This window comes from Arenibacter algicola (genome assembly GCF_000733925.1).
Lineage (GTDB): Bacteria > Bacteroidota > Bacteroidia > Flavobacteriales > Flavobacteriaceae > Arenibacter > Arenibacter algicola.
On the sequence record NZ_JPOO01000003.1, the window covers coordinates 2,710,558 to 2,768,228 of the forward strand.

Consider the following 57,671-nt stretch of genomic DNA (forward strand, 5'->3'; position numbering starts at 1 on the left):
ATCCCATTCTGGCCTATATATATTTCATGAGGGAAAGCAATAAATACTGGAAAGGTACCAGCAACAAATGGAATAAAATTGGTCTTTATGTTCTTGCAGGAACCTTAATCCTTGTAATTGGACTCCTTGCCATGGGTTTTAAGGAAAACCCTGTAATCATATCCGCAAATAATATCCAGTTTAAGGGCAGTTATGGGGAAACTCTAAGTGCGTCGGATATAGAATCCGTAACCCTTGTGGACCATTTACCTAAAATTATATCCAAAACCAACGGATTTGCTCTTGGCAGCATCAGGAAGGGTTATTTTAAGACCAAGGAAGGGGAGAATGTAAAGTTGATATTAAACTCGGAAAGTAAAGCATACCTTCTATTTACAAAAACAAATGGAGATAAAATTTACTTCTCACCAAAAGAAAAACCTAGTGTTGAAATCTATAAGGAGATAAAAAATGTCTTCCCAAAAGACATTGAAAATTAGAAGGTACTTATCCTGTACTCTTATATACTTAGTCAGCCTAAATAAATACCCCAATTCTGTACAATATTATTTTCAAGAATCGTTATACTTGCAAGATTTGAAGTTTAATTGATGCAGTTTACGAGCGATTATATTAGTTTAAAAGGAAGTGTTTTTTCTTTCAATTTAGATAGAAGCGTGGCCTTTAGATTGGTTGCCCCTCCAAACTACAGGGAGTCCCAGTCTCCATTTTCCGTGCTTTTAATGAATGATGGCCAGGATTATGTGGGATTGAATTTAGAAAAAACACTATCCGAAGCCTATAAGGACAATAAAACTACTCCGTTTATTTTTGTGGGTATAGAAGCCGATCAAAATAGACTTTATGAGTATGGCACTTCCATTTCGGCAGATTTTAAAGGGAGGGGCAATAAGGCCATGCAATACTCCAAATTTATCATAGAAGAATTAATTCCCTTCCTGGGCCAAGAATTTAAAGTTTCCCCTCCTGTACAAAACTGGGTCTATTGTGGCTTTTCCCTAGGAGGTCTTTCCGCTTTTGATATTGTATTCAACAACTCTCAGTTTTTTGGTAAAGTCGGGGTTTTTAGCGGTTCCTTTTGGTGGCGGAAGAAGGCATACCAAAAAAATGATATGGAGGATAGAAGCAGGATTACTTTGGACATGATCAAGAACTCAAAGCATAGGGCGCCTCTGCAATACTTTTTTCAATGTGGTACCGAAGAAGAAACTGATGACCGCAACAACAATGGCGTAATAGATGTCATAGACGACACCTTGGACGTAATAAACGAATTACAGTTAAAAGGGTATTCCTATCCCGGGGACATTTGCTTTAAAGAAATTGAAGGAGGAAAGCACGATTTATCGACTTGGGGCTCCGCCCTTCCCCAATTTATTAAATGGGCCTTCCAAAAGGATTGAATTAGACCTTTATGAATATTTTCTTTCTGTAAAGGATATAACCCAATATCACGTAAAAAGTTACCACAGAGAGTCCGTATAATAAAGAAGAGGTCTCCATGTACATAAAATCCTGGACATAAACGGTTTTAAAAAGCCAACCATGGAGAGATGTTTCTCCGTCCACCTTTATCATGCCCATAATTTTACTGGTAAAACTGGAAAGAAAATATAGCACAATAGCATTTGCCCCAGCATATTTAAATATACTCCCAAACTTAATTCCCTTTACATCGGAGAAGTAATATATTAGGCCCAATATAATATTGGCCCAACCTGAAGTAACCATTACAAAACTACTGCTCCATAGCGCCTTGTTAATCGGGAAAAATATATCCCAAACATAGCCTACGACCAACATTAGGATTCCCATCCCTAAAAGGAGCAATTCCTTTTTTGCTTTTTGGGAGCGCAGAACAAGTCCGGTAAAAATGCCCATTAAAGCGGTTGCTATAGACGGCAAGGTACTTAATAAGCCCTCTGGGTCATAATCTGCCTTATAACTATGGCTTCCAAATACAAGTACATCCAAATAATTGGCCAAATTGTTCGGGGCACGCTCAAAGGTAGGTGCCATTCCGTTGACCGGTACATACCCCATCAGCAACCAATATCCTATCAATAGAAAAGCACATATACCAACCAAGGTCTTCCAATTGAAATTAATGAACAGCACAGAGGCAAAGAAAAACACCACCCCTATTCGCTGCAGTACTCCTGGAAAACGTATTTTTTCAAAATCCTTAAAGAATGGGAAATAAATGGTAAACGCGCCCAAGAATAGACCCAGACCTATTAATTTCAAGGCCCTGATGGTAATTTTTTTATAAGTGCTGGTATCTACCGGTTTGTGCTGATAAGCAAAAACAATAGAACAGCCCACGATGAACAGGAAAAAGGGAAATACTAGATCGGTAGGGGTATATCCGTGCCAGGGAGCATGTAAAAAAGGGGTGTAGACATGGGACCAGGTCCCAGGGGTGTTTACCAATATCATCAGGACAATGGTAAGTCCCCTAAAGATATCCACGGAAACTATTCTGTTCTGTATATTCATACCCAGTTTTGCCTACTTACTTTATATTATGCTCTCCCTTACAGAATATGATCCTTCATCTTATTCCAGGCCCTCGCCAACAAAAATCCGGACACCAGGGCCACAAAGGTTAGGATAAGTGCATTGGTAGTTTTTCCATATATCCAATACCCAGTGGCAAACATGCAGGAGTAGATTAATACGCAACCCAACAACATAGCAGTGATACCAGCGGGAACACTCCATTTTTCCTTGGTATTCACAATCTCCACTTTTTCGTCTTTCGCTTCCTTGATCACTTTTGACCATCCTGGTCCTCCGGGTTGAATTTTTTTATAAAAATCCTGCAATACCTGTTTGGATTCCGGTTGGGTCATATATGTTGCCCCCAACCAAATAATCGTAGTAACAACGACCACAAAAGGATATTCCGCCCAATCTGGTAAAACACCGGTTTCAGCAGCAAATAAGAAGGGGCCCACTGCCGTTAATTTTAAGATAATGGAAATGATTCCCGAGGCAAACATTGCCGTAATCTCACTCCATGCGTTGATGCGCCACCAGAACCATCTTAAAATAAAGATCAGTCCAGTTCCGGCACCAAATACCAACAGTACTTCAAACAACTGCAAGGCATTCTGCAAAAGTAAAGCCAAGGCCGCACTGAAGACCATTAATACAACTGTAGATAATCTACCAACGGCAACCAATCTTTTCTCGGAAGCATTGGGGTTTATCTGTTGTTTGTAAAAGTCATAAACAATATAGGAAGATCCCCAATTCAATTGGGTAGAAATAGTACTCATATAAGCCGCAATAAGCGACGCCAATACCAATCCCAATAATCCACTGGGCAATTTGGTCAACATGGCGGAATAAGCCAAATCATGACCTAATTTATCTACCGCAACATTTGGAAAAGCCTCATGGATACTAGCTATGTCCGGGTATACCACCAAAGATGCCAATGCCACCAAGATCCAAGGCCATGGACGTAGGGCATAGTGCATAATGTTGAAGAAAAAAGTAGCACCTATAGCGTGATTTTCATTCTTCGCCGCCAACATACGCTGGGCTATGTAACCCCCACCACCTGGTTCCGCCCCAGGATACCAGGAACTCCACCATTGCACAGCCAACGGAATAATAAATAGGGTTATCAAAGCATTGGTATTACTAAAGTCGGGCACAATAGCGAGTTTATCCGCTACATGTTCATTGGCCATCAAGGCAGTTATACCTCCAACTTCCGGAATATTCACCAAATAGTAGGCTGCCCCTATGGCACCGCCCATGGCTACAAAGAATAGTAAGAAATCTGTGTAGACCACTCCTTTAAATCCACCCAAGGCACTAAAAGTCACGGTAATCAATCCTGCACTGACCACGGTTACCCATGGTTCCAAGCCCAACATAATACCGCCTATCTTAATTGCTGCCAAAGTAACTGCAGACATTGTAATCACATTAAATATCACCCCCAAATAAACCGCCCTGAATTTTCTTAAAAAGCTTGCCGGTTTACCCCCATAACGCAGTTCATAGAATTCCAGATCCGTATTTACATTGGATTTCCTCCAAAGTTTGGCATAGACAAACACAGTCAATAAACCTGTCAAAAGAAAAGCCCACCAAACCCAGTTTCCGGAAACGCCATTGGTACGTACAATATCGGTCACCAAATTGGGCGTATCGGTAGAAAAAGTCGTGGCCACCATTGAGAGACCCAACAACCACCATGGCATGGTTCTGCCGGAAAGAAAATATTCCGAAGAACTGGCCCCGGATTTCTTGGAGACATAAATACCGATAAATAAAACGATTGAGAAAAAGACAACAATAAAACTGTAATCGAGGGTACTTAATTCCATCAGTTTGGTTTTGGTTTGAGAATAAGAACTAAAGATAATTTTTTTTGGGATACTTTTGCCCTTTGTTCGCTAAATGTCACATATGATTCTCTCAACAACACCAGATATCACCATAACGGCTTGGACACTTGCTCTAACCGCAGCATTTGTTATAGGAATTTCCAAAGCTGGGATTAAAGGAATTGCTATCATCAATGTTACCTTAATGGCCTTGGCTTTCGGGGCCAAGGAATCCACAGGATTAATTGTGCCCTTACTAGTTGTTGGAGATGCCTTCGCCGTAATTTACTACAATAGACATGCACAGTGGAAGTATATAGTTGCCTTTTTGCCCTGGATGATCCTGGGCATACTCATAGGCACGGCCATAGGGAAAGATTTGCCTGAAAAAACCTTTAAGATCAGCATGTCCGTTATTATTTTGGGAACGGTTATAATGATGTATTGGTGGGACAGAAAAAAATCTAAAAACGTTCCTACCCATTGGGCATTTGCCGGTTTTATAGGGACCATGGCAGGGATTACGACCATGATAGGAAATTTGGCCGGAGCCTTTTCGAATATTTATTTTTTGGCCATGAGGCTGCCGAAGAACGAATTTATTGGAACCGCGGCTTGGCTGTTTTTTATAGTAAATATCTTTAAACTGCCCTTCCATATTTTCATTTGGAAGACCATTACCCCGGAGACCTTGCTCATAAATTTAAAATTGGTTCCAGGAATTGTTCTCGGAATCATTGTAGGGGTGCGTTTGGTGAAAATTATAAAAGAACAATTCTATCGAAAAATGATTTTGGTCCTTACCGCAGTAGGGGCATTTCTAATCCTCTTTAGGTAATGAAAAAAAAGCTGGTGCAATGCACCAGCTCTTCAACTAGACTAACTCAAACTAATACTAACTCAAACTTTTCGAGACAAAAATCGTATTAATAACCCGACCAGAAGTTAACTAAACTTCAAGCTAACATTACCAAAAATAAAAGCTTCGGTCTCCTTAGAATAGCTATATCTCCCAAGCCCCTGAACACCAGTTGTATATTTTATCCATTTCCTGATAATTATCATATTCTAAGAACTCCTTTCTTCTAAAATTTGTCGATTCATATTTGAACTGTCCTGCAACTAGAAGGTATCCTATAAATGGCAACCTCTGTTGCGATTGCAGTAGTGACATAGGAACGGTACAACAAAAAATGTTAAAATGAATAAACATAGCTTTCATATTCCAGTTATGGGAATAGGGTTTACCATAGATACACCCCTCAAAGTTTCCCACCTAGGTATAGATTCTGTAATTTCTTTGGTCGATGACATCCTGATTGAAAAATTAAGGAAAATGTACTGTGAAAAATTTGAACTTCCCTACCAGGAAATTTCAGACAAATTGGAAGATTTTAGGGCCAAAAGAATTACCAGTTATCTCAACTTGATCAATGATGTGGCGCAAAAAAAATTTACGGACCTGATTAATTCTGCCCATGAAACAGCAAAAGAAATAAAGGAATATTTAAGTCTACTGCCTAATGCTTCCCATCTAAAGGAAGAATTTGAAAATCTTACTTCCGGCGATTTCAGTGTCGCGGAAATTAAAAAATGGTTGAAGGAGAATTTGTATATGGGCAGCATCGATGTCAATATTATGACCAAAGTGGACAAGGACAATTATACAAAAAATGACAAACTCCCCACCGAATTTAATGATGCCCATGCAGCCTTGCGCGGATATGCCAATAGCGACCTTAATTCCTCCGTAATCCTTTCTGCTGGGATGAACCCCCGACTTTATAGTTATATGGAAAATTTCGATGATTTTTTTCCAGATGGGAATGGCAACATTAAAAAGAAAATAGTCCTAAAGGTAAGTGATTATAGATCTGCACTGATTCAAGGCAAGTTTCTGGCCAAAAAAGGGATTTGGGTATCGGAATATAGGATAGAATCCGGGCTAAATTGTGGAGGACATGCCTTTGCTACAGATGGTTATTTAATGGGTCCTATTATGGCCGAGTTCAGGGACAATAAACAAGCCTATATAAATGAAATCCACGATATTTTAATTCCGGCACTAGCCAACAAGGGCCGCGAAGTACCCAAACAAAATCTATCCTTAAAAATAACTGCCCAAGGAGGTGTGGGTACCGCAGAGGAACACCAATTTTTAATGGATCATTACAAGGTGGATTCTGTTGGTTGGGGAACCCCATTTCTCTTGGTTCCTGAGGCCACAACTGTTGACAAGGCTACCTTGGATAAATTGGTTGCCGCCAAAGAAGAGGATTTGTACCTGAGTGATATATCCCCATTGGGAGTACCCTTCCATAACCTTCGTGGAAACACCAAGGATATGGAAAAGTTTAAAAACATAGACAAGGATCGCCCGGGAAGTTCCTGTCCTAAGAAATTTGTAGCCTTGAACAAAGACTATTCCGAGAAAGGGCTTTGCACTGCCTCAAGGCAATACCAGCATTTAAGAATTAAGGAACTGGATGCACTGGATTTAACCGAAAAGGAATATACCGGAAAATTCAATAAAATAACAGAGAAATCATGTACCTGTGTAGGTCTTGGCACCTCAGCCTTATTGGCCTATGGCTTGGATACCAAAACAGAAGGAACTGGAGTTTCCATCTGCCCAGGGCCCAATATGGCCTATTATTCCAAAATAATGACCTTAAAGGAAATGGTAGACCACATTTACGGGCGTGGCAATGTAATTACCAGAACCGATAGGCCCCATATGTTTATTAAGGAGCTTGGAATCTACTTGGATTATCTCAAAAATAGAATTGAGGAATCAAGGGAATCTATGAATAAGAAGCAGGAGAAATACCTATTGACATTTACCCATAATTTGAATGAGGGCATCACCTATTACCAACAATTGTTTGGAAATTTAAAAGGGCGATTTGAAGATGTAAAGCTTGCTGTTCTAGAGGAATTGACACAAGGGCTAGAAACATTGGAAGGCTTTAAACAGGACATAGAGGCACTTTCTTTGTCGGAGGTATAAGAACAAAATATCCTAGGACGGAATCTATCCTAGGATATTTTTTTAGCTCAATCGATTATTTGAAGTACCCTATTATTGGAAACCACTATTTGGTATAAAGCGAAATAGACTCTCCTTCAAAATCATGATCTTTTAATTGGAGCTTCATAGCCTCTAATACTGTTGGAGCTATTTGATTGGTATATAACTTTTCCTGAGAAGTAATTTCGCCCAAAGTGCTTACTTCTTTCCCAAATGCTACTAACCATACTTCATCTGCACCCGCAATATCACCGCCATGGCTTTTCCATGTTTCCAAGGGTTGGGTACCCCTACCGTGATCCGTGGTTATAATAAAGGTAGTGTTGTCTTTGTAAAAATCATCCCCCTGAACAAACTGCCACAATTCCTTGATCAATCCGTCAGTATTGTGAGCCGATTTTAAATAAGCCTCATAATCTCCGTCATGGGCAAAATCATCAGTTTCTCCATAGGAGATATATACCAATTTTGGATGTTCTTTTTTCATATGCTCCAAGGCAAAATGATGTGTAAAAGCATCCAAACGTACCGTTCCCCAAGGACTAGGTACCTGTGGTTGCAACTGATTCAGGAATTCTTCACGCGGGCTTAGATTTGCTCCCTCTGCAATGTCAAATCCAGCATTCACCGGTACCCCCGATCGTTCCTCATTTATTATATATGGAAATACGTCCCAACTTCCAAAAGCAGCCACCTTCCCCCTATACCCAGGTAATTTATTTACCCGTTCCAAAATGGTTGTATTGGGATTGTTTATCTTCTTATTGCTGGTAATGCGACTATCATCTGCTTCACCGCTTAAAATCTCGTTATATCCAGGGTAGGAAAACCACATGGTATTGGTCAAGTTTACCATACTGCCCTTAAACCTATTGCCGTATAGTTGACCCATTTCTGCCACTTCGTTCCAAAAAAATGGCATTAACAACGATCTTCTTTCTTCTGGGGTCGACCTCCAAAAGCGGGATTTCAATGCCGTAGTATCGCCAACATAATCCTTGTTTGCGACCAATAGGGAATCCGCCCCTGAAAATAGTTCCTGCCATCGGAAACCGTCCATAGTAATCAATATTACATTGGGAGCTTCCTTACTTTGGGCGGCAAGTGGACCAAAAAAACCAAAAAGGATCACACATAGAACGGTGTTAACGGTTTTCTTCATATCTATACTTTTTATGAATTATAACTAATTGTTGGTCTTAAATGTAGCGGTAGTTGACCAATCGCTCCAATTTAAATTTTGGTCGCGGTAGCGCACCCTCCAGTAGTAGGTGGTTCCGGATTTTAATCTGTTTGTTTTTTCATCTGTTAGGTCATCGTCCTTTTGCCGATTTTCCTTGTAGTACCAATTTTCAAATTGTTTCCAGCTGTTAAAAATTGGCTTTTCAAAGTCATTGCTCTCTGCTATCTGCCAATGGGAGGCCGCATGGAAAGCATTGCTAAAGCTGCTGTTGAAATCCCCTGCCTTTAGGATAGTTCCCGTAAAATCGACCGTTTCGTTATTGGGTGAGATAACACTGGGAACCCCAGGTTTTCTTTTGTTTTTAAATATTACAAGGCTGTCCCTGAGTTCGTTTTTGCGTTCCAATTCTTCGTTCCCCTGACTAATCCTTTTAATGGTAAACTTAGGGTCTTCCTGGCTGGCATCAACTTCCACCATCACAAAACCATATTCGTCCTGGGTTACCGTAAATTCATCGTAATCCCTGCCTTCAAATTCTCCCCAATTATCAATGGCACCTCCTGCAGAGGCAACGTTGATCCATAAGTGTTTATGATCCTTGGACTGACCCCTGGAATAGCCGTGGGTATGCCCAAAAAAGTGAATACTGGGCTTCCCTGTCTTGGTGGTAAATGCCTCCAAAAGGGCCACCACTTTTCCGGTAAAATCCTCTTCGCCCGGAATCCAAAGTTCGGATTTGTGTGGATGGTGCAATTGGGCAAAAACAAAATCAACCTCCTCGTTTTTGGCCGTTTCGTCCAAGAGCTTTTGCAGCCATTCATACTGGTCCCTACTGTTATTATAGCCATCGTTTGAATTGAGCCCAATAATCCTGGTATTCCCGTAATCCTTAAACCACCAATGTTCCGCATAGGCAGGTGTACCGTTTTCGGGAAGACTGAAATATTTAAAATAAAATACCGAGTTCTTTTCGTGATTCCCCAATACCGGGTAGACGGGCACCTCTGCAAACAATTTTTCGGCAGGATTAAAAAAATGTTCCTTCCACTGGTAATATTTGGTGCCATTCTCCACCAGATCGCCAGGAATCATCACCATGGCCAAATTATTGGGAAGCTTGCCGCCAAACTCCTTTTCCAAATATTGCAAAATGCCGTCATTGACTACTTCGGAAAACTTATTGGGGTTATTATGATCTATTTGCATATCGCTCATCGCCACAATTTTGAAGGACTCATGGTCACTGGCAAAAGGAGGGGTCTTAAATTGAAAGATATCCGAAACCATTTTTCCCGTTTTTACACGGTAATAATACTCTGTAAAGCGTTGCAGACCCTCCAATTTAACCTCATGGATACGGGATTCACTAAAATTGATATCAAAGGCAATACCCTTGGTCTTTTTTCCTAGTTTTGGTGTTAATCCCCATTCCACTATGCTTTCATCACCCATGGACGTTTCCCACATAATTTTAATGGAATTGGGCTCCGCATCCTGAAGATAGGGTTGAATTAAAAACTCTTCTTGTACATTTTGGGCACTACCCGCTAAATGGAATGCCATGGCAATAAACAATATTACTGTACTCTTAATGTTCATCTGTTTATTTATTATTTAATAGACGGTTTTATCTTAGAATGCTCGACCATTTTAATTACGAATGTACAATGGCCAAACTCTCATCAAGGATATTTAAGGCTTTGTTCAGTTTCTTTCGACTAATGGTCAGTGCTGGTGACAATTGCAGTACATTACCAGCGGATACTTTATAACTAAGGCCCCTTTTAAGGCATTCATACATGACCACTTCCGCCTCATTGATAGCCTTTTCCTTTGTTTTTTTATCCAATACCAGTTCCACGCCCCACAATAATCCCTTGCCCCTAACATCCCCTATTAAAGGATATTTTAATTGCAATGCTGCCAAGGACGATTTCAAATATTTCTCATCTGCCCTTACCTTGTCGAATATTTTTTCATTTTCCAAAAAAGCAATGGTAGCAAGACCCGCCACTGCGCCCAACGGACTTTTTTCATGGGTATAATGCCCAAGGGAGATATCTCCAAATTTGTTGTATTCGTCCCTGGTAACTATTGCGGCCTGCGGAAAAATACCGCCTCCCAATCCTTTGCCGATACACAATATATCTGGTTCAATATCATAATGTTCAAATACGAACATTTTACCAGTTCTTCCCAAGGCAATAGGAATTTCGTCCAGTATCAGCAATACTCCATATTTGGTGCAAAGTTCCCTCGCCTTTTTCCAAAAATTTTTGGAGGGCAATTGCACATCCGTATTTCGGATCGTTTCGGCAATAAAAGCCCCCATATCGCCTTCTTTGGAAAACACATATTCCAAATATTCCAAACATTTATCCTCATTGTCCTCAAAAATCCCACGATAGGTTATTGGAGGGGGAATTCGTTCTACGCCCGGCATTAAAGGCCCCATAGACTCCCTAAAAACGGATTCCCCTCCCACACTGATGGCATCCAAGGAGGCCCCATGAAATGAATCCCAAAAGGAAACCACCTTAAATCTTCCTGTAATGGCCCTCGCCAATTTTAAAGCTATCCCTATGGAGGAACTCCCATTGGGTGTAAAGAGAACCCTATTAAGGTCTGATGGCATTAAAGAGGCCAATTTCTCGGCAAAATCAATGGCAGGTATATTGGTATAACGCCTTGGTGAAAAAGGTAAAACCCTTAATTGCTCAATAATTTTTTCAATTAGTTGTGGATTGGCGTAGCCCACTTGGTGCACGTTGTTGCCATGGAAATCCAGGTATTTTTTTCCTGATATATTTTCAATATAGGGGCCCTCACAACTTTGTAAGACATCCAAACAGGGTGTGGACATGGACTGGTGCAAAAAATATCGGGCATCCCGTTCCAAAATCTGTTTGGTTTCATCACTTATCTGGGAGTCCATCCAAGCTGCACGTGCGGGAGTAAAATTTATATCCCCTTCGGTCTTTTTGTTTTGGGCATCAATGCCTAAATTATCTTGCTTCATAAGGTCCGTATTTTGCTAGTATATTTCGGTCATGGAGATCAACATAAGAATAAATAATAAGCTTCATTGACTATTTTTTTTCTACTATTTCCAATTACTTTAAAATTGTAGAAGGTAATACTTGTTTAGGAGTGGTCGTAGTTTGATAATCCACATTCAACCATCCACTTCCACCACCATTAAACCATACCACTTGTAAGGGGTAGGTCCCCGGCTGCAGGGTAATACCGCCATTCTTTTCAATTACCCCATGGTCCCCATCATTGTCCACTACCAATTCATTATTTACCCATAATTTACTTCCATCGTCAGAATTGGTATAAAAGGTAAACCTATCTTCCTTTTCAACCTGAATGCTGGTGCTAAATCTTACCACTGTACTGCTTCTAATTTCTTCCTTTACCTCATCGGAAGTAATTTCGAAACAAGTTCCCTTAGCATCCGGTCTTTTATTTTCCAGGCTTGGAATGCTGGTCAAGTTTTCCAAATAAAATACCTCATAAGATATGGGCGGCGCCATTGTCTTATTTTTTATTCTAAAAAAGGCCTCCGAGACTGTACTGGCAATTTTCCCATTTCTAAAAATAGCACTTTTAACAACAACATTTTCGGTTGTCCTGACGGCCTCTGTGTATAAGGTGGAATTTGCATTGGGCATGGTACCATCCAAGGTATACCTTATCTCACCAGCACCATTTGTATTTTCAATAATGATGTTGGCGGTGTCATCGAATAGGCCACCAGCCTTTTTATTGAGTGTGGCTACAGGTAAAATGACAGGTTCTTCAACCCTTTCCGTAATTGGATAATCATCACTAAGTTCATATCCCTCAAAAGCATTCTTTACGGGTTTTCCAATCCAGGCCATAGGTGTTTTTATCCCCAAAGCAAAGGCGACCGTAGCTGCATTGTCGTACTGATATACTGGATATTTAAGCACATGGTTCTTCTTGACCGATTTTCCCCAAAGGATAAAAGGAATTTCTATTTCCTGTAAAGATTCCCCTCCGTGCCCTTTGCCCAATCCACCATGATCTGCACTTATAATAACCAATGTTTCATCTGCCATTCCGGATGCCTTGATAGCTGCCATTACTTCTGCCAGCATGGCGTCCGCCTTTTCCACGGATTTATAGTATTCAGGACTTCCGTGACCATATTCATGTCCGCCGTGATCCACATGATCAAAATGGATAAAAGTGAAGGTGGGCTTTTTGTCTTTTATATAAGCACTTGCCAAGGCTGCTGTTTCATCCTCGGAATCCGGACTTATGTCATAATCCACGGCACCTTTCTCGAACAACCGTCCAAACCCGGTCCAATGATAAATAGCTCCAATTTCCGCATTTTCCTTTTGGTCATCTATCAATTGAAAGATGCTGGGAAAAAGAAAATCCTCACTTTGAATAATTGTAGGCAAAACAAAATTGTTTTTCTCCCAGCTATTTGAAGTAATTCCATGCTGCTCCGGCCCCGCACCCATAATCATGGAAGCCCAGTTGGTACTGGAACTGGTTGGCAGAACCGCCCTGGCGTGCATGCTTGAAGCCCCTTCACTTATTATCTTATCAAAGGTCGGAGTTGTTGCTTTTTTGAGTCCATCGGGGCTTAATCCGTCAAAACCAATAACCACAACATGCTTTACTATAGGGGAATTTTCATGTTCCTTTTTGGCACAGGACCAAAATGAACCGGAAATAATCATAAATGCAATTGTTTTTAGCAATATTTCTTTGGCTAAAACTTTTCGCAAGATGCCTGAAATAACCGAAATCATGGTGCTTTTAAATACAAAATTGGCTTTGCTCATTTTGATTGGTTTTAATTTTTGATTAATGAAGAAGCGTAAATATCATGTGACTAAGTTAAGTTAAATAGTTAATAATATTAAATTTTTGTAACTATAACTATAATTTCTATATAATATTTATAATGGTCATCAACATACAAAGCATCCTCCCTCCCCTTATAATTCCCCTTACTTGGTTACCTAAAAAGGCAAAGCCACAGTGGTTTTCCACTGTGGCCTTGAACAAATTATATATGGGCTTAGGTTTTGTATTGCGGATCATTATCGGCAATATGCTCCCAAAATCCTTTTTGGTGCCGAAAATTATTCCAACCACCAAGTTATTTCACGAATCTTATCGTTCCCAGCCCCAAACTGTCTTTCAATTGCTGCAGCTACATTTGCAGAATTGTTGTTGTACTCAGAATTAGGGTAAATCCATCGGGTAGGAGGTGTGGCCCCAGGTAATTGTGCAAATGCTGGATAACCTGTCCTTAAATGATCAAAATATGCCCTCCAGCCTGTTTGCAAAAAGGAAGTAAAATATTTCTGCGTCAAAATAAGCTCCAACTTTTCGTCAGTGGTCAAGCTGTTATCAAATGCCACCTCTGCTCCCAAAAGATAGGTGTCTGCATCCGAAGACTCTACATAAGTTTCAAAGTTCTTGGCATATGTATTATAAAAATCGAAAGAAGCTTTAACTCCATTTTCATAATGTTCCTTTGCGTCAGTAGCAATCCATCCACGAACGGATGCTTCGGCCAAAATAAACTCCAATTCCCAATATCCCATTAGGTTGTGGGGCTCGGTAGTAGGGTCTGTAGTATATCGCAGGTTTACCTTGGAGACATCACCTGCTGCAGCCTTGTCATTAACCTCTGCATAAGGCGCTAAGGGATCTCCACCTTCATAGGCCATAAAATCATCAATAGCCAATCCTGCTTCCTTGGCATTTTTGGTCTGTCCGCAATAAATGAACAACCTAGGATCCTGTCTGTCCTGAAGCATTTCGATAAAAGTTGAGGACATATACATTCCCGATCCATAACCACTGGAGTTGAATTCCGTATACCTGCTTCCTTCCTCGTCCAAGAAGGTCAACTGGCCATTGTCCTCGTTAGACACCATTATAGGCTCATTATTGTATATACTGGCAAAGGAACTTATTACGCTCAAGTCGGCATCGCCAACCTTTTTGGAAAGGGTCATAAGAACCTTTAATCTAAAGGAATTGACCAATTTTTGCCATTTGGTAGTATTACCACCAAAAATAATATCCCCGGCAATAATGTTGGTATTCCCCTCCAGAAGATCATTGGCTTCCGACAATTCCCTTAATATCCCAACAAAAACTTCCTTTTGGCTATCATACTTGGGCAAATACTGCTCCTCTGTTTCACCTTTAAGGGCTTCGCTATAAGGAATGTCGCCAAATGTAAGGGTCAGGTTATAGAAGTAAAATGCCCTAAAGAATTTGGATAAGGCAATATATTCATCACTTTCTATACGTTCTGCCTCCTGCATCATTTTGGTGACCTCTCCCAACATATTATAGTCGTCAAAGCTGGCACGGTCCCAGTTGTAATATTGACCACTGTTCTCCCCATCGGTCTGCACCAATATACGCGAGGCGTATAAGGCACCAGTACCATCGACCTCAAAGGCATTGCTTGCAATATTGGTCAATAACAATTGTGGGTGCGTTTCACTGACATTGTTAGGGTTGTCGTTCAATTCTGTAAGATCTTGACAGCCAGTAAGGGCCATCAATACCGTTAGGCTAAATAAAATTCCTATTTTCTTCATTTTGTGTCTTTTACTAAAATTTAACATTAACGCCTATACCAATGTATCTAGTGGAAGGATCCTGTAAATTATTGTCGTTCCCAAAATCCGGATCAATGATATCTGCCTTCTTCCATACCAATAAATTATAGCCGCTAAGGGTTACATCAAGATTTTTTACACCATTGATATTGGCCAGTTCGGTGAAATCATAATTAAAGGAAAGTGTTCTTAATTTAAAGAAGCTTCGATCGAAAATATTCGCAAATTTCTCACTTTCCTTATAGGTCACAGCAGCCCTGTACGGATAGTTCTGTGACCAGGTCTGCCAGCTTACTGCAGTAGTATTCTGGGTGTACGTCCTAGTATCGGAAATTACATCCCCATTTACGTCCTGCACCAGGTCTCCCCCTGTAACCTGTACCCCTTCCGGTACATACACTGGTACACCGGCGGCATACTCCGCATCCCTATATTCGGTAGAATTGGGGTGCTTACCGCCCCACCACATTTTTTCAACGGTCAAGGAACGGATTAGACCGCCCCATCCACCGTCTATCCCAACGTTTACGGTGAGGTTCTTATACTTAAAGCTATTCTGAAGTCCAAGGGTCCAATCCTGATCGTTATGCCCCAAAAGCTGTGGGAAATTATCCCTAATTGGCAATCCGTTAGCTCCCAGGATCAGATCTCCATCCGCAGACTTCTGCCACACAGTTGCATAGTAGCTATCTGCCCTATCGTTCAGCCTTAGATTATTATACGTGGTATTGTTCCCATATATTTCCGTGATTTTCTGAACCTTTCTGCTCCAGTTGGCAGTTACATTCCAACTAAAGTCATCAGTAAGGATAGGTTTGGCATTAAGTACCACTTCCAGGCCATTGGTAGTATATTCGTTACCATTTACCTTTCTATTTTCAAATCCTGATGTGTTTGAAATTGGCAGATCTATAATCTGGTTAGTATCTACCACATTATAATAAGTAAGGTCCAGTGCAAGCCTATTCTTTAAAAAGGCAGAACTTAGACCAAGCTCGAACGAATTGGAACTTTCGGGCTCTATATTGGCATTTACAAGACCATTAGGGTACTGCAATTTAATATTGCCTCCAAAAACCCCGCTATTGGTATAATAAGACTCTGTGCTATAAGGGTTCAAATCACTGGAAACCTGTGCCCATGAGCCGTAAAGCTTTAAATAATCCACAGCCTCGGGCATAGTTACAAAATTGGATACCACCGTACTCAAAGAAACTGATGGGTAGAAATAGGAACGATTTTCCTTTGGCAATGTAGAAGACCAGTCGTTTCTAGCAGCGGCTGTTAAAAACACTGCATTATATAGATCCAATCCCAAAGTGGCATAGACACTATTGGTTGCCCTTTCCTGAACATAAGTAGTTGCGGCCACATTGCCACTTGTGTTGTTAAGACTATACACAAAAGGTACCACAAGACCATCTGTAGAATTGTATTCCTGCTGATATTTTCTGTAAAAGGCAGAAGCACCGGCATTGACGTCGAAGGAGATATCCTCGGTCAAAGATTTGGTGTAGGAAGCCAAAATATCATAATCTACGGTCAGTCTCTTGGAATTCCAGGTCTTATAATCACCTTCCCTGGCATCGCCATAATTTAAATAAGTCTTGGGACTTTGTCTATCCTCAAAAATATCCTGTATAACGGCTGAACCCCTTCCCTGTAGATTTAGGCCTTCGGCTATATTATACTTAAGTACCATCTGGGCATTGATAAGATCCGCATCGTATTTCTGGTTCAGTTCATTGGCCGCAAAGTACACGTTGTTGTACCAGGCATAATTAAAGTTGGCCTGTCTGTATCCTTCCTGACCTGGAACGTACATGTGCTCTTTTAAGTCCTGACCGTCAACATCGTCTCCCATCCAGATAAGTATGGTATACATGTGGTTCTTTGGTCCGTAGCCGTGTCTTGGATAGTTTGGGGAATACACCTTATTATAGGACAATTTACTATCCAACGTAAGAGATTTGGAAAGGTTGGTGGTAGACTTAAAAGTTAATCCTCCTGTTTTTAGACCGGAATTGGGAACCCTGTCTTTTTGGTCGGAATAATTTCCAGACAAACGGAAAGACCCTTTTTCGGATTTGCTCGATATGGAAAAATCCGTACTTGAAATATACCCGGTACCCATAAAATCTTTTAAATTATTGTGATATTCCCATGGAGTAGGCACTCTGGAATAACGGGATTTATCGTCATATTGGGTGCCATAAACATCCCCCCACCAGGGAATGGTTTCCCCAGTAACGTTATCCAATATGGGACTGTTCCATTGGGAGACCAAAACCCCAGGTTCAAACTTGGGACCCCAGATCATATCCCCATCAGAAATACCTCCGTCCTTACCGTCCCAGAATTCATATTTACCATTGGATCCATTACCATATTCTGTCTGGGTTTCCGGAAAAACTGTGAAGCCCGCAGATACCATTGTATTATGGGAAACAGAAATTTCCAATCCATCTACATTGGCATTCTTTGTTGTTATCAATATAGCACCATTTCTACCCCTAGATCCATAGAGTGCAGAAGCCGTAGTTCCTTTTAAGACGTTTACATTGGCAATATTATTGGCAGAAACATCATAAAAATCGGTCTCCACAGGTATCCCATCAATTACGATCAAGGGCGATTTGCCCCTTAGGGAAAATGAAGGCTTTTGAAATAGCCCGGTGGGATTGCTAACATTTAGGCCTGCCACCTGACCAGTAAATAAATTTCCCACATTGGGAGCATTTATTTCCTCTATAATCTCCACATCCATTTTTTGGGTGGCATAACCAATCTTTTTCTCTGCTCTGGTAATCCCCAAAGCCGTTACTACCACTTCATTCAATTTTTCCGAATCGGGAAGAAGTACTATTTCCGCTGATGTTTTGCCAGAAGTGGCAAATTCAATGGGAATATATCCTATATAGGAAACGAGGAGGATATCGCTTGCCGAATTTAATTCAATTTGAAAATTTCCGTCAAAATCGGTAGCCACACCCTTGGCACTACCTTTAATGACCACCGATGCCCCTGGTAAAGGCGCATTGTTTTCATCCAAAACCGTTCCCGTAAATACTCCCTGGGAATGGCCCATGATAAATGCAAAAAAGGCAAATATCATAACAATACTTGTTTTGTTCATTCTTTTTAGTTTGTGATTTTTTAATTATTTAGTGAGCGCAAATATCCCTGGCACAGGTTAACTAAACCCTCAATTAATATTAAAAGATTGCAATGAAATGTGCTTAATTGTTAAAACAACGTTAAGGTCGCAAATGAGACAAGAAAAGTGCAACCCTAAAAGAAATTTAAGGAGTGATGACGGGGAATAAACAGTAGAAAATTTAAACCTCTACCAAGTGTATTTCCGACTTTTCCACCAATAAATTCTTCTTGTATTTCCTTTTAAAGTAGAAAAGTGAAACTAAAGTAATAATAGACCCCAAAACGGCGATTAAATAAGTGCTGGCCATAAAGAAATTGAGCCAAGAAAGCGAGCTCTGACCAAAATTCTTATAAAGCAGAACACCCATACTGCCCAAATAACCGAAAGCATCCGCAATATATATTAGGTATCCTGCATTGCCCTTTATACGGAAAGTGGCTATCATGCGATCGAAAAAAATACAGTTAAAAGGCACATAGCATATATAGAGTCCAAAACCAACACTGATCATCCAAAGAATAGGCGAAATTAAATCCATTTGAAACAACAAGGTAGAAAGACCAATGGCAATAGTGCCAAAAAGTAATAGGTAATGATAGGAGACAAAAGCCTTATAATTGCTTTTGATCACTCCCAAAAAACCTATGATAACCAGTACCAATATGGCGATAGGCAGTTCCGATATGGTATATATGGCGGCATCTCCCTCAAAACCTAAGGCATCCCAGATCTCCCTGGAAAAATTATCCCTGAAATCGCGCAATGCCGTTAAAAAAGTGTAGAAAAAAACCAAAATTATAATCGGGAACAAGAACGCAAGAAAAACCCTTTTCCTATCCTTTCCTGTCATAGGCTGCCGTTCTGTTCTAAGTTCCTTATCCTCCTCTGTAGGTTGGGGCATTCTATTCAATAACCAGGCAAAAAACACAAAAGGAGCCAAAAAAACAGCTCCAGTAACAGATGGCATCCAAAATTGGGACACCTGCAAGTTTTCCATAACCAAAAGACCAACAGATTTTACCGCTCCACTGGATACAATAAAGCTGGAGCACAAAGCCACACCCAAAAATTCGGTAAACTTTCTACCTTCCAAATATGAAAATACAATTCCCCAGACCATCCCCAACGGAAGTCCATTTAAAAACATAAATATAAAATTATAGGGGGCAGGAGTTATGGCGAACAAAAGTAGACTTACTTCAGCTGCAAGAATTAAGCCCAAAAGATAATATATTCTCTTGTTGGGCTGAAGCTCGGAAATTACTTTGATACCTATAAATTTAGAAAGCATATAGCCCATAACCTGGGCTATAATCAAGATTATCTTGTAATCGACCCCAGCAAAAGAAAGATCCTCAAACGTGGCTACTGTAAAAGGCTTACGAAAGGCATACATGCAAAAATAAGTGCCAAAGGAGGCAAATGCCCCATACAGCAAAAACGAAATATCTTTTTTTACTAGCTTCAAAAATGATGGCAGTTTGGTGTAAAAGTTCTCAAAAGATAAATATTAAAAGACAATATTCCCCCCTTTTTAAGTTTAAATGAATTTTTTAAAGTTATTAGATCGTTATGTAAAGATTAAAATAATAAACCATGGTATATTTTGTCAATTTTCAGGAAGGTGCCGAATCAAGAAATATCCGCATTTCGCAATCTCAGGGCATTCGCAATTACGGAAACCGAACTAAAACTCATGGCCAAAGCGGCTATCATGGGTGATAATAGTAGTCCGAAAAATGGATATAGAACACCAGCTGCAATGGGGACACCAAGCGTATTATATACCAGTGCAAAAAATAGGTTTTGTTTAATATTTCCCATCACCTTTACACTTAGGTTCCTAGCTTTTACAATTCCCTGTAAATCTCCCTTTACCAAAGTAATGGAGGCACTTTCAATAGCGACATCGGTGCCTGTTCCCATGGCAATCCCAACCTCGCTCTTTGCCAAGGCCGGTGCGTCGTTTATGCCATCGCCTGCCACCGCCACTTTTTTGCCCTGTTCCTGTAAGCTTTCCACTTCATTCAGCTTGTCCTGAGGAAGCATCCCAGCTTTGAACTTGGTAAGATCTAGTTCCCCGGCCACAGCCTTTGCCGTATCATAGTTGTCACCTGTCAACATTATTACGGATATTCCCAAAGATTGCAGTTCTGAAATGGCCTTTTTGCTTGTTTCTTTTATTTTGTCTGTAATCACAACAAATCCAACCGCAGTACCATCCACTGAAATCATGGAAACCGTTTTGCCAAGCTGCTGCTGTGATTTAACCTTATTGATAAGCGCCTCCGACATTGTGGCCTTGACTTCCTCCATCATTCTTTCATTGCCCAATGCCAGCTTTTTCCCTTCGATAATTCCGGTTACGCCCTTCCCGGTGACCGAATTAAATTCCGACACCTTCAATATTTCCGCTCCTTGTTCCTTCCCGTATGCAACCGTTGCCTCCGCCAAGGGATGTTTGCTCATTTGATTGAGTGATACAATGTATTGCAACACTTCTTTCCCAGAGTATTCGTCCGAGGTGACCACGACTTTTTCCACGGATGGCTTTCCTGCTGTAATTGTTCCTGTCTTATCAATAATTAGAGTATCAATTTTATTCATTTTTTCCAAAGCCTCTGCATTTTTGACCAGCACCCCGGATTGGGCCCCTTTACCTATTCCTACCATAACAGACATTGGTGTGGCCAAGCCCAAGGCACAGGGACAGGCTATGATCAATACCGCAATAGCATTTACCAGGGCATAGACATATTTGGGTTCGGGACCAAAAACAGCCCAAACAATAAAAGTAATTACAGAAACCAATACCACCACAGGAACAAAATAACCTGAAATCCTATCCGCCAATTTCTGAATGGGGGCCTGACTGCGACTTGCCTTATTGACCAAATCAATTATTTGTGCCAGCAAAGTGTCCGAGCCCACTTTTTCCGCTTTCATCACAAAGGATTGATTTCCGTTTATAGTTCCGGAACTTACTTGGTCGCCTTCCTTTTTATCTACTGGTATAGGTTCTCCTGTAATCATGGATTCGTCCACTGAGCTCATTCCCTCATGAATGACCCCATCTACAGGAATTTTATCCCCCGGCTTAACCCTGAGCAAATCCCCAATTTTAATTTTATCGATGGCAATGACTTCTTCTTTCCCATCCACCATTTTAATGGCCTTATTGGGTGCAAGTTTCAACAGCTCCTTCACTGCATTGTTGGTCTTGCTATGGGCCCGGGCCTCCAAAAGTTGCCCCAATAAAACTAGGGTCAATATTACCGTAGCGGCCTCAAAATAAACATGTACTGTACCGTGATGGGTTTTAAATTGGGAAGGGAAAATATCCGGAAAAAGCATCCCGAACACACTAAATAACCAAGCAACGCTAGAGCCAATCCCAATAAGGGTAAACATGTTTAAATTCCATGTCATTATTGAGCGATAAGCCCTCTCAAAAAACATCCAAGTTGCATAAAATACCACGGGAATGGACAATCCAAACTGGATCCAGTTCCAATATTTCATATCCAAAATAGTATACAATGGGTTATCGGGAACCATCTCGGACATGGCAATAATAAAAATTGGCAACGTAAAGGCAAGGGCTAACCAAAACTTCTTCAATAATTTTTTATAGTTTTTCTCCTCTGCGGAAATATCTGCCTTTATTGGCACCAAGTCCATTCCACAGATAGGACAGGATCCTGGTTTATCCTCAATAATCTCAGGGTGCATGGGACAGGTGTATTGCGTCCCGTCATTGACATTCATTTTTACCTCTTCCACCAGATCCATTCCACAAACCGGACAATCCCCTGGCTGATCATAGGTTTTATCCCCCTCACAATGCATGGGACAATAAAACGTTCCTGTCCCGGACCCACTAGACTTTTGTTTTTTAGGGGAATGATGCTCGTGTTCTTCCCCTGGCATAGAAATACCATAGGCACCGCCATCATCTTCCAAGGCCTTTTTAAATGTGGATAGAGGTATATGCCCGTCCATTTCAATGATAGCTTCGGCCTTTTCCAGATCTACCGTTGCGTGGGTAACGCCTTCCACTGCTTTTATGGTATTCTCAACATGCGACCTACATCCATTGCAGGTCATACCGTGTATCTTATAAGTGTGTCTCATCTCCAAGCATTTTTAATTCGTAAGTAAAAATAGTCATATCGACACGGAACACTTTTAAGAATTATGGAGATTCTTTACATAATTTTGTCCAGCGGTTTTCTATCCCATTGTTGTAATTTTTTGTACTCTCCCATAGACATGCCGGTGACCGACTTAAACTGCGAGGCTAAATGGCTACTGTTCCGGTAATTTAAGGCATAACCAATTTCAGAAAAATTGAGTTCGTTCATTTGGATGAGTTCCTTGGCCCGTTCAATTTTTAGATCGATGTAGTATTTCTCAATAGTCACTCCTTCCTTTTTACTAAACATTTTACTAAGGATAGAGTAATCTTTATTCAGTTTTTCGGACAAGAAGGTGGACATGTTCCCTACTATATCATTTTCTCCATTATTGATCGTATTAATTAGTTGGATCTTAATGTTTTCAATGATCATATCAGCTGTATCCTTAACCAATTCGAAACCGTTATTTTTCAATATACCTTCTATTTTTTCATCATCATTATCAACGCTTTCCCCATAAACGATCTCTCCTAATTTAATAGATACAATTGAAATCCCAGCCTTGGCAAACTCCTGTGCCAAAAGGGTTTTACATCTATCACAGACCATATTTTTGATTAGGAGTTTTTTCAACTGTTAAAGATTTTAAATTTGGGTATAGCCCAGCCTTAGTTGCGGACTTTTCCAAAAACTATCATAAAAGGTATTAAACCTCAGGGCAAGCCTGTCTGCCGACAAAGGCAGGCCCTGAACCCAATAATAGGAATCGACCCAAGGGTCGAGGTATTGAACCTAGATCCCACCGAAAAAGGCGGGATTAGTTCAACTTACAATTTTCAGTGCGTCTTACTGACTTCTCAAAATTGAGTTTCACTGATAAATATAACAATATTCCCCTTCACAGCTTTGGAGGGGGAATTCATTTTCATTCATAGTTGGTTGGTTGGTTACAAAAGGAATATCGCTTTTCGGGTCCTACATGGAAATCCAACGGCTGTTGACCAGCGTCCTCGGCGGTTTACTTTTTGATGGTAGAAAGGAAGGTATATATAATATTTGGCATCAAATTCAATCTGGCATTACCTCCACTATCATTTCGATCTCCACTGCTATATTCCCGGGAAGGGACCCCATACCTACGGCAGCGCGGGCATGTTTTCCCCTTTCACCAAATACCGCCACCATCAAATCCGAATATCCATTGATCACCTTGGGATGATCGGGAAAATCCGGTCCTGCATTTACCATACCCAAAACCTTGACCACCCTAACTACCTTATTTAAATTTCCCAATTCCGATTTTAAGACCGATAATTGATTAATCCCCGTAATTCGTGCGGCCTCATAACCCTCCTCTATCGTTAGATCTGTCCCGACCTTGCCCTCAATATTTTCGCCATTGGCTTGCAAAGGGCCTTTTCCGGAGAGAAAGATGAGATTTCCAGAGCGAACGGCATTTACATAATTGGCTACAGGAGCACTGGCTTCCATTAAGGTTATGCCCAGTTCCTTAAGTTTTTCCTCTGGATTGTAATCGGCCGGAATCGTTGGGGTTTCAATATTAACTGCCGCCTCCACATCTTCTTTTTTTGTATTGCAGGAAATGGTTATAAAGGCTATTAATGGGACTAAAAAATACTTAAAATTCATACGCTTGCTTTTAAAACTAATTTCTATTAATAACTAATTACACATTTTCCAACACTTCCTTAATGCGTTTGGCGACTATTCTTTCCTGACCCGGATCCATCATCCATGTAGTTATGCCTATAGTTTCCTTGTCGCCCACAGTAGCTATGGCAGGGTGACCTTCCATTAACTTTTTCCTGGCTTCCTCTGGACTAATCTTAACCAAATTGCTATCCCATTTAATACGTAGGGAAGGAACGTGGTTGGCATAAGGTGGCACATGTATTTCTGTCTGCACCCCTTTTACGGATAAGGCACTGTCGCTAATTAATTTGATTTGATTTTCCCATAGCTCCCATTCCTTTTCATGATCTTTGGCCAAATACATTTCCAGGGCCACCAGCATCCCCAAAACCTCTTCCTTGTTTACTTTCATCCCCCTACCAATAGTGCTTCCACGCGGTGGAGTATGTATCCTAGCCGCTTTAACAAGGTCTTTTTTGCCCAATAACAATCCAGCACTTTGAGGTCCTCTAATTCCTTTTCCTCCTGAAAATGCCACTAAATCGAACCCCATCTTGGTAAATTTAAATAAGTTCTCCACTGGGGGTACGTCCGCGGCACAATCTATAAAAGTCGGAATATTGTGTTTTTTCCCAATAGCTAAAAATTCATCATATTTAATCTCACCATTGTCCGTATTGGCATTCAAAAACCAGAGCATTGCCGTGTTTTTATTAATGGCCTTCTCCATCTCCTTGGCTGTTTTTACCACCACTAGTTTGGCACCAACGTTTAAAAGGGCATGGGTATACCCAATATTATGGCCTTCCTGAATTATTACTTCGTGCTTTAGTCCGGTAGTATCAGGAAGTTGGGCAGCTATTTCGGAATCCATTCCGGAAATTACCCCTGCAAGCCCAATGGACATGGCCCCGAAGGCACCAGAAGAAACAGTGGCATATTCGCACTCTAACAATTCTGCAATTCGTTCACCAACCTTGTCCTGAAGGTCATCCAAATCTACATATTCCGTTGCGCCAAAAACAATTGCCGAAGTAACCTCTTCGGACATTAGAGAACCTGTCATAGATGTATAGGTTCCCGCTGCATTGATAAATGTTCGTATACCCAGCTCCTTGAAAAAATTTCGTTTTGCCGGTTGGGTTACTGCAGCACCAAGTAATTGTGGCGTTAAAAGTCCAGTACCTACCAATCCGCCCACCACAGGAACACTGGATAAGGTTTTCAATAATTTTCTCCTACTAAGCATAATTCATATTTTATAGATTAATCAAATTCATTTCCCGTAAGCAATTGCCTTTAAACAGGTTTACTTCGCATTCCATATAGGCCTGGAAATACCATTAAGATCCCAGACCACATCTCCCTCCCTTAGGGTTAGCTCACATTCCAATTTTTGATCGCCCATCATTTTTTTCCCCTGTGTATCAATAAACCCAAAGTTCCCCTTTCTTAGGTTTAGAATTGTTAGGTCCGCCACAGCTCCGACCGTTAAATGTCCCAAATCCGTACGTTTAATATATTGGGCAGGATTCCAAGTCGCACACTCGATTACCTGTTTTGGGGTCAACCCCATATTGATGAACTTCGACATAATATTGAGCATATCCTTCATTCCCCCGTTCATACTTCCCGTATGCAGATCCGTGCTTATGGAATTAGGTAAAAAACCCTGTTTTATGGCCGGAATGGCTTGCGCAAATACAAAGCTGCCACCGCCATGGCCCACATCAAAAATAATCCCACGTTTTTGGGCGTCAATGACATACTTGCTTACCTTCCCATTTTCATCCACTACAGGAGTTCTTCCTTTTACATGGGCATAGGCATGGGTAAAGATGTCCCCAGGACGAAGCTTTTCCATAAGCAATGTTTCCAAGGACAACTCGGGTTCACTACCTCCAAAATCGATCATAACTGGGATATCGGCCATGGTACCCGCTGAAACCACCCTATTTACGGGTTCCCAATCAAAACCGCTATAATGGGCCAATTTTACCCCTACTATGGTTCCCTTGTGCTGTGAGGCAACATAAGCCGTCATTTTAGGGTTCATATCCTCTATATTTTGCTCAATGGCACCTCCCTTCATGCCCGACCCTATAATGTTCAAGAAGGACAATACCCTTGTTTTGGATTTATCGATCGTCTGTGCCTTGAACGTTTTAAAATTCTTCCATCCGGCTCCACCTACATCCACAATAGTGGTGACCCCACTTCTAAAGGTAAATCCATCAGGGGGCAAGGCAGTAAAACTATTACTTAAATACGCATCCTCCTCGGTCCCAAAAAAATTGTGCCCATGAATATCAAGAAGTCCGGGAGCCACTATTAACCCCTTTGCATCTATCACCGTTTTGGCCTGGTTTTCTGGAATTTTGGAATCGACTTTTGCGATTTTACCATCCTTTATGGCTACATCCATAACTTGGTCCAAATTATTTTTTGTATCGACCACATGCCCACCCTTAATTAAAATGTCGTAGTCCTGTGCGCTCAAGGAAATAGTTGCCGCAAGCAATAGAATAATAACCCAAATCCGATTTTTTAGTATATTTTTCATTTTTTAAAAATATTAGTTGATATAAACACCTCGCATATAAATTCTATAAACTGCTTCTTAGCTTCTTTACTTCTTCTGCTTTTATCTCCCCGGCATCATTCCCAAAATTGGTCCTGATGTAGGTCAGGACATCGGCCACTTCTTCATCACTCAAAAAACTATGTTGTGGCATTACCCCATTGTAGACCTCCCCGTTCACCTCCATGGAACCTTCCATTCCATTTAAAATAATATTGATCAATCTCTCTTTGTCACCAATTACCCATTCCGTTCCATTCAAAGGTGGAAATCTACCCGTGGCACCTCTACCATCCTGTTGATGACAGGTACTGCAATAAGTATAATAAATCTTTTCACCTCCCGTAAATTCTCCCACCATTAGATTATCCTTGGTTTCTTCCGGCGTTCTAATGTGGGCCAATAGCTTTCTTTTTTCCATTTCCACCAATTGTTCCCTGCCAAAATTATTTTTGTCACCCTCAAAAACTATCTTCCATATCCTTCCCTTTACTGAATCGGAAATGTACATACTGTCGTCGGGTCCAAACGCAATACCCATAGGCCTATACTCCGCATCTTTAACACTTACGATGGGATCTACCCCAGCAAAACCATCGGCAAAAACTTCCCAATCCCCGGAAGGCTTTCCGTCCTTAAAAGGAACAAATCCAACAAAATACCCGGATTGTGGGTAAGGTGCTCTGTTGGTTGATCCATGAAAAGCTATAAATGCCCCATTTTTATACCGCTCTGGGAGCTTATCCCCATCATAAAAAACCAAATCGTTTGGTGCCCAGTGTCCAGGAAAGCCCATTATAGGGTCATCAAATTCCTGACATCTCCCAATTATGTTTCCGTCGCCCCCATATTCAGGAGCAAGCACCTTTTTCTCCTGCATTTGGTCATAATAACAATAGGGCCATCCAAAATTTGAACCTTCAGTAACTCTTATAAATTCTTCAGAAGGGAGCAAGGCACTTTCCCAACCGGAATAGATATTTGGAAATAATCTCAGCAAATCATCCCGTCCGTGCATTACAATATACAGATTTTCATCCTCAGAATTCCAATCCATTGCCACAACACTGCGTATCCCAGAGGCATATTTGTAACCATCCTTTTGGGTCTGTCCCAGTTTGTTGGCATCAAAACGCCAGACACCGCCATGGTCCTCCAATTGTGGACATGGATCCATTCCCGGGGCTCCCGGAGTTCTTTTAGGGTTTTGACATGCATTGGAAGGGGCTCCAAAAGGAACATACATATTACCTTTATTATCGAAAGCAATGGGCTTACCTATATGTTCGTGCTTTCCATGTTCATGGTCATCGGTCATGACTATTTCCATTTCCCCTTCAGGTATTAAAGTTCCCGGTTTTAATTTATACCGATAAATAACCAGTTCAGAACTAAAATATAAATAGCCATTATAGATTCTCATCGCCGTAGAATAACTCCATTTTTGAAGCGTACGGTACGCCCCAAATTTTTCTATTACCTCGGCCCTGCCATCATTATTTTTATCTTGAAGTGCAACTATGCCCCCTTTTTCATTGGAGTTTCTAAGTTTGCCGTACAATATACCATCGTCCGTCATAGCCATATGCCGAACCCTTTCCTCTATACTATCCACGACCACCACCGCCTTAAAACCTTCAGGTAAAAATAGGCCTCCGTTAGTTGGTTGTGGCTCACATTGGACCAATAAGAATACCGGGGCAATACAAAAAATTAGTTTTTTGAAATACGGGGAAATAGGCATTGATAGTATATTTAATAAACCTGTGATTGACTCTCCATCATGGGCAATTTTCACCAAAACCAATTATTCCCCAAGTATGATTTGGACTGGAATTGTTGTATTACCCGATAATAATATATTCAGCCTGCATGTAATTCCTGCCTTAAACTTTATAAGATGTGTTCGAACACATCTTAAATTTAATAATACTTTGGAAAACCTACCTATTTTATTGCCAATATTTAACAATTAAATTGTCCAATTGAAATAAAAGTGCGATTTCTATTGAAGGATTACAAAAAATATCCCTTTAAAATATCTTGTTCCTGAAGTGACTTGGAATTACCCTGTTATTGTTTATTGAAAAATCAGTTTGCCAAAAAATTCGGGTCTGTGATAATCGGGCTTTTCGGTTCCAACCGGATTCCAGGTCAAATAATGGCGTTGGGAAGTAGCATCGCCACATTTATAAAAATTTGCAGTGCTCTTTAAGCCCTTTAATTTAATTTCAGGATTATGGGTGAGGATCTCAGCAGGTATTATTATGGTCATTTCCCAAGAAAAATGGCCCGTCCTTTCCGTAAAAGTTTGAGATCCCAGGGAGCTTTGTACCTCAATCAAATTCTTTATAGTATTTGGGTCAACAAATTGACGCTGACCTCTTCCTGCTCCATAAGCCAAATGGACGGTGCCTATACAATTGAATTCAAAATTATAATAATCCCCATTCCCTAGAGGGTCAAAAAAAAATTCCACACAACTATCACGGGCCACAGGACCATTGGTTTCCCCAACACTGGCTAGAATGTTTTTTTCCTTAACGTAATATTTTATCCAAATAGCATTGTTGCTATGTGCTATCCTAAATGCTACACTTGGCCGATAAGAGAATTGATCCCAATTTATTAAGTCGATTGCCTGCAGTTCAGCATGCTCTTCCAAAAGTCGGGATACCTGTTCCAAACCAGCTTGTCCTTTAAATTCTATTTCTTTGACCTTTAGCATTTTCTCCTGACTTTGTATTTCAGATTTGCAAGACATCATTATCCCGCATAGGCACAAAATAAAAAATTTCCTTTTACACATATGGCAAATCTTATAATAGTACAAATTAGCTAAAATTTGTCATCCACACTTCATGAAGCCAGAAATATGAACATAGGAATAAATAAACCTTATAAAGGAACATTACTCCCCACTTAGTAGACTACTCAAAATTTCATAGGACTTTAAACGGTCCTGATGATCAAAAATGTGGGATACCGCCATTATTTCATTGACCCGGGTTGCTTCAATAAAATCGGTAAGCTGTGCCTTTATAGTTTCTCTTGATCCTACAAAACTATAGTGCATCATTTGTTGTATTTGGGCTTTTTCCATCCCCTGCCAAATACCATCCATACTCTCTACTGGCGGTGGCAAAGGCCTTCTTGTATTCCTTATAATTCCTAGGGCCAATTGTTGAAGGCTGGTCTCCAAGAATCTGGCCTTTTCGTCCGTTTCTGCAGCAATAACATTTACACAGGCAATAGTATAGGGTGCCTTACATTGTAGTGAAGCCTCAAAATTTTGATGGTAAAGCCTAAGGGCCTCGTACAAATGGGTTGGTGCAAAATGACTCGCAAAAGCATATGGCAATCCCTTTGCACCCGCCAATTGCGCACTAAAGGTGCTTGAACCTAGTAAATATATTGGAATCTCCAGGCCTTCTCCAGGAATGGCCCGCACCGCTGCATGACTGTTTTCTTTAGAAAAATAGGTCTGTAAGGCCACTATATCCCTTGGAAAATCATGAACAGTTTCCGTTCGATCCCTCCTTAAGGCTTTTGCCGTTAGTTGATCGGTTCCCGGAGCTCTTCCCAAACCCAGGTCCACTCTCCCTGGATAAAGTGTCTCCAAGGTGCCAAATTGTTCCGCCACAATTAAAGGGGCATGATTGGGCAACATAACTCCTCCAGAGCCTACCCTAATTGTCTTGGTACCTTGGGCAATATGTCCTATTAAAATTGGTGTGGCAGAACTCACCAAGCTTTCCATATTGTGATGCTCGGAAATCCAAAACCGCTCAAAACCCAAATTTTCCACATGTTGAGCCAATTCCAAGCTTTTCTGTATGGATTGCAGTGCTGTTGACCCCTCGGCTACAGGCACCAAATCCAATACAGAGAGTTTTATGTTTCCTATGTTCTTGCCGTTATTTTGCACCATTTTCCAGATATTTTTAAGTGAATTGGAAAAGTTTAGTCGAACAGGATTATCATTCCTTAAAACGAAACAAATTTATGAAGTTTACCATCCAAAAAAACGAACAAATTACCCTTGAGAAGCAAAATTACTCCCGCTCATAAATAATGGTAAGGCCCGGATTTTCTTTTTTTAATTGGATTATGTCTGTCTTTGTCACTTGGGTCTGCCACAGGTAAATAGTCTTAAGCTTGGTGAGTTTTGGCACCAGCTCCAAAATACCTTTTGAAACTTTAGTGCCATAAAGATTAAGCGATTCCAAATTCTCCAACTGCGACAAGCTTTTTAATCCCGCATCGGTAATTTCATTTCCTTTGAGGTCAAGCTTTACCAAATTATGTAATAACCCGATTTTTTCGAGATACGCGTCCTTCACCTTGGAATTACCCAGGTTTAACCAAACCAAATGCTCTTTTAGACCTAAAAGAACGTCTATATCGGAAGCCTTAAGAGTGTATTCACTCAAACTGTAATTGGCGTCCAGAAAATAATTATCCTTCATCAAAGGATTGATTACAAATCCACGACTTATTAAGGAATCGACCACAGCCCGATCGGGAGGAGGAATTTTAATATTAAAAAGATTGTTCTTATCCAATCCAAGATAGTTACTTACCAAAGAGGAGAGTGATTTTTCTGTATCCAATTGGGTAACAAAACCGCTGGACGGTGCTCCCATCTTGATCCACCATTTGATCAACACTTTTTCTTGGTCCGTCAACGGCAGTTTTCCCTCTGATGGCATAAAATCGTCATGCTCCATAGGTAAGGTAATCCTTCGTACCAATTCACTCTTCAGGGCATCGCCCGGTACAATGGTGTTATCACTTTCACCTCCAAGCATCATCATCTCATAGGAAGTAAGCATAAGGCCTCCTTTCTTTTTCCCTTCGTTATGACAACTAACACATTTGGATTGCATCATGGGCAATACCAAATCCAGAAACACATCAGCAGAATCCAATACGGCAACTTTTTTACGTGGCTCCATCTTGGAAGGCAATCCGGCCATATTCCTAACGGGATTGGGGGCATATTGCAATAAATAGGTGGAACCATGGGTAAGGTTACCCCCCAAATGGCCTGTGAACATGAGTAAAAAACCGATTAAAAAAACTAAGATCCATTTAGGAACAGATAGGGAGTTGTTCCATTTTTTATTGATATAGTAACACCCAAAGGACAAAAACATTACTGCAATACCAGCCCATTGATGATAAAACAAGGTATCCTCATCATAATCGCCACTAAGGGATAGGAAATAACCAAAAATTACAGCCACAACTGCACTTACTGCTCCCATAAACCATGCTAATGGGGTGTAAATAGCCAAAGGCTTGTATTTGGGCCAGCGGGAAGCCATTTGTATCAAAATGGCCATAATAAGGAAACCTATGGGAAGATGTACCACTACTGGGTGAAATCTTCCTAAAAACAGCAGAATATCTGGCGGATTATCCAAAATACCCCCAATCATTAACAAAACAAAACCCATTTATGCTATTTAAGAGGAGTACCCATCAAAGGTTTTCCATTGGTAGTCAAAATCTGAAAGTGATGCACCCTATGTCCGTCATAACTCCAGACCAAGGATTTATCGGGAGACACCTCAAACAGTTTTATTCCCTTTTGTGCCCCGTAACTGGCAATTACCGTATTTCCGTTGGGTAATCTTTGAGCTCCGCAAGGGTCAACAAATGGAGACTCCTTTACATGGGAATTGTTTATTTCCCAAACCACTTTGCCATTGGCATCAAACTCTACCACCTTGTTTCCATGGGTTAAAGTAACTAAGGTATTGCCATTATCCAAGCGAATGGCCGTAAAGGGCCAATTTTCTGCTTCCCTACCTCCCAAATCTGCCAAATCCGTTCTAAAAACATTCACCACATTACCGTCTGGTTGGTATTCCTTAACGGCAAAGGCCAATAAATGGGGTACCAAGTAATTTCCATTGGGCAATTTCCTGGCCATTCGTGTCTGCATATGAATATTATCGGTATCTGGTTTTAGAGGAACACTTTTAACCACCTCCCCTTTTTTATTAACTTCAACTATTCTTGGATTTGATCCTGATTCGGTAATCATAGTATTGCCATTGGACAAACGCACCACAGTTCCCAATTCCATAGTTTTCTCTGCTCGGGAATAGGTAAAAACCACCTTCTTTTTCTTACTGTATTCCCGCACTTCGTCTGCCCAACAAATAAGGATATTGCCATTTTTTAAGACATAACCGTCCCTTGCGCCCTTTTTTCCGGAATCCCAAATTTCCTCTCCATCCTCTCCAATAATCCCTGTAAAATTCGGTCCCGCTATAAAAAACGAATGCCTAATTTCTTTTGCCTTTATGGGGAAAAGATCAGGTTGAAAAGTAATGCCCTGATTTACAAAAAACAGGGGGGAAATCATTAATAAGAGCAGTCCTTTGCTAAAAATATTCATTCGCGTGTATTAAAATTAAAGTTTGGTTTAGGCTAAAATATCCTTTACAAGGTTCCCGTGAACATCCGTCAATCTCATGTCACGGCCCCCAAATCGGAAGGTCAATTGTTTGTGATCCAATCCCAGCAAGTGCATAATGGTTGCATGTAGGTCATGTACCGTTACCTCGTTTTCTATTACCCGGTAACCATATTCATCGGTTTTGCCAAAGATAGTACCTCCCTTAACACCCGCTCCTGCCATCCACATACTAAACGCGGACGGATTGTGGTCCCTACCATCCGTTCCCTGTGCGAAGGGTGTTCTTCCAAATTCTCCGGTCCAAACCACCAATGTTTCCTCCAACAGTCCACGGGACTTTAAATCCTTGAGCAGTCCGGCTATAGGTTGGTCAACGGCATGTGCATTTTTTTCATGGCCTTTTTTTAAATTACTGTGCTGATCCCACCTGTCAACACCTGGACCAACGTTGGGACAAGTAAGTTCTACAAACCTAACGCCCCTCTCTATCAACCTTCTTGCCAAGATGCATTGAGAAGCATACCCCCTCAAATTGGGATCATCGGAATCCATGCCATACAGTTTTTTGGTGGCCTCAGTTTCCTCCTTAAACTCGGTAAGTTCTGGAATGGAGGATTGCATTTTATAGGCAAGTTCATAATTGGAAATGGCCGATTCCACGGCATCGGCCTCTCCAATTTTCCCAATTAAACTATTATCCAATTGTTTAATAAACTGAAGTTTTTCCTCCTGAAGATTTTTAATGCCTTCCCTTGGATTGATATTGGCTACAGGTTCTGGACCAGATTTAAATACAGAAGCCTGATAGGATGCCGGCAAAAATCCATTCTTAAAATTGTCCAATCCTCCTGGGGGAACCAGCCCCCCGTCCAGAACAACATAGCCAGGTATATTTTTATTCTCGCTCCCCAATCCATAGTTCATCCAGGCACCCATACTTGGGCGTCCCTGTAAACCACTACCGGTATGTAAAAAATAATTGGCATTGGTATGTTCCGGAAAATTGGAAACCATGGATCTTATTAGAGCAATGTCGTCTACGCAGGTGGCAATATGTGGAAACAGATCGCTCACCGGCATCCCACATTCCCCGTATTGCTTAAAATCCCATGGACTTTTTAATATCTTGCCCACATTGTCGAACTGTGTGGCATCTACCTTAAATTTCTTTCTTGGATCCTCCCCGTTCTCCTTGGTGAGACGCGGTTTGGGGTCAAAGGAGTCCACTTGCGATACTCCCCCATCCATATAGAGAAAGATTACGTTTTTTGCCTTGGGCAAATAATGCGGTCCCAAATAAAGGTTGGAAGCAGTTTCTAGGTGACTTGCCCTTTTGCAGCCAAATGGCAGGGTCCCAAAAAGACCCATAAAAGCCAATGACCCGAAACCTCCGGCCGATAAGCCCAACATTTCCCGGCGGGAAATAACCCTTGGTTTAGTATTGTGATGATGGCCCATTATATAAGGTATATGAATTCTTTTAAATTAAAAATACTATGACAATACTCTTTCCATACTGCCATTTCTTGGGTAGCCGAAGCATCTGCCTTTCCCTCCATGGTCCTTAGCATATCAAAAAAATTGGATGCCTTCTCAAGTTCTTCCGAAGTTGCCAAACGTGAAAAAGCCTGCATATAGATCCACTGTACTTTTTCCTCAAAACTGACCAATCCTTTTTCCAATAACTTTCCGGCCATGATTTCTGCCTGTTGTGCAACCAATGGATCGTTCATTAATATCAAGGATTGCGAAGGCACATTGGTAACGTTCCTACTCCCAAAAGTGCTAAAGGGTATTGGACGGTCAAAGGTGGTCATCATTGGCTCCAAGAAATTCCTTCGGACCTCCAAATAAATACTTCTCCGGCCTTCCCCATCTATAGGCCCTGATTTCCCAGGCCGCCCACGACCTTGCATAAATTCAGTAAGATAAGTGGCTACTGGTGGGCCGTACATAGTGGAATCCAAACTTTCTGTAACTACCAGTATTCCATCGCGAATGGCCTCAGCCTCCAACCTTCTTACAGGAAATGAAGCCAAATAAATATTGTTGGGATCCTTATTGGCCAGCAAATCATTCCTTAAAGTACTCCTTTTAAAAGCCTCTGAAGTAACTATTGCCCTTATCATGCTTTTTATGGACCAGCCATCATTCTGAAATTTAACAGCCAGGTAATCCAAGAGTTCAGGATGGGATGGCAATTTTCCCTGAAGGCCAAAATTGTCAACAGTTTCCACAATTCCTCTCCCAAACAAATGGTGCCAAATCCGGTTTACCATCACACGGGATGTTAAAGGATTATCCTTGTTCAACATCACCTCAGCCAATTCCATACGACCGCTACCTTCAGATTTAAATACGGAATCGCCCAATGACAATACCGATAAAAATCTCCTAGGAATAGGTTCTTCGGAAGGCTCCTTATAGTTGCCTCTATTAAAAATAGGGCTGTCAATTCCGTAGCCATCGTATATCCCATTAAAAAAGGAATCGGTTTTTAATCTATTGGCCAATTGTTGGCTACTATCCACCACCGGTTTCAATTCAGGGAAATTTAAAGGCAATTTTCCCTTTTTAAGATCTTCGTTAAGCATTTTAACTTTGTACGGAGAGATATCCAAGGTGGCCCAATTATTATTGACCTGTTCCAAGCTAATCCCATTTTCCATATTGGCCGGCCATTCGCCATCATAGGCAATGGCATATTGTGCCTCTATATATGCATCCTCAGGTAGATTATATATGTGGCGCTCATAACCCCCTGGTATAATTTCAATATATGCCTTTCTGCCTTTCCAGGCCGCCACGTTGAAAACAAAATTATTCCAGTTCCCGGTATTCACCCTTTGGTCCATTCCCCCATAAATGGGATTTTGGATCAATTGAAAATTGTCTATAATTATTCTAATACTACTGTTTTGACCAAGGGCCCTAACCCCAATAAAATCTCTATCCAAGACCATATTCGGAGATCGTAAGGCTCCAAAAATCCCCATTCCCATTGCCTTGCTGGAAGCCTTCCCGTCCTGCAATCCAAGCAATTTACCGGTAGCCGGATCTACTATGGGGTCGCCCAGGGTAGATCGCTGTCCAAAAGCAAAGCCATCACTGGTCCAACCATCAAAATCGCTGCCTCTAAAATCGCCTATAAGGGTATAATTTTTATTTGTCGTGGCTACTGCCTTATTCTGCGCAAGTTCTGCATTTTCAGCACTATTTTTCGCTGTTGACCATTTACTTGCCACCAACTTTCGCATATAGGTTTTAAGATCGACCAATTCCTTGGCCGCCAATTTTTTGTCCTTATCAACATCGGCAGGAACAGGTGAAAACCTGGTACTTTCCATTACCCCATAAAGTGCATAATAATCCGCCGCAGTAATGGGATCGAACTTATGGTCGTGACATTTTGCACAGGAAACCGTCAATCCCTGAAAGGTCTTGGTAGTAACGTCTATCATATTATCAATACGATCTGCCTCGTCCTGGCGCACATCAACAGGACTATGGGTGCCTTCGCCCATTACATAGAAAGTGGTACCGAGCCTAGATTCTGAAACTCCGGTTTCCTTATTTTCCCTAGTATTCTCCAATAAGTCCCCAGCGATATGTTCTTTCAAAATTTGATCGTAGGGTACATCCTCGTTAAATGCCCTGATCAAATAGTCACGGTATTTCCAGGCACCCGTTATGGTATAATCAAATTCGTGGCCCTTTGTTTCGGCGTAGCGCACCAAATCCATCCAATGTCTTGCCCATCTTTCCCCAAAAGCAGGTGAATTCAAATAAACATCCACCATTTTATTATAGGCCACCTTAGTGGTATCAGCAATAAATTTCTGTACATCCTTTGGATTTGGAGGTAAGCCGGTAAGTAAATAGGATACTCTACGGATAAGGGAATTTTTATTGGCAATTGGAACTTTTTCCAAGCCTTTCACTTCCATTTGCTTGCCTATTAAAAAATCGATGGCATTGGGGTCTTCTAGGTCCATTTTGGTTTCCGGGCTAATAAAGGACCAATGTTCTTTCCATTGCGCCCCTTGGTCAATCCACTTGTTCAAAAGGGCTTTTTCCCTCTCGGTAAGCTTCAGATTGGTCTCAGGTGGTGGCATTATCTGGCCAGGATCTTCGTTATAAATACGCTGCACCAGATTACTTTTGGAAGTCTTCCCTGGCACAATGGCATGACCGCCTTCCTTGAGCGCCGCCGTGGCACCTTCGTAAGTATCCAGTCGCAATTCCGCTTTTCTACTACTTGGGTCGGGACCGTGGCACAAATAACAATTCTGTACCAATATGGGTTTTACGTGAAAATTAAAATCGACCACTTTAGGTAAAGGTTCAGAGAACTGTTGTGATCTATCACAAGAAATTCCGAGAAGACCTAGGCTACAAAATAAGATCAGGACATTAATTCTACGCAAATACATTGTCAAAATTTTATACTCATTGTCAAATATAAGCTTTCAAAATATTAATACCAACCATTAAAATTGCACGGATAGGTATAAATTGTGCCTTGAAAGTACAAAAAATAAGGGTTGAACGGAGCTACAACTTACCAATACCTCAACCAGGATTTGCAGAATAATCGTGAGCCTGCTAAATTATTATAAGCGCAAATCTGGATTCCAAAATGAAAATCTATCCTGTGCGACTTCTCCCCCGATAGCTATCGGGAGCCCCGTAAAAGGGACTCAGTAGAAGTGACTACTATTGAGATTACCCCTTATCTGCTAATTGACAAAAGCTGTTCAAGCCAATTAAGTATTACTTGACCAGCCAACACCTTAAAAATAGATGAAGTTCCGCTGTTAAAATAGAAGTTCTAGATCCACTATTTTATTAATAGAATGCTCCGCTTTGGGAACATCTCCAAAGCCATATTTGGCAAAAACAAAAGGAATTTGGTTCCCAATCGCCGCTGAATAATCTCCCATGGTATCCCCAATATAGATGGGTTTGGTGAGTTTATTTCTTTCAATGACCATTTTTACGTTTTCAGTCTTTGACAAGCCCGTATTGCCCGAACATTCAAAATCTTTGAAGTAAGCACTTAAACCGTGAAATTCATAAAAGGCTTCTATATAGCCGGCCTGACAATTACTGACTATAAACAGATCATACTTTTTACCTAAGGTTTTCAAAGTTGCCTCCAATCCATGGTACAAAACCCCTCCGGACTCCTTAATGTCATTTACCTCCTGTACATAGCAACTATTCATAACTTCAAATTGCTGCTCTTCGCTTAAATATGGAAATAATTTCTTGCCTACCAAATCGTGCTGCATTCCCAAAATACCCTGTATATCTTCCTCGGAAATGGGGTTTTTAATACAATCGAATCCATTCAAAGCGGTATGCCAAGCCTTAATGCTCATGGGCATAGGGTCCCACAGGGTTCCATCCAGGTCAAAAATGATGTTTTCAATATTGTCCCTTAAATCACTCAGAGCCATTTTTTAAAAGTTTTAAATAGTACAGGTCCTAAATTAAGTTGACCACCTCACCTGTTTCGGCCGATTTATAGGCCGCATCCACAATGTCCAGCACCATTTGTCCTTCCGTAAGTCCTGGAACCGGTTGTTGTCTGGTTTTGATACATTCTACAAAATACTCCATTTGACGGGTATAGATTATTTGGTCGCAATGATCCTCCCTTTTTGGGAGCTCGGGCACTGTGGTTACCGTACCTTCACCTTCCTTCATTTTTAAAAATGTAGGAAACAGATTGGCATAACCTTTAGTCCCAAACAGACTGGTACTAGCTTCAGGTCCGTCCATATGTGGATGCCACCATCCACTTTCAATGATGCTTTCCGTGCCATTGCCCCAAGTAATTACCAAGATTCCCGTGTCGTCTACATCATAATCCCCAAATTCCGTGGAAATTCTGGCATATACCTTTACGGGTTTTGGATCTCCCAAGATATATCTTACTGCATCAATGGCATGCACCCCCATATCTGCCAAGGCCCCGCCCCCGGCCAACTCCTTTTTGGTAAACCATCCGGAAGGGCCCCAATTTTCATGTATTCCGTAGCCCTTGGTCTTAAATACTCTTCCTATTGTTCCCGAGGCTACGGTATCCTTTATATAACGGGTATCGGTATCGAAACGCCACATATGACCAACCATCACCAATTGGTTATGCTTGGTTGCTACCCCAGCTATTTGTCTGCCTTCATCACCGGTCATTCCCATGGGCTTTTCAAGAAAAACATCCTTACCGTTCTGCAAGAACTCTATGGCATAGGGAGCGTGAAATTGATTGGGCGTGCTTATAATTACTGCATCCAGATCATCTCTTTTTACAAACGAAGAGATATCGTTCAGCGCCTCTTTAATATTGTATTTAAGGGCAAATTTTTGGGCATTATCTAGGTTTTTGGACACTACGGCCGCTATTTCAACATCGGCCAAGGTTTGCAGTCCACGAGCGTGATAATCCGATATAAATCCCGCACCTATTAGGCCTATTTTAATTTTTTCCATTTTTTATAAATTACTTAAATTTCTATGGCCGGGCAGTAGCGTTTCAATAGTCATTTTCAAAAGCTTGAAGCATTTTTGATAACTTATCGGTCAAAATAAAATCGACCCCCGCATCCAATAATTCCTTAACGCGCCCTTCCTCTTCGGAATGAAAATAATTGATGCGAATCCCATTATCCTTTAGCTTTTTTAAGTCCGTCAGAATATTTTCATCGTCCCTACTACTTCTTAATTGAAGAAATGCAAAGCCATTTTCTATGGTCCCATTTATATATTCAGCGCGGGTAGATAGGCGCTCCATATTACACATCATTATATTTGGATTTACACGCCTTACCCCTTTTGCCGCCTCATTTTCACAGGCAATAACAGCCTGATGGATTCTGTCCGCTGAAATCACGGCTTCGGCTGTTGCAGCACCCAAACGTTCATCCCCTTTCAAATGAATATTAAGCCAGATATTTTTCGGCATAATATCCAGTGCTTCCTTTAAAGTGGGGACCCTTTCTTTCTTAAACTCCTTGGATTTCCATTTGCCGGCATCGAGTTTTTTTATTTTTTTCAGCCTAAGATCTTTCACCAGTCCCCGGCCATTGGTCGTTCTATTTACCTTGTCATCGTGCATAATCACCAACTGATTGTCCTTGGTCATTTGAACATCCAACTCTATCATCTGCGCTCCTAAACGAATAGCCTCCCCAAAGGCTGCCAAAGTATTCTCCGGATGGGTCTCATTGGCCCCCCTATGGGCACAAATGCCATTTTGGGGCATATTTTCATTATCTGGGACATCCATGGAATCTTGACCAAAAACAAGATTATTCCAAGTGAAAATAGCGAGAAGGCCTATAAACAATTTCATATGTCCAAAATATTATTTTATAAAAGCTACAACTTTAGCACCACCAATACTACCCTAGTCCATTAATTCCTCGGCATGGGTATAAATCTTTTTTATGGCATCGGCCACCAAATCCATATCCGCTTTTGTTCCCATTAACACTTTATGATGTACACAAACCGACTCTTCCTTAAAAATACGTTCACAGACTGGTAAGGAAAATCTTTTTGGATCAATAGCTTTCCAATAGGCATCATTTAATTTGTGTCTGGAAGGTTTTGTATGTGGTACGTACAATGAGCAATTATTTAAAGGCTCATAGCAGGCATCCACAATTATACCCAATTCCGCTTCCAGGGCGGATCTAAACCTCTCTATAGGCAAATTCTTGAACTTGCTTGAATCGTATCGAAAAACAAAATTGAAATAAGCCTTTTTGGTTTCCCGATCATCTCTTTTTAACGGGGTCACTCCTTCTATTTCCTTTAGAAGCGTATTTAAATAAACCCCATTGGCGTCTCTGTTTGCATTCTGTTCTGGCAATCTTTTTAAGCCTTCTACCAGTATAGCTGCTTGAAATTCGGTAATCCGATAGTTACCGGACTGTATAAAATTACCGTCATCACCATAATCCCCTATCCCTTTGTCGGCACCGATCAACGAATCTCCTTCCGGTCTGCGACCAACATTTCTCAGGGCATCCATTTTTTCTGCCAAATCAGTATCATCCGTAGTAATAGATCCCCCTTCACCTGCAGTTAAATGTTTTGATAATTGAAAACTGAAACTCCCGACATTACCAATACTTCCGGCTTTTTTACCTTTCCATTCACCTCCGTGCTTGTGGGCACAATCCTCAATTACATAAAGGTTATGTTTCTTGGCAATGGCCATTATCGCATCCATATCCGCAAAGGCACCGTAGAGATGTACTGGCGTAATAGCTTTTGTTCTTGGAGTTATGGCCTTTTCTATTTCTTTTGGATCTATACACCAGGTATCCTCACAAATATCCACCAATATGGGGGTAGCATTTACATCGATTACCGTGGCAGCAGTAGCTTGCCACGTTAGGCCAGGGACAATAACCTCGTCACCAACGCCTATACCCAAGGCTTCCAAAGCAATTTGCATGGTTATGGTACCGTTTACAACACATATGGCATGTTTTGTCCCCGTATATGCCGCAAATAGTTTATTGAACTCCATTTCCTTTGGCCCATTATAGGACCAAACCCCACTATTCAGGACTTCTATCAGAGCAACTTCCTCTTCCTTCCCCCAGACCGGCCATTTAGGCCAGGGATTCTTATTGGTATCGCGACTAGGTAAGCCGCCATTTATTGCTAGTTTTTTCATTGTCAATGGTTGTTATAATATGATTTCGTTTATAATTTTTCAGGGTCCAAAACTACATGTTTCACGGTCTTTCTATTCCATGTATACACTATATGTACCATTCCGTTAGGGTTTTGAATCAGGGTGGGGTACGAATATTCCTCTCCCTTTTTGTCTGTTGTTGCTGTTAAGGGTTCCAAATCCAACACTCTTTTCCATATTTTGCCGTCTTGGGAAAGACCTACGCTCAAGGGAACCCTATCCTCGGATTCAATGGTGGTAGGATTATAAATCAATAAATGTCGACCGTCCTTTAGCGTAATGGCATCAATCCCTGAATCAGGATTGGGAAGATCCGTAGCAGTCATTTCGCTCCAGCTGAATCCACCGTCATAGGACCAATTTTGCCCTATTACCCCCTGATAGGTTCTGCTTAATAATTGGATGGTATCGTTGCCGTGATCTAGGATGGCCGGTTGTATGGCCTTAAATGTTTTACCATCGTTCAAAGGGGCCGTTTTGGTCCATGTTTTGCCAAAATCCACACTTCTTTCCAAATGGATTTTATGACCTACCGTTTCGCTCTCGGTACTGGAAGGTGATAAAATATCCCCATTGGATAAAGTAACTGGTCTATTCTTTATCGGTCCCAAAATACTGTCTGCCAATCTTATAGGCGAAGACCAGTTTAGACCATCATCCTCAGAGGCCTTGTACATTCCCCACCAATATAATGGATCGGGACCAACTTTGTAAAAGAGTATCAAAGGTTTATTTTGAGGTTTAAAAAGAACCGGATTCCAACTTGGAAATCGAATTCCATCTTCCTCCACACCATTGGCTACCTCAACCGGGGTTGTCCATTTACCTCCAATTTTTCTAGAAACCCAAATACCTACGTCATTGTTTTTTTCTTCCGTTCCCCCGAACCAGGAAGCCACCAGAATACCATTACTAACATCTATAGTTGGAGCATGACATTGGGGCGTTAAGCCTTGGCCTATGGGGTAAATGTATTCTTCAATGGTTATGGCGGGATGCTTAACAGAAGTTTCCGAGCTATTTACCTTCACCTTTTCCTTACAGGACGAAGCCGATATTAGAAGGGCAATAGCAACTAAATTTTTTACACAAATTAACATAGTAACAGTAATTAAATGTCTGCTAATCAAAACAAGGAAAAGATCTCTTTCTTGGGACTATTCCAAATTCCATCCCCCTACCTTCAATTCGGCCTCGGAAGTTCCTTTAAAATTGGCGCAAACCATGCGTTCCTCCCCTGGTAGTAAGTTTATAAAATTATCTTCCCAGAATATGGGCAATACAAGTTCTCCCGTCTTTTTATCCATTACCTTTAGGTTAATCAAAAATGCTATATGATCACCGTTGTTCTTAAGTGCTACCTTGATATTTTGCTGTTCACTGTCCTGCTCAAAATAATGTGATTGCCCCAACTGGGTTTTAGGCAGCTCATTCAACTGGGTAAAGTCTGCATATACCTTACTAGGGGTGTGAAATGCAAATGGTCCCAAATCGGCCTCATAGTCCAACACCTCCTCTTTAGTGGATAGCCAATAAAAATTATTGCTGATCTCTACACCCGTTTTATCCAACAAACGAAGATCTACAAAATAGGTAGTGGTAAGCCCTTTGAGTTTCCCTAATTCGAAAATAGATTTTGATGAATCCGGATCCAAAGTAAAGTTTACCTTATCCTCGAACAACATCTCCGACCCTATAGAATATACTCTAATATGGGCAGTCAAATTTTCCTCCGTCCCTTGGCGGTCATTAATGGCATAAATGTGTTTATCCCCATAATTGTATACAAGACTTAGGGGCAAACATGCTTTTTGGGTAGCGTAAAACGCTGCAGTAGGATTTAAATAATAGTCGTACAACTGCCAATACATCTTTGGCCAGGCCGCATTCAACATCCATTGGACAATACCCGTGGATTTCTTTTTGTTGACCTGAAAAGCTTCGAACATAGGCCGCATAAGCTCATAGTTCATGGCCTGGGCCTTTCTATCGAACTCTTCCAAGGAACTGGGAGCTCCATATTTTTCATCCATGGCCTTGGTAAATCTACTTAAATCGGCAAACTCATACCGTCCGCAATGAAAATTCCAGGCTTCGCCCAATGGCCACAATTGTTCTTGAGGAATCATCTTTTTTAGACTTTCCAATTGGGGAATCTGAGCTCCGGGACCGGTTTCTGTATTAAACCCATAGGCACCGCCAAATTTGGTGTCCGTAAACCAATAAACCGGGGCAGTATAGGCATAGGGACCCAACATCTTTACCCCAGAGGATCCACTAATCTCACTAATTACATCCTCACTGCCTATAACGTGTTGATCACTGCCCACACCACCTGTAGAATTTAAATAAGGCCTTGTGGGATCATACTTGGCGAAAGTGTCTATATATTTTTGCTCCAATTCCGTAATCGGCACCTTGTCACTGGCAACAGTCCAAACAAAGATACTTGGGTGGTTGCGAAGCCATATCACCTGATCTTCCCAGGCTTGGGCAACATGGGAAATATGCTCTGGCTTATATACACCTCCAAATCGCTCATTGACCGGGACCCCCATATGGATCTCATGCTCCCAATGACAACTCCAACCTACCATTAACAGTATACCATGTTCATCACAGAGGTCGTACAATTTGTGGTCTTTTCCCCAAAATCCTTCCAAACGAATACAATTGAGATTCATTTGTTTTACGTACTTCACTTGGGCCTCAATACTTTCGTCCGTATCCATCAACAGCATATCATCTGTCCAACCGGCACCTTTTATCAATACCTTTTGCCCATTTACCTTATAACCTCTATGAATATCGTTTAACCAATAATCCTGTATATCGCGAATTCCAAATCTCAGCTGGGCAGTATCCAAGACCGTCTCCTTGGCAACAAATTTTAAATCCAGATTATAGAGATCGGGATTCCCCAAATTAATGGGCCACCAAAGTTTAGGCTCCTTAAAATTAAGTCCCACAAAATCCTTACTGTCAAAGGTGATCAGCTCTTTATTATTGGGGGACAAGCTTATATTTTTCTTGAACACTATAGCCCCTATGGTCCCTACTAAATCTCCAGAAATTTCAGCCTTGGAATAATTGGTCAGTTCCGCCGAAACAGTAATGTCGGCCTCTTTCAAGGTCTTAAGATTTACCTTGGTCTTCACAAAGGGTTTTTCAATTTGTACCCCACCATGAAGGTGCAAGGTTACGGGCCTAAATATACCCATATCCCCATCTGGTGGGGCAGGGTTCCAATCTACAAAGCCTATACTAAAATCGCCGGGTTGGGGTGGAATTACCTCAATGGCCAAAATATTGGATCCACTTTTAATATGTGTACTTACATCAAAAGAGGTAATTCGAAATGCCCCGTCTATATCAGTGGCATCGGCAATGAGTTGTCCATTTAACCAAACATTGGCCTTATAGTTTATACCGTCAAATTTTAAGCTGGCAAACTCATTGGATTGCTCCTGTGTGAGTTCAAAACTGCTTGTGTACCACCAGGATACTTTAAATAGTTCTGTTGGGATGGTCTTTAAATTCTCCCCAAAATAGGGGTCTTCGTAAACCTTGTTGGCCACCAAAGTGCTCAAAACGGTTGAAGGAACGACGGCGGGTAACCAATTTTCCGAAATTGTGGGGTTTGTAGAGATATCACTCCCCTTTTCCGAAACTTTACTTGAACTCTGGATTCTCCAATTATCCGATAACTTTATTTGGACGGACTTGTGCATTCTATATGTTTTATTATTCCTTCTTGGATTTTAATTTCTTTATAGTTCTTTTTGCTTTCCACATCATTCCGCCACCAATGGATATTAGTATTAAACCAGCAACCATATCGGTCATATGTTCTACGAAGGTTTCCGTATAGATCATTGCAAAAAGTACAATAACCCCAAAAGCCATAATGAAAAATCCAAGAGCATTGTTAATTTGAGCGGCCTTTAAGCCCGCATTTATTTCATTTGTCTCCATACTTTTTTATTAAGGGGTTAAAAATGATTATAGATCGATGCCAAAATACAAAGTACGGCAATAGACCATAGTTTTAAATTGTTCCACCAGTGCCGATCTTCCTTGGCAATGCCTTGGTACACATATTCCGTAGGCAATAACAGCACCAAAAGTCCTATTAGGGCGTACAAAGAAAGAAATATCATTTTTGCAGTTTCTTGCGAAACACCGGAAAGCCAGTCAAAATTGAACATATTACAGTTTTTTATTTTCCACTAAAATTTTTGAACTAAACACCAAGCCTTTAAGTTGTTCTTCGGTATGTTTCTTGGTGAGCAGACTTACTACAACATTAATTATAAACCCTAACAGGAAGGACCACCAGGAAATATAAAGAAAAGGATCTTCTATGGTGAAGAATTGTTCCTTAAATACATTAAGATATATGGCAAAACCAATGCCTATGACCAATGCCGAAAGACCTCCCCATTCCGTAGTTCGTTTCCAGAATATTCCTAAAAGAAGAATGGCGAATATGGGTCCTTGGAAATAGGACATAAAGGTTTGTATGGCCACATAAATCCCTGGGAAATCGCTGCTAATTGGTGAGGTAGCAACTCCAATAAGCAACAGCACCAAGGTGGTAATCTGCCCTACTTTTAAATAATGTTTGTCATCCGCCCCTTTTTTAATAAACGGTTCGTAGATATCCTTTGTAAATAAGGTGGCCGTTGAATTCAACAAGGAATCCACACTGGACATAAGCCCTGCAAAAAATGCGGCGAACATAAGTCCGACCAAACCGGGAGGCAGAATGGATTTGATCATCATTGGCAGCGCCTGATCTCCGTCCAGCAATCCGGGATGAACCACTACAGCCATAAGCCCAGGAAACAAAACCAAGATTGGAATAAACATTTTAAGTGCAGATCCAAAAATCATACTCGCCTTTGCGTGCCATTCGTTTTTGGCGGTAAGACAGCGCTGTACAATAGATTGGTTACCTATCATGTATGCATTGGCCATAACAAAGGTTAGACCAAATAAAATTCCAGTCCATGGAAAGGGCGATTTCGTATCCTGTGGTTGTATAATATCGAAATGATTGCGATACTCGGGTCCCATTGTAGCGATTTTATCTACCATATTATCCCATCCTCCAACTTCGTAAAGACTCAGAAAAACTAAGGCAAAGCCTCCTATAAACATTATAACGAACTGAACAACATCGGTCATTATTACAGCAGTAATACCCCCAAAATAGGTATATAGACCAACCACACCGGCAGTGGCAACAATGGATATCCAGATGGGCCACCCCATAAGAACATTTAATAGAACTGCACTGGCCCAAAAAAGAACCCCCAAATCCAAGGCAAAAAACAGGATCCAGGTAACAGAAGCAATAGTCCTTACCTTTTGGTTATACCTTCTTCCCAGGTATTCCGGAATAGTGTACATACCCCCACGCCAGAAATAAGGAATAAAAATAAAGGCCGCCAGCAACATTGCAGGAACTGAACCTACCCAATCAAAGTTGCCGACAGAAATACCATATCTATAGGCTTGACCTGACACACCCACAAAATCCAATGCCCCAATGTCCGATACTACGATCGACATACCAATGGCCCAGAAAGGGAGGCTTTTGCCTCCTAGAAAATAATCTTCGGAACTATTGACAAATTTTTTGAAATATAGCCCCAGTAATAACATTCCTATTATATAAGCTATTACAATAAAATAATCTATCCCTGCTAACATTGGTTTGGCATTTTGGTTAATTACCTACAAATTAAATTCAAATAGAGGTGATTGAATAAGTAAATCTTATTTCATTTACATGGTATATTGACATAAGACCTAGTTTTTTGACTTATTTCAGGGCAATTAAGTTAAAATTATAGCAGTTTGTATAATGAATGAAGTATCACATAATAAATATTGATATGACCTACCTATATCAATATATATAATACCACTACCTATTTTAACCATAAATCGGTCCCAAATAGTGAGGTTCCAAAATGGTGCAGTTTACCTTTAAGAAATATTCTTACCAAAAATCAAACATATCTTAACCTAAAATTTTCAATATCATAATATTGACCCAAAAAGAGGTAAAATTCCATAAGTATCTAATAAAATACTATGCTTTTTGTCGATTATTTTACAATAGTTTTGTTAACGAAATGCTAATTACTCAACCAATTAATACAAATGAATATGAAAAAAAGCAGCTTGAAATTTTTGACTTTCCTTTTGTTCAGCATGGTTTCTGGAATCATGTTGGCACAACAAGGTGTAACGGGAGTCGTCAGCAGTGATGATGGCGAATTGCTCCCTGGGGTGTCCGTGGTAGTAAAGGGTACTACCACTGGTGTAACCACCGATTTTGACGGAATATACAGTATTACTGTTCCTAACAGTAGTGCTGTTTTGGTGTTCTCCTATTTAGGAATGGAAACAAAGGAAGTAGTTGTTGGGAACCAATCTACCCTTAATGTCACTATGGCAACCTCCTCCGAACAATTGGAAGAAGTTGTAGTAACGGCTCTAGGTATATCTCGGGAAAAGAAATCCTTGGGATATTCTGTAAGTGAGGTAGGTGGTGATGCTTTGGATAACGTTCCTCAAGAGAACGTTTTAAACGCTCTTTCCGGTAAGGTATCCGGGGTGAATATCAATTCTACTGGTGGTGCAGGTTCTACTGTAAACATTAATGTTAGGGGCGCAGCTTCGCTGTCCAGTGACAACCAACCATTGTTTGTAATCGATGGTTCTCCTGTAATTAATACGGCTAATAACATTACAGAAATAGGTAGGGATAACAAAGTGGATTACGGTAATGCCATTTCTGATATCAATGCAGACGATATTGCCAGTGTTACGGTTCTAAAAGGTGCCAGTGCAGCGGCACTTTATGGTTCTAGGGCAGGTAACGGGGTTATATTAATTACAACCAAGTCTGGAAAATCTAAAAAAGGATTGGGAGTAACTATAAATACCAGTACCGTTTTTGATATTCCTAGTCGTTTCTTAGATACCCACAATAGGTTTGCAACAGGTTCCAGACCTTATACCGAAGACAATTTCCCGGCGAATTCCTATGGAGCTATTATCATTGGTGAAACCTCTGCTGCTTGGGCCGGTCCTGAACTGGACAAAGGCATCATGGCAATCCAATGGCCATATAGCGCAGAGGAAATAGCTAGTGGTGTTCCCGTTCCAAGGGAATTGAAGTCATACAACAATCCAAAGAATTTCTTTCAAACGGCCGTTACGACAACCAATAATATTTCGATCCAGGACAATACTGAAAAAATTAATTATAGGTTGTCCTATTCGGATCTACAGAACAAGGGAAACATCCCTAATACGGATTTACACAAACATAGCATCAGTTTAAATTCATCATTGAAGTTAAACGAAAAATTTACGGTTAGTACTAGTCTTAACTACACAAAAACTGGTGCGGACAACAGACCTGTTGGTAACCGCGGGGCCAACGCAATGCAGGCAGTTTACGAATTGAACCCACATATTGATGTGCGTCAAATGAAAGATTATTGGTTGCCAGGTTACGAAGGCATCTACCAAAATTCACCTTATAATTTTGGGGACGATCCAACAGAAACCGAATGGAACAACCCTTATTTCTTAGCTTACGAGAACAACAATGGTTTTGAAAGAAACAGGTTTTATGGTAATGTTAAAGGAGAGTATAAAATCACCGATGATCTAACGGGTATGGTTCGTTACAACATGGATGAAATTAACGAAGTACGAGAAACCAAATTGTCTAAAGGATATACTGGAGACATGAATGGGGCCTATGGTATCAACAAAATTTTCACAAATGAAACAAACGTCGATTTCTTATTAACTTACGCCAAAAGACTGGAAGGATGGGATTTCTCAATATCTGGAGGAGGCAACAAAAGGGTTTTAAAAGGAAACAATTTGTTAAATTCTACCATAAATAGAGGATCTGGACTTTTAACACCAGGGTTGTTCACCTTATCCAATATAGCCAACGACAATTTAATTTACTCTTACAACAGTTATGAAAAACAAGTAAATAGTTTGTATGGAATGGCTAGTATTGGTATTAAAGATATGTTCTATGTAGACGTTACAGGAAGAAATGATTGGTCCAGTACCTTACCAGACAATAACAATTCCTATTTTTACCCTTCCGTATCCACTAGTTTATTGGTTAATAAGCTTCTTGGTTTTGGCAACGGGGTATCCTTATTAAAACTTCGTGCCGGTTATGCCGAAGTAGGAAACGATACTGGAGCATACAACCTACAGCCCACTTTAAATGGCGGTACCTCATGGGGATCAGGATCTTTGTTATCCGTGCCCTCTACGCTACTTAACCCTGATTTAAAACCAGAAAGTATTTCCTCATGGGAAGGAGGAGCTGATTTGGCCTTCTTTAACAATAGGTTAAGTATGGATTTTACATATTACACCGCCGATAACGAAAACCAAATTTTTGGAATTGCCCTACCTATCTCCTCAGGGTATAGCTCTAAAAACACCAATGCTGGTCTATTGAGAAGTACAGGTATAGAAGCTGGTTTAAATGCTAACATCATAAACTCCAATGATTGGCGTTGGGATATGGGCTTCGTGTTTAACAGAAACCGAACCAAGGTAATTGAATTGGCTGAAGGCATGAATTCCATAACGCTTTGGACCGATGCCCGTGGTGGTGCTATAACTTGGGTTGGTGAAGAAATAGGAAATATTTTTGATGCTGCACTAGTGCGTGTTGAAGATCCCAACTCACCTTATTTTGGATGGCCTATTATTGATGATTCCGGTTTCGAGAGTAGCGACAGAACTAGAGAAGACGCAGACGGAAACAGGGTTGCTCCAATTATTGGCAACTTTAACCCAGATTTCACTTTAGGGATGACCACTTCCGCTTCTTATAAGAACTGGAGCATCTCCATGAATTTTGACTGGAGAAAAGGCGGACAGTTTGTATCGCAAACCCACAGATATGGGGAATCTGATTTACATACCCAACGATGGATTGATAAATTGCACAATTTTAATGACATTGCCGATGTTCCTGCGTACTTAAGGGAAAACGCGGACCAATTCTTATCTGAAGATGGTGAATTCTATGTATTGGTTGGTGGGCCTACAGCAGCAGATGGTGGTCTTCCTTATACCGAAGGTGGAATTACATTGAACGATGGTGTATTTATGCCAGGGGTTCAAGGAGATTATGACGATAACGGCAACTTCATAGCTACAGCGGAAAACCTTGGGGGTCCTGGAACCGTGGTTACAAGATACCAAGATCACTACGGATGGGACTTTACCAGAAATGCAACTTTTGATTCCGATTTCGTAAAATTAAGAGAAATTTCACTTACTTATTCCGTGCCAAGCAAACATATAAAACAAGTAGGACTTCAAAATCTAAATATATCTTTATTTAGCCGAAATATTATCCTATGGACCAAGGCCGATATAGGAATCGATCCTGAGATGGCTTTCCAGCACGAATCAAGTACACAAGGAGGAAGTGGTATCCAATTTAAGCAAGGTATAGAGCGCTTTAATATAAATCCATTTACTATTCCAATAGGTTTCAAACTTAACGTAAGTTTCTAATTAGGCACTTTAAACAAAAAACAAAAAATCATGAGTAAAATAAATAAGATATTTAAACTATTTCTCGTAGTTTGTCTACTGTCCGCTACTTCGTGCGACAATGAGCTTACAGAAATTAACCAAAACCCCAACGGGGTAGATCCGAGCCAAGGCAATCCAAGTTTTTTATTAACACAAGTGATGGTGAATACCGCTTTGGACGTAGGTAGTAAAGGCTATAGTGGAGAATTATCTGCCTTTGTACAATACACCCAAAAAGATTCTTGGGGCAACAACAATTACGATTGGGATGGCAGTGGATGGAACACCTACTACGGAAACTTGCGTAGTGCTAAATTAGCCCTACAACGGTCTCAAGAATTAGGTTATACCTTACATGAAGCGATTGCCCAAATATTAATGGCGCAGAACTTTGTTACTTTGGCAGATTACTATGGAGACGTTCCTTATTCAAACGCTGTACAAGCTGACGAAGATGTTATTTTGCCAACGTATGATTCCCAAGAAGCTGTATATAAGGGGGCTATTGCTGATTTTGTAGCTGCTGCTGCTTCAATATCCAACAATATGGGCAACTTGGAGGCCTTTGGTGCCAGCCAAGATATTTTCTTTGGAGGCGATGCCGAAAAATGGATGAAATACGCCAACTCCTTGGCCCTACGTTATTACATGCGATTGTCTGAGAAAGACCCATCTTATGCACAAGCAGGGGTAACGGCCACATTGGCGAAACCTTTGATCAGCAGTGTGGATGAGGAGTGTGCCTTGGCCTATATAGGTACATCTGATGGAACTGCACAACCTAGCAACAGTTCAACAGGAGGAGCATCTGCCTTCAATCGTGTTAAGCCTTGTACTACTTTTACCGATAGATTAAGGGAGCTTAATGACCCAAGAGCCAATATTTGGTTTGCACCTGTTGCAATTCCAATTAAAGTTGTGGCTGCAGCAGACGTTCCTGGTGGAGAAGATGATGTGGTTGTAGATGGAGTACGTTATATCAATGAAGAAACTCTTGCAGATAATGGTCTAAAGATATATGACAAAAATACTTGGAAAGCCGATCGTTTGGCTGGATTAAGTTTGGTAGATACTAGTAGCACCTATGTGGGTCTCCCAGTATCGTATCAAGGATCAGAGCCATACACCTATAACTTGAACCCTAACCCGGTACAAGGTGGAGGCAATGTACATGTTTCATTAATGAACGATCAGTTTAAAGAAGCTAGTGGAGATTTCTTAAAAGCTAGGGTTCTGTCCTATGCGGAAGTTTGTTTCTTAAAAGCAGAAGCTGCCCTAAAAGGTTGGGGTACAGATGCAGAAGGAAACTATAACAAAGGAGTACAAGCATCTTTGGATACATGGGGAATTGGCGATGAATATGCAGATTATATAGATAATGCCGAGGTTGCCTTTGATGGTACACTAGCCCAGATCATGGAACAAAAATGGATAGCCAACTTTGCTACCGCTTCTGAGGCATATTTGGATTGGAGACGTACCGGACTTCCTGATCTACAGACTGGACCTTTTGCCCTATCGTCAGTAATCCCAGTTCGTTTTCAATATCCTGATGAAGAAAGAAATATTAATGAAGCTAATTACAATGCAGCATTATCTTCATTGGAAACAACCAGTCACACCAACGATGTGCCCGGAAAATACGAAAATGACACACCATGGTCCAAACCTTGGATATTACAGGGGGTTTCAAAGCCTTGGTAAAAAAAGATTGAGTTTCATTTATTGAGTTTTGAGTTAGTTTTAGAATGCCCCGGGAAATCGGGGCATTTTTTATTCCTACCAATCCAGAACAAAAAAAATGTTCCAAATACCTCTTTGTCCTCCCAAAATTATAATTGCATATGGACAAGAGAGGTAAACCTTTGGATTAAAAATAGTATCTAAGGTATGTTTGATAAATTCTTAATTGTTAATCAACAAAAAGCCGGTACTATCTTACTCGACACCGCCAAATTCGGAAGAATTTGGTGCACTAAACAGTACAACTATCGCCTTCCTTTTTTACCCCCAATTTGAATAAAATCTTTTCCATAAGGCACCATTGTGTAAATGCAGATTGAAAAAGATTGACCCCTACAAAAACGGTAAACCACAACCAGTTTATGTTTACGTATACGGCCAATACAACACTAATAACTACAAAAGCCCCGGCAATTGCCCGGATATACCTGTTGATCATAATATTATTTTTTAAAGGTTACTAAATATATTTTTCTATGGGAACCACGGCAGCCCTTATGGGATTGTTGGTTTCCAAATTATTGTTGAATTCAGAGATAAGTTGAAAAAGGATTTCAATATTCTCTTCTGTGGTAAAGGAAAAAAACATGGCAGATTCTACACCCCCTTTTTCACTGGGGAACCAATTTGAAGCCATGAGCACTTGGGCTGGATTTTTATATCCATCTATATCGGAGCCACTAAAGCTTTCAATATTTGCTTTTTTAAAGAGTTTTAGAGTTTCCTTGGCGAACTCCTCCACAACGGTTACTATGAGTAGTTTCATTATTATTTATTTTTAGTTTCAATTCTATTGCCAAAATGATTTCTTGAGGCTTTACCTTCTTTGGGCTATACCGGGCTCTCTTCGACTAAGCTTAGAGACCGGTCCTTAAAATTTGGATAAATAGCCATTTCCCACATAGATTAAATCAATTTCCTAGAGCGCTCCCTTCGACTCCGCTCAGGGATCTGTAGAACTATCTCATTTAAACTCGCAATTACTTATAGTTCTTCCTTTCTATCATATAATACACCAAAGGCACCACTAACAAGGTAAGTACGGTAGAGACTATTGTACCTCCCATCAAAGAAATGGCCAGCCCTTGGAAAATTGGATCGAATAGGATTACAAACGCTCCAATAACCACGGTTCCCGCTGTTAATAGAATAGGGGTAGTCCTTACGGCACCGGCTTCAATTACGGCCAGTTTTAAAGGAATACCTTCCGCCAATCGCAGATTAATAAAATCGATCAATAACACCGAGTTCCTAACCATAATTCCCGCTAGCGCAATCATTCCAATAAAGGAAGTTGCCGTAAAAAATGCATCCAACATCCAATGTCCCAATACAATCCCGATTAAGGAAAGTGGTATGGCCACCATCATCACTACTGGGGCCTTAAAATTTTGGAACCAGCCCACGATCAATATATAGATGATGAAAATTACCCCTAGGAAGGCCAATCCCAGATCCCGGAATACCTCCAAGGTTATCTGCCATTCCCCATCCCATTTTACGGTATAATTATCCTCAAAATCGGGTTGCTTTATGTACAGCTCATCAATGGAATATCCCTTTGGCAAATTCATTGCCTTCAACTTATCGGTCATTCCCAAAATGGCATACACTGGACTTTCCAAATCCCCGGCCATATCGGCAAGTACATAGACCACCCGCTTTTGGTTTTTTCTATAAATACTCTTGGCCCTTGTGGTCTGCTCTATAGCTACCAAATCTGCTATAGGGACCATATTTCCTTGCTGTGATTTCACCTTCAATTGGGCAATATCCTGAATAGTTGATTTTTCCTTTTCTTCCAAGGCCAATATCAAACCTATTTGAATGGAAGCATTTTCATCGTATAGATTGGTCACCGCCCTTTCCGACAGGGCCATATTCATGGTATGGGCAATTTGTTGTGGTGCCACACCATAAAGCATTGCCTTTTCCTTGTCTATTATAAACTGATATTCCACCTGGTCTGCTTCTACCATCCAATCCACATCCACCACATCCGGGGTGTTTTTCAAAATCTGCTGTACCTGATCTGCAATATCCATTTGTGTATCATAATCAGGGCCATATATTTCCCCAACAATAGTAGATAACACAGGAGGTCCAGGTGGTACCTCAACAATCTTAACATTGGCATTATACTTGTTCCCAATACGTTGTATCTCCGGACGCAATAAACTGGCTATCTCATGACTTTGGGCAGATCGGTCGCCCTTATCCAATAAATTCACTTGAATATCAGCCATATTACTTCCTCCCCTCATATCATAATGACGTACAAGTCCGTTGAATGTTATTGGTGCAGAAGTACCTACATAACTCTGGTAGTTTACTACTTCGGGACGAGTGTTCAAATATTGGGCAATTTCCTTGGCCACTACTCCCGTACGTTCCAAAGTAGTCCCTTCGGGCATGTCTATGACCACCTGAAATTCATTCTTATTATCGAACGGCAACATTTTTACCGCTACCGATTTGGTAAAGAACATCCCTATGGAACCCAATAACAACAGAAAGGTAATTCCCAAAAACAACCATCGTTTCTTTTTGTTTTCGATCAAAGGGTTTTCAAACTTATGGTACATTCTATATATAAAGGTTTCCTCCAAAGGTTTCTCTACCTTTTCCTTCCCTTTCTTATCCTTCTCCCTAAGAAATATATACCCCAAATATGGTGTTATCGTCAAGGCCACAAATAGGGACAACAACATGGCAATGGAAGCTCCAATAGGCATCGGTGACATATAGGGTCCCATAAGACCGGAGACAAAAGCCATTGGCAATACAGAAGCAATTACCGTAAAAGTGGCCAATATGGTTGGGTTGCCCACTTCATTAATGGCATACAGTGCAGCCTGTTTAAATGGCAGGCGTTTCATTTTAAAATGCCGGTGCATGTTCTCCGCAATAATAATGGAGTCGTCCACCACAATACCCGTTACGAAAACCAATGCAAATAAGGTGATACGGTTCAAGGTGTAGTCCAACAAATAATAACTCAATAGAGTCAAGGCAAAGGTGATGGGTACTGAAAGAAACACCACCAATCCCCCACGCCATCCCATGGCCAACATTACAACAAAGGTTACCGCTATTATGGCGCCAATAAGGTGCATTAGCAGTTCGGATACCTTGTGGGACGCCGTTTCCCCGTAGTTCCGTGTCACCTCCACATGCACATCATCCGGGATAAGATTTTTCTTTAAATGATCTACCTTCTCCAAAATAATATCCGATATATTCATGGCGTCCGCCCCTTTGCGCTTGGCTATGGAAATGGTTACGGCAGGATATTCGGACTTATAGGTTTCCCTTTGTTCACTTCCCTGCCCAAAACCCAGTGATACGTATTCCTTAGGAATTTCGGGACCATCCTGTATACTGGCAATCTGCTTCAGATAAATAGGACGGTTCTGTTGTACGCCTACCACCAAATTTTCCACATCGGTAGCAGTTTCCAGGAATTTACCTGTAGTCACCATAAATTCGGTATCGTTCTTATCAAAAGTACCACCGCTAATTTGTTGGTTATTGGCTTTGATCATTTGGGCAACGGTAAGAAAATCCAATCCGCTTTCCGCCAATTTATCCTTGTCCAATACCACACGCAATTGACGGTTACGCCCGCCTATCTTTTGGGTAGCGGAAACATCGTTTACTTTTTCAATTTCATCCGTAAGTTCCTGGGCAATTTGCTTTAGTTGGTAATCATCATAATTCTCGCTCCATAAGGTAAGTCCCAACATAGGAACATCATCTATAGCCCTGGTTTTTATCAAAGGATAGGTAACGCCTTGCGGCATTTCATCCATATGCTTGTTGATCTCGTTCTGTAGTTTAACAAACGAACGTTCTATATCCTCACCAACATAAAACTGCACTATAACCATTCCCTGCTCCTCCATGGAAGTAGAATACACATATTCTACACCCTTAATATTGGAGATTAACTTTTCAAGGGGTTTGGTTACCCTGCTCTCTACTTCAGTGGGACTGGCCCCTGGATAGCCTACAAAGATATCTGCCATAGGCACATCTATCTGAGGCTCCTCCTCCCTTGGAATTAGGAACGAACTATATACCCCAATGACCATGAACACGATCATTAGAAGGACCGTTAACTTAGATCCTATAAATGCTTTGGCAATTTTGCCTGCTAATCCTTCTTTCATCTTTATCTTTTATTTTTGTTTTGGGCGTTACCTTCCCCAATTCTTGTCTTTGTCTTGAATGATCCTTATACTTTCTACTTTGAAAGTCTTTTCATATACCTACAAGGTTTTGGAAACCTTGCAGGTATAGAAGTTTTGGGGTAACCGCTACAATCCCTGCCTACCGGCAGGCAGGCCTAACGCAAATCCGATTTTTCAAACTTTGGTTATTGGACACTAATCCTAGCCCCATTGAACAATTTGGCTTCGGCCGATATT

General features: G+C 40.9%; 40 protein-coding genes (2 of these 40 only partly in view). 6 read left to right on the forward strand and 34 right to left on the reverse strand.

The features are described from left to right. Both U735_RS0122330 and U735_RS0122335 read left to right on the forward strand, forming a co-directional pair. Positions 1–479, forward strand: partial view of a DUF3784 domain-containing protein gene (locus tag U735_RS0122330; RefSeq protein ID WP_180993999.1) — the 3' portion only. Its footprint begins 253 nt before the window's first position; only the last 479 of its 732 coding nucleotides appear in the window; the start codon falls outside the window, past its left edge; it ends in the stop codon at positions 477–479. Between the two features lie 111 nt (positions 480–590). Continuing rightward, positions 591–1,403 (forward strand): alpha/beta hydrolase, encoded by an 813-nt coding sequence (locus tag U735_RS0122335; protein WP_031445945.1) that lies wholly within the window; start codon positions 591–593, stop codon positions 1,401–1,403. 1 nt (position 1,404) lies between these two features. Here the strand turns inward: U735_RS0122335 and U735_RS0122340 are convergent, their stop codons facing one another. After that, on the reverse strand, positions 1,405–2,499 hold the full coding sequence (locus U735_RS0122340) for an acyltransferase family protein (RefSeq protein WP_031445946.1): 1,095 nt from the start codon (positions 2,497–2,499) through the stop codon (positions 1,405–1,407). Positions 2,500–2,537: 38 nt separating this feature from the next. After that, the gene (locus U735_RS0122345) at positions 2,538–4,349 is read right to left on the reverse strand and encodes a sodium:solute symporter family protein (protein ID WP_031445947.1); all 1,812 of its coding nucleotides are present in this window, start codon (positions 4,347–4,349) and stop codon (positions 2,538–2,540) included. Positions 4,350–4,431: 82 nt separating this feature from the next. Between U735_RS0122345 and U735_RS0122350 the strand changes: the two genes are divergently transcribed. Continuing rightward, a complete protein-coding gene (locus U735_RS0122350; RefSeq protein WP_031445948.1) occupies positions 4,432–5,187 on the forward strand; it encodes a sulfite exporter TauE/SafE family protein in 756 nt (251 codons plus the stop codon). A 363-nt stretch (positions 5,188–5,550) separates the two neighbouring features. Then, on the forward strand, positions 5,551–7,359 hold the full coding sequence (locus tag U735_RS0122360) for a hypothetical protein (RefSeq protein WP_031445949.1): 1,809 nt from the start codon (positions 5,551–5,553) through the stop codon (positions 7,357–7,359). An 85-nt stretch (positions 7,360–7,444) separates the two neighbouring features. Here the strand turns inward: U735_RS0122360 and U735_RS0122365 are convergent, their stop codons facing one another. The 28 genes from U735_RS0122365 to U735_RS0122510 form a co-directional block, all read right to left on the reverse strand. After that, positions 7,445–8,542, reverse strand: a complete 1,098-nt coding sequence (locus U735_RS0122365; RefSeq protein WP_031445950.1) for an alkaline phosphatase family protein — start codon at positions 8,540–8,542, stop codon at positions 7,445–7,447. Positions 8,543–8,566: 24 nt separating this feature from the next. Further along, positions 8,567–10,162 carry a purple acid phosphatase family protein gene (locus U735_RS0122370; protein WP_031445951.1) on the reverse strand — a complete coding sequence of 532 codons (1,596 nt, stop codon included), beginning with the start codon at positions 10,160–10,162 and terminating at the stop codon, positions 8,567–8,569. A 55-nt stretch (positions 10,163–10,217) separates the two neighbouring features. Then, positions 10,218–11,582 (reverse strand): (R)-1-hydroxy-2-aminoethylphosphonate ammonia-lyase, encoded by a 1,365-nt coding sequence (gene pbfA, locus U735_RS0122375; RefSeq protein ID WP_031445952.1) that lies wholly within the window; start codon positions 11,580–11,582, stop codon positions 10,218–10,220. A 94-nt stretch (positions 11,583–11,676) separates the two neighbouring features. Beyond that, a complete protein-coding gene (locus U735_RS0122380) occupies positions 11,677–13,392 on the reverse strand; it encodes an alkaline phosphatase family protein (protein ID WP_051892293.1) in 1,716 nt (571 codons plus the stop codon). Between the two features lie 303 nt (positions 13,393–13,695). Continuing rightward, on the reverse strand, positions 13,696–15,177 hold the full coding sequence (locus tag U735_RS0122390) for a SusD/RagB family nutrient-binding outer membrane lipoprotein (protein WP_031445955.1): 1,482 nt from the start codon (positions 15,175–15,177) through the stop codon (positions 13,696–13,698). Between the two features lie 13 nt (positions 15,178–15,190). Next, positions 15,191–18,334 (reverse strand): SusC/RagA family TonB-linked outer membrane protein, encoded by a 3,144-nt coding sequence (locus U735_RS0122395; RefSeq protein ID WP_031445956.1) that lies wholly within the window; start codon positions 18,332–18,334, stop codon positions 15,191–15,193. A 202-nt stretch (positions 18,335–18,536) separates the two neighbouring features. After that, positions 18,537–19,826, reverse strand: a complete 1,290-nt coding sequence (locus tag U735_RS0122400; RefSeq protein ID WP_031445957.1) for a DUF5690 family protein — start codon at positions 19,824–19,826, stop codon at positions 18,537–18,539. Positions 19,827–19,990: 164 nt separating this feature from the next. Next, positions 19,991–22,492 (reverse strand): heavy metal translocating P-type ATPase, encoded by a 2,502-nt coding sequence (locus tag U735_RS0122405; RefSeq protein ID WP_031445958.1) that lies wholly within the window; start codon positions 22,490–22,492, stop codon positions 19,991–19,993. 74 nt (positions 22,493–22,566) lie between these two features. Then, a complete protein-coding gene (locus tag U735_RS0122410; RefSeq protein WP_232233314.1) occupies positions 22,567–23,130 on the reverse strand; it encodes a helix-turn-helix domain-containing protein in 564 nt (187 codons plus the stop codon). Positions 23,131–23,565: 435 nt separating this feature from the next. Continuing rightward, complete coding sequence (locus U735_RS0122415; protein ID WP_031445960.1) at positions 23,566–24,147, reverse strand: RidA family protein; 582 nt, start codon at positions 24,145–24,147, stop codon at positions 23,566–23,568. A 37-nt stretch (positions 24,148–24,184) separates the two neighbouring features. Continuing rightward, positions 24,185–25,399 carry an aminotransferase class V-fold PLP-dependent enzyme gene (locus tag U735_RS0122420; protein WP_031445961.1) on the reverse strand — a complete coding sequence of 405 codons (1,215 nt, stop codon included), beginning with the start codon at positions 25,397–25,399 and terminating at the stop codon, positions 24,185–24,187. 60 nt (positions 25,400–25,459) lie between these two features. After that, on the reverse strand, positions 25,460–26,713 hold the full coding sequence (locus tag U735_RS0122425; RefSeq protein ID WP_031445962.1) for an amidohydrolase/deacetylase family metallohydrolase: 1,254 nt from the start codon (positions 26,711–26,713) through the stop codon (positions 25,460–25,462). 43 nt (positions 26,714–26,756) lie between these two features. Continuing rightward, on the reverse strand, positions 26,757–28,475 hold the full coding sequence (locus tag U735_RS0122430; protein WP_051892294.1) for a PQQ-dependent sugar dehydrogenase: 1,719 nt from the start codon (positions 28,473–28,475) through the stop codon (positions 26,757–26,759). Between the two features lie 336 nt (positions 28,476–28,811). Then, on the reverse strand, positions 28,812–29,459 hold the full coding sequence (locus tag U735_RS0122440) for a carbohydrate-binding family 9-like protein (protein ID WP_031445965.1): 648 nt from the start codon (positions 29,457–29,459) through the stop codon (positions 28,812–28,814). 183 nt (positions 29,460–29,642) lie between these two features. Next, positions 29,643–30,662, reverse strand: coding sequence for an LLM class flavin-dependent oxidoreductase (locus tag U735_RS0122445; protein ID WP_031445966.1), 1,020 nt, complete (start codon positions 30,660–30,662; stop codon positions 29,643–29,645). A gap of 124 nt (positions 30,663–30,786) precedes the next feature. Further along, entirely contained in the window at positions 30,787–32,193 is a 1,407-nt protein-coding gene (locus tag U735_RS0122450) for a c-type cytochrome domain-containing protein (protein ID WP_031445967.1), read from the reverse strand. A gap of 5 nt (positions 32,194–32,198) precedes the next feature. Beyond that, positions 32,199–33,143, reverse strand: coding sequence for a beta-propeller domain-containing protein (locus U735_RS0122455; protein ID WP_051892296.1), 945 nt, complete (start codon positions 33,141–33,143; stop codon positions 32,199–32,201). A gap of 27 nt (positions 33,144–33,170) precedes the next feature. Further along, positions 33,171–34,622, reverse strand: a complete 1,452-nt coding sequence (locus U735_RS0122460; RefSeq protein WP_031445969.1) for a DUF1501 domain-containing protein — start codon at positions 34,620–34,622, stop codon at positions 33,171–33,173. Then, a complete protein-coding gene (locus U735_RS0122465; RefSeq protein ID WP_031445970.1) occupies positions 34,622–37,597 on the reverse strand; it encodes a PSD1 and planctomycete cytochrome C domain-containing protein in 2,976 nt (991 codons plus the stop codon). The genes U735_RS0122460 and U735_RS0122465 overlap by 1 nt, the downstream gene beginning before the upstream one ends. Before the next feature lie 384 nt (positions 37,598–37,981). Beyond that, a complete protein-coding gene (locus U735_RS0122470; protein WP_031445971.1) occupies positions 37,982–38,626 on the reverse strand; it encodes an HAD family hydrolase in 645 nt (214 codons plus the stop codon). Between the two features lie 28 nt (positions 38,627–38,654). After that, positions 38,655–39,662 carry a Gfo/Idh/MocA family protein gene (locus U735_RS0122475; protein ID WP_031445972.1) on the reverse strand — a complete coding sequence of 336 codons (1,008 nt, stop codon included), beginning with the start codon at positions 39,660–39,662 and terminating at the stop codon, positions 38,655–38,657. Between the two features lie 43 nt (positions 39,663–39,705). Beyond that, a complete protein-coding gene (locus U735_RS0122480; protein WP_051892297.1) occupies positions 39,706–40,524 on the reverse strand; it encodes a glycerophosphodiester phosphodiesterase in 819 nt (272 codons plus the stop codon). 54 nt (positions 40,525–40,578) lie between these two features. Further along, a complete protein-coding gene (locus U735_RS0122485; RefSeq protein WP_031445974.1) occupies positions 40,579–41,862 on the reverse strand; it encodes a DegT/DnrJ/EryC1/StrS family aminotransferase in 1,284 nt (427 codons plus the stop codon). A 29-nt stretch (positions 41,863–41,891) separates the two neighbouring features. Continuing rightward, positions 41,892–42,983, reverse strand: coding sequence for a sialidase family protein (locus tag U735_RS0122490; protein ID WP_034248686.1), 1,092 nt, complete (start codon positions 42,981–42,983; stop codon positions 41,892–41,894). Positions 42,984–43,040: 57 nt separating this feature from the next. Next, on the reverse strand, positions 43,041–45,614 hold the full coding sequence (locus U735_RS0122495) for a glycoside hydrolase family 2 protein (protein WP_034248689.1): 2,574 nt from the start codon (positions 45,612–45,614) through the stop codon (positions 43,041–43,043). A 13-nt stretch (positions 45,615–45,627) separates the two neighbouring features. Next, the gene (locus tag U735_RS0122500; protein WP_031445977.1) at positions 45,628–45,858 is read right to left on the reverse strand and encodes a hypothetical protein; all 231 of its coding nucleotides are present in this window, start codon (positions 45,856–45,858) and stop codon (positions 45,628–45,630) included. Between the two features lie 17 nt (positions 45,859–45,875). Beyond that, positions 45,876–46,091: a hypothetical protein gene (locus tag U735_RS0122505; protein WP_031445978.1), complete on the reverse strand. Its 216-nt coding sequence runs from the start codon at positions 46,089–46,091 to the stop codon at positions 45,876–45,878. Between the two features lies 1 nt (position 46,092). Next, entirely contained in the window at positions 46,093–47,601 is a 1,509-nt protein-coding gene (locus tag U735_RS0122510; protein WP_031445979.1) for a sodium:solute symporter family protein, read from the reverse strand. Positions 47,602–48,063: 462 nt separating this feature from the next. Between U735_RS0122510 and U735_RS0122515 the strand changes: the two genes are divergently transcribed. Further along, positions 48,064–51,477 carry a SusC/RagA family TonB-linked outer membrane protein gene (locus U735_RS0122515; protein WP_083260595.1) on the forward strand — a complete coding sequence of 1,138 codons (3,414 nt, stop codon included), beginning with the start codon at positions 48,064–48,066 and terminating at the stop codon, positions 51,475–51,477. Positions 51,478–51,507: 30 nt separating this feature from the next. After that, on the forward strand, positions 51,508–53,202 hold the full coding sequence (locus U735_RS0122520; protein WP_031445981.1) for a SusD/RagB family nutrient-binding outer membrane lipoprotein: 1,695 nt from the start codon (positions 51,508–51,510) through the stop codon (positions 53,200–53,202). Between the two features lie 271 nt (positions 53,203–53,473). On the opposite strand, the gene U735_RS0122530 is transcribed toward U735_RS0122520, so the two are convergent. The 4 genes from U735_RS0122530 to U735_RS0122545 all read right to left on the reverse strand — a co-directional run. Continuing rightward, the gene (locus U735_RS0122530; RefSeq protein ID WP_031445982.1) at positions 53,474–53,680 is read right to left on the reverse strand and encodes a YgaP family membrane protein; all 207 of its coding nucleotides are present in this window, start codon (positions 53,678–53,680) and stop codon (positions 53,474–53,476) included. Positions 53,681–53,701: 21 nt separating this feature from the next. Further along, a complete protein-coding gene (locus U735_RS0122535; RefSeq protein ID WP_031445983.1) occupies positions 53,702–54,007 on the reverse strand; it encodes a hypothetical protein in 306 nt (101 codons plus the stop codon). A 214-nt stretch (positions 54,008–54,221) separates the two neighbouring features. Then, complete coding sequence (locus tag U735_RS0122540; protein WP_031445984.1) at positions 54,222–57,413, reverse strand: efflux RND transporter permease subunit; 3,192 nt, start codon at positions 57,411–57,413, stop codon at positions 54,222–54,224. 206 nt (positions 57,414–57,619) lie between these two features. Further along, positions 57,620–57,671, reverse strand: partial view of an efflux RND transporter periplasmic adaptor subunit gene (locus tag U735_RS0122545; RefSeq protein WP_031445985.1) — the 3' portion only. It continues 1,028 nt past the right edge of the window; the window shows 52 of its 1,080 coding nt (coding positions 1,029–1,080); its start codon lies off the right edge, out of view; its stop codon occupies positions 57,620–57,622.

Excerpts from the sequence above, each read along its gene's own strand:
- U735_RS0122335 (WP_031445945.1), top strand. The coding sequence starts at position 591 with ATGCAGTTTACGAGCGATTATATTAGTTTAAAAGGAAGTGTTTTTTCT.
- U735_RS0122340 (WP_031445946.1), bottom strand. The coding sequence starts at position 2,499 with ATGAATATACAGAACAGAATAGTTTCCGTGGATATCTTTAGGGGACTT.
- U735_RS0122345 (WP_031445947.1), bottom strand. The coding sequence starts at position 4,349 with ATGGAATTAAGTACCCTCGATTACAGTTTTATTGTTGTCTTTTTCTCA.
- U735_RS0122350 (WP_031445948.1), top strand. The coding sequence starts at position 4,432 with ATGATTCTCTCAACAACACCAGATATCACCATAACGGCTTGGACACTT.
- U735_RS0122360 (WP_031445949.1), top strand. The coding sequence starts at position 5,551 with ATGAATAAACATAGCTTTCATATTCCAGTTATGGGAATAGGGTTTACC.
- U735_RS0122365 (WP_031445950.1), bottom strand. The coding sequence starts at position 8,542 with ATGAAGAAAACCGTTAACACCGTTCTATGTGTGATCCTTTTTGGTTTT.
- U735_RS0122370 (WP_031445951.1), bottom strand. The coding sequence starts at position 10,162 with ATGAACATTAAGAGTACAGTAATATTGTTTATTGCCATGGCATTCCAT.
- pbfA (WP_031445952.1), bottom strand. The coding sequence starts at position 11,582 with ATGAAGCAAGATAATTTAGGCATTGATGCCCAAAACAAAAAGACCGAA.
- U735_RS0122380 (WP_051892293.1), bottom strand. The coding sequence starts at position 13,392 with ATGAGCAAAGCCAATTTTGTATTTAAAAGCACCATGATTTCGGTTATT.
- U735_RS0122390 (WP_031445955.1), bottom strand. The coding sequence starts at position 15,177 with ATGAAGAAAATAGGAATTTTATTTAGCCTAACGGTATTGATGGCCCTT.
- U735_RS0122395 (WP_031445956.1), bottom strand. The coding sequence starts at position 18,334 with ATGAACAAAACAAGTATTGTTATGATATTTGCCTTTTTTGCATTTATC.
- U735_RS0122405 (WP_031445958.1), bottom strand. The coding sequence starts at position 22,492 with ATGAGACACACTTATAAGATACACGGTATGACCTGCAATGGATGTAGG.
- U735_RS0122415 (WP_031445960.1), bottom strand. The coding sequence starts at position 24,147 with ATGAATTTTAAGTATTTTTTAGTCCCATTAATAGCCTTTATAACCATT.
- U735_RS0122420 (WP_031445961.1), bottom strand. The coding sequence starts at position 25,399 with ATGCTTAGTAGGAGAAAATTATTGAAAACCTTATCCAGTGTTCCTGTG.
- U735_RS0122425 (WP_031445962.1), bottom strand. The coding sequence starts at position 26,713 with ATGAAAAATATACTAAAAAATCGGATTTGGGTTATTATTCTATTGCTT.
- U735_RS0122430 (WP_051892294.1), bottom strand. The coding sequence starts at position 28,475 with ATGCCTATTTCCCCGTATTTCAAAAAACTAATTTTTTGTATTGCCCCG.
- U735_RS0122440 (WP_031445965.1), bottom strand. The coding sequence starts at position 29,459 with ATGCTAAAGGTCAAAGAAATAGAATTTAAAGGACAAGCTGGTTTGGAA.
- U735_RS0122445 (WP_031445966.1), bottom strand. The coding sequence starts at position 30,662 with ATGGTGCAAAATAACGGCAAGAACATAGGAAACATAAAACTCTCTGTA.
- U735_RS0122450 (WP_031445967.1), bottom strand. The coding sequence starts at position 32,193 with ATGGGTTTTGTTTTGTTAATGATTGGGGGTATTTTGGATAATCCGCCA.
- U735_RS0122455 (WP_051892296.1), bottom strand. The coding sequence starts at position 33,143 with ATGAATATTTTTAGCAAAGGACTGCTCTTATTAATGATTTCCCCCCTG.
- U735_RS0122460 (WP_031445969.1), bottom strand. The coding sequence starts at position 34,622 with ATGGGCCATCATCACAATACTAAACCAAGGGTTATTTCCCGCCGGGAA.
- U735_RS0122465 (WP_031445970.1), bottom strand. The coding sequence starts at position 37,597 with ATGTATTTGCGTAGAATTAATGTCCTGATCTTATTTTGTAGCCTAGGT.
- U735_RS0122470 (WP_031445971.1), bottom strand. The coding sequence starts at position 38,626 with ATGGCTCTGAGTGATTTAAGGGACAATATTGAAAACATCATTTTTGAC.
- U735_RS0122475 (WP_031445972.1), bottom strand. The coding sequence starts at position 39,662 with ATGGAAAAAATTAAAATAGGCCTAATAGGTGCGGGATTTATATCGGAT.
- U735_RS0122480 (WP_051892297.1), bottom strand. The coding sequence starts at position 40,524 with ATGAAATTGTTTATAGGCCTTCTCGCTATTTTCACTTGGAATAATCTT.
- U735_RS0122485 (WP_031445974.1), bottom strand. The coding sequence starts at position 41,862 with ATGAAAAAACTAGCAATAAATGGCGGCTTACCTAGTCGCGATACCAAT.
- U735_RS0122490 (WP_034248686.1), bottom strand. The coding sequence starts at position 42,983 with ATGTTAATTTGTGTAAAAAATTTAGTTGCTATTGCCCTTCTAATATCG.
- U735_RS0122495 (WP_034248689.1), bottom strand. The coding sequence starts at position 45,614 with ATGCACAAGTCCGTCCAAATAAAGTTATCGGATAATTGGAGAATCCAG.
- U735_RS0122500 (WP_031445977.1), bottom strand. The coding sequence starts at position 45,858 with ATGGAGACAAATGAAATAAATGCGGGCTTAAAGGCCGCTCAAATTAAC.
- U735_RS0122505 (WP_031445978.1), bottom strand. The coding sequence starts at position 46,091 with ATGTTCAATTTTGACTGGCTTTCCGGTGTTTCGCAAGAAACTGCAAAA.
- U735_RS0122510 (WP_031445979.1), bottom strand. The coding sequence starts at position 47,601 with ATGTTAGCAGGGATAGATTATTTTATTGTAATAGCTTATATAATAGGA.
- U735_RS0122515 (WP_083260595.1), top strand. The coding sequence starts at position 48,064 with ATGAAAAAAAGCAGCTTGAAATTTTTGACTTTCCTTTTGTTCAGCATG.
- U735_RS0122520 (WP_031445981.1), top strand. The coding sequence starts at position 51,508 with ATGAGTAAAATAAATAAGATATTTAAACTATTTCTCGTAGTTTGTCTA.
- U735_RS0122530 (WP_031445982.1), bottom strand. The coding sequence starts at position 53,680 with ATGATCAACAGGTATATCCGGGCAATTGCCGGGGCTTTTGTAGTTATT.
- U735_RS0122535 (WP_031445983.1), bottom strand. The coding sequence starts at position 54,007 with ATGAAACTACTCATAGTAACCGTTGTGGAGGAGTTCGCCAAGGAAACT.
- U735_RS0122540 (WP_031445984.1), bottom strand. The coding sequence starts at position 57,413 with ATGAAAGAAGGATTAGCAGGCAAAATTGCCAAAGCATTTATAGGATCT.